Source organism: Acidobacteriota bacterium, from assembly GCA_009861545.1.
In the GTDB taxonomy this organism is placed as follows: domain Bacteria; phylum Acidobacteriota; class Vicinamibacteria; order Vicinamibacterales; family UBA8438; genus WTFV01.
In genome coordinates this window covers 1-44,004 of sequence record VXME01000026.1, presented here as the reverse complement: position 1 = coordinate 44,004, position 44,004 = coordinate 1, and the positions used below count along the sequence as shown (strand labels likewise).

At 70.3% G+C, this 44,004-nt stretch carries 38 protein-coding genes, 2 tRNA genes and 1 pseudogene; 25 read left to right on the top strand and 16 right to left on the bottom strand.

The genetic code is table 11. From position 1 onward, the window contains the following. Positions 1–101 precede the first annotated feature (101 nt). The 4 genes from F4X11_04110 to F4X11_04095 all read right to left on the bottom strand — a co-directional run bounded on the left by F4X11_04110 (position 102) and on the right by F4X11_04095 (position 3,780). Positions 102–1,223, bottom strand: coding sequence for a DUF1343 domain-containing protein (locus F4X11_04110; GenBank protein ID MYN64198.1), 1,122 nt, complete (start codon positions 1,221–1,223; stop codon positions 102–104). A gap of 68 nt (positions 1,224–1,291) precedes the next feature. Beyond that, the gene (locus tag F4X11_04105) at positions 1,292–1,690 is read right to left on the bottom strand and encodes a hypothetical protein (protein ID MYN64197.1); all 399 of its coding nucleotides are present in this window, start codon (positions 1,688–1,690) and stop codon (positions 1,292–1,294) included. Further along, on the bottom strand, positions 1,691–2,668 hold the full coding sequence (locus F4X11_04100) for a DNA adenine methylase (protein MYN64196.1): 978 nt from the start codon (positions 2,666–2,668) through the stop codon (positions 1,691–1,693). Beyond that, on the bottom strand, positions 2,656–3,780 hold the full coding sequence (locus F4X11_04095) for an AAA family ATPase (protein ID MYN64195.1): 1,125 nt from the start codon (positions 3,778–3,780) through the stop codon (positions 2,656–2,658). The genes F4X11_04100 and F4X11_04095 overlap by 13 nt, the downstream gene beginning before the upstream one ends. Before the next feature lie 144 nt (positions 3,781–3,924). Between F4X11_04095 and F4X11_04090 the strand changes: the two genes are divergently transcribed. From F4X11_04090 to F4X11_04060, 7 genes are all read left to right on the top strand, one after another. Continuing rightward, the gene (locus F4X11_04090; GenBank protein ID MYN64194.1) at positions 3,925–5,112 is read left to right on the top strand and encodes an acyl-CoA dehydrogenase; all 1,188 of its coding nucleotides are present in this window, start codon (positions 3,925–3,927) and stop codon (positions 5,110–5,112) included. Then, positions 5,112–6,326, top strand: a complete 1,215-nt coding sequence (locus tag F4X11_04085; GenBank protein MYN64193.1) for a CoA transferase — start codon at positions 5,112–5,114, stop codon at positions 6,324–6,326. The genes F4X11_04090 and F4X11_04085 overlap by 1 nt, the downstream gene beginning before the upstream one ends. A 30-nt stretch (positions 6,327–6,356) precedes the next feature. After that, positions 6,357–6,701: an addiction module toxin RelE gene (locus F4X11_04080; protein MYN64192.1), complete on the top strand. Its 345-nt coding sequence runs from the start codon at positions 6,357–6,359 to the stop codon at positions 6,699–6,701. A 6-nt stretch (positions 6,702–6,707) separates the two neighbouring features. Continuing rightward, entirely contained in the window at positions 6,708–7,010 is a 303-nt protein-coding gene (locus F4X11_04075) for a helix-turn-helix domain-containing protein (GenBank protein MYN64191.1), read from the top strand. 81 nt (positions 7,011–7,091) lie between these two features. Then, positions 7,092–7,598 (top strand): MaoC family dehydratase, encoded by a 507-nt coding sequence (locus F4X11_04070; GenBank protein ID MYN64190.1) that lies wholly within the window; start codon positions 7,092–7,094, stop codon positions 7,596–7,598. A gap of 123 nt (positions 7,599–7,721) precedes the next feature. Beyond that, the gene (locus F4X11_04065) at positions 7,722–9,095 is read left to right on the top strand and encodes an MmgE/PrpD family protein (GenBank protein ID MYN64189.1); all 1,374 of its coding nucleotides are present in this window, start codon (positions 7,722–7,724) and stop codon (positions 9,093–9,095) included. Between the two features lie 4 nt (positions 9,096–9,099). Continuing rightward, complete coding sequence (locus F4X11_04060) at positions 9,100–9,975, top strand: CoA ester lyase (protein ID MYN64188.1); 876 nt, start codon at positions 9,100–9,102, stop codon at positions 9,973–9,975. A gap of 81 nt (positions 9,976–10,056) precedes the next feature. On the opposite strand, the gene F4X11_04055 is transcribed toward F4X11_04060, so the two are convergent. Then, positions 10,057–11,487 (bottom strand): radical SAM protein, encoded by a 1,431-nt coding sequence (locus tag F4X11_04055; GenBank protein MYN64187.1) that lies wholly within the window; start codon positions 11,485–11,487, stop codon positions 10,057–10,059. 86 nt (positions 11,488–11,573) lie between these two features. After that, the gene (locus F4X11_04050; GenBank protein MYN64186.1) at positions 11,574–14,261 is read right to left on the bottom strand and encodes a M1 family metallopeptidase; all 2,688 of its coding nucleotides are present in this window, start codon (positions 14,259–14,261) and stop codon (positions 11,574–11,576) included. Between the two features lie 160 nt (positions 14,262–14,421). On the opposite strand from F4X11_04050, the gene F4X11_04045 reads away from it, so the two are divergent. From F4X11_04045 to F4X11_04035, 3 genes are all read left to right on the top strand, one after another. Continuing rightward, entirely contained in the window at positions 14,422–15,462 is a 1,041-nt protein-coding gene (locus tag F4X11_04045; GenBank protein ID MYN64185.1) for a glycosyltransferase family 4 protein, read from the top strand. A 61-nt stretch (positions 15,463–15,523) separates the two neighbouring features. Further along, positions 15,524–16,891, top strand: a complete 1,368-nt coding sequence (locus F4X11_04040; GenBank protein ID MYN64184.1) for a glycosyltransferase family 4 protein — start codon at positions 15,524–15,526, stop codon at positions 16,889–16,891. Between the two features lie 5 nt (positions 16,892–16,896). Then, on the top strand, positions 16,897–18,465 hold the full coding sequence (locus tag F4X11_04035) for a class I SAM-dependent methyltransferase (protein MYN64183.1): 1,569 nt from the start codon (positions 16,897–16,899) through the stop codon (positions 18,463–18,465). Positions 18,466–18,590: 125 nt separating this feature from the next. Here F4X11_04035 and F4X11_04030 read toward each other — a convergent pair whose 3' ends face one another. Next, positions 18,591–21,464, bottom strand: coding sequence for a sulfatase-like hydrolase/transferase (locus tag F4X11_04030; protein MYN64182.1), 2,874 nt, complete (start codon positions 21,462–21,464; stop codon positions 18,591–18,593). A 129-nt stretch (positions 21,465–21,593) separates the two neighbouring features. Then, positions 21,594–24,422, bottom strand: coding sequence for a sulfatase-like hydrolase/transferase (locus F4X11_04025; GenBank protein ID MYN64181.1), 2,829 nt, complete (start codon positions 24,420–24,422; stop codon positions 21,594–21,596). Between the two features lie 151 nt (positions 24,423–24,573). On the opposite strand from F4X11_04025, the gene F4X11_04020 reads away from it, so the two are divergent. Beyond that, positions 24,574–25,713: a PQQ-binding-like beta-propeller repeat protein gene (locus F4X11_04020; protein ID MYN64180.1), complete on the top strand. Its 1,140-nt coding sequence runs from the start codon at positions 24,574–24,576 to the stop codon at positions 25,711–25,713. After that, positions 25,635–26,120, top strand: coding sequence for a hypothetical protein (locus F4X11_04015; protein MYN64179.1), 486 nt, complete (start codon positions 25,635–25,637; stop codon positions 26,118–26,120). The genes F4X11_04020 and F4X11_04015 overlap by 79 nt, the downstream gene beginning before the upstream one ends. Positions 26,121–26,146: 26 nt before the next feature. On the opposite strand, the gene F4X11_04010 is transcribed toward F4X11_04015, so the two are convergent. The 3 genes from F4X11_04010 to F4X11_04000 all read right to left on the bottom strand — a co-directional run bounded on the left by F4X11_04010 (position 26,147) and on the right by F4X11_04000 (position 27,611). Further along, positions 26,147–26,233, bottom strand: a tRNA-Leu gene (locus F4X11_04010). Between the two features lie 39 nt (positions 26,234–26,272). Next, complete coding sequence (gene secG / locus F4X11_04005; GenBank protein ID MYN64178.1) at positions 26,273–26,812, bottom strand: preprotein translocase subunit SecG; 540 nt, start codon at positions 26,810–26,812, stop codon at positions 26,273–26,275. A 34-nt stretch (positions 26,813–26,846) separates the two neighbouring features. Further along, positions 26,847–27,611, bottom strand: a complete 765-nt coding sequence (locus F4X11_04000) for a triose-phosphate isomerase (GenBank protein MYN64177.1) — start codon at positions 27,609–27,611, stop codon at positions 26,847–26,849. 380 nt (positions 27,612–27,991) lie between these two features. Here F4X11_04000 and F4X11_03995 point away from each other — a divergent pair, with 380 nt between their 5' ends. Continuing rightward, the gene (locus tag F4X11_03995; protein MYN64176.1) at positions 27,992–28,690 is read left to right on the top strand and encodes a hypothetical protein; all 699 of its coding nucleotides are present in this window, start codon (positions 27,992–27,994) and stop codon (positions 28,688–28,690) included. Beyond that, complete coding sequence (locus F4X11_03990) at positions 28,687–29,340, top strand: RES domain-containing protein (protein ID MYN64175.1); 654 nt, start codon at positions 28,687–28,689, stop codon at positions 29,338–29,340. The genes F4X11_03995 and F4X11_03990 overlap by 4 nt, the downstream gene beginning before the upstream one ends. A gap of 14 nt (positions 29,341–29,354) precedes the next feature. On the opposite strand, the gene F4X11_03985 is transcribed toward F4X11_03990, so the two are convergent. Both F4X11_03985 and gap read right to left on the bottom strand, forming a co-directional pair. Next, positions 29,355–30,545 carry a phosphoglycerate kinase gene (locus tag F4X11_03985; GenBank protein ID MYN64174.1) on the bottom strand — a complete coding sequence of 397 codons (1,191 nt, stop codon included), beginning with the start codon at positions 30,543–30,545 and terminating at the stop codon, positions 29,355–29,357. A gap of 6 nt (positions 30,546–30,551) precedes the next feature. Next, the gene (gene gap / locus F4X11_03980; GenBank protein ID MYN64173.1) at positions 30,552–31,565 is read right to left on the bottom strand and encodes a type I glyceraldehyde-3-phosphate dehydrogenase; all 1,014 of its coding nucleotides are present in this window, start codon (positions 31,563–31,565) and stop codon (positions 30,552–30,554) included. A gap of 327 nt (positions 31,566–31,892) precedes the next feature. Between gap and F4X11_03975 the strand changes: the two genes are divergently transcribed. After that, positions 31,893–33,641, top strand: coding sequence for a PQQ-dependent dehydrogenase, methanol/ethanol family (locus tag F4X11_03975; protein ID MYN64172.1), 1,749 nt, complete (start codon positions 31,893–31,895; stop codon positions 33,639–33,641). A 76-nt stretch (positions 33,642–33,717) separates the two neighbouring features. On the opposite strand, the gene F4X11_03970 is transcribed toward F4X11_03975, so the two are convergent. Further along, positions 33,718–34,452 (bottom strand): hypothetical protein, encoded by a 735-nt coding sequence (locus F4X11_03970; protein ID MYN64171.1) that lies wholly within the window; start codon positions 34,450–34,452, stop codon positions 33,718–33,720. Between the two features lie 117 nt (positions 34,453–34,569). Between F4X11_03970 and F4X11_03965 the strand changes: the two genes are divergently transcribed. From F4X11_03965 to F4X11_03955, 3 genes are read left to right on the top strand one after another with little or no spacing between them, the layout of a single operon-like run. After that, positions 34,570–35,907: a 3-deoxy-D-manno-octulosonic acid transferase gene (locus F4X11_03965; protein ID MYN64170.1), complete on the top strand. Its 1,338-nt coding sequence runs from the start codon at positions 34,570–34,572 to the stop codon at positions 35,905–35,907. Further along, positions 35,904–37,013, top strand: coding sequence for a tetraacyldisaccharide 4'-kinase (lpxK, locus tag F4X11_03960; GenBank protein MYN64169.1), 1,110 nt, complete (start codon positions 35,904–35,906; stop codon positions 37,011–37,013). The genes F4X11_03965 and lpxK overlap by 4 nt, the downstream gene beginning before the upstream one ends. Then, positions 36,968–37,930, top strand: coding sequence for a lysophospholipid acyltransferase family protein (locus tag F4X11_03955; GenBank protein ID MYN64168.1), 963 nt, complete (start codon positions 36,968–36,970; stop codon positions 37,928–37,930). The genes lpxK and F4X11_03955 overlap by 46 nt, the downstream gene beginning before the upstream one ends. 29 nt (positions 37,931–37,959) lie before the next feature. Here F4X11_03955 and F4X11_03950 read toward each other — a convergent pair whose 3' ends face one another. Next, the gene (locus tag F4X11_03950; protein ID MYN64167.1) at positions 37,960–38,574 is read right to left on the bottom strand and encodes a hypothetical protein; all 615 of its coding nucleotides are present in this window, start codon (positions 38,572–38,574) and stop codon (positions 37,960–37,962) included. A 392-nt stretch (positions 38,575–38,966) separates the two neighbouring features. After that, positions 38,967–39,110: pseudogene (locus tag F4X11_03945) on the bottom strand (D-alanyl-D-alanine carboxypeptidase). Between F4X11_03945 and F4X11_03940 the strand changes: the two are divergent. The 7 genes from F4X11_03940 (at position 39,078) to F4X11_03910 (ending at position 43,805) form a co-directional block, all read left to right on the top strand. Continuing rightward, positions 39,078–39,566 carry an adenylyltransferase/cytidyltransferase family protein gene (locus F4X11_03940; protein ID MYN64166.1) on the top strand — a complete coding sequence of 163 codons (489 nt, stop codon included), beginning with the start codon at positions 39,078–39,080 and terminating at the stop codon, positions 39,564–39,566. The pseudogene F4X11_03945 and the gene F4X11_03940 overlap by 33 nt on opposite strands. A gap of 13 nt (positions 39,567–39,579) precedes the next feature. Continuing rightward, positions 39,580–40,647, top strand: coding sequence for a glycosyltransferase family 9 protein (locus F4X11_03935; GenBank protein MYN64165.1), 1,068 nt, complete (start codon positions 39,580–39,582; stop codon positions 40,645–40,647). Further along, a complete protein-coding gene (locus tag F4X11_03930; protein MYN64164.1) occupies positions 40,640–41,182 on the top strand; it encodes a hypothetical protein in 543 nt (180 codons plus the stop codon). Before F4X11_03935 ends, F4X11_03930 begins: the two co-directional genes overlap by 8 nt. A gap of 80 nt (positions 41,183–41,262) precedes the next feature. Continuing rightward, positions 41,263–41,337 (top strand) — tRNA-Val (locus F4X11_03925). Between the two features lie 691 nt (positions 41,338–42,028). Beyond that, positions 42,029–42,727, top strand: a complete 699-nt coding sequence (locus F4X11_03920) for a hypothetical protein (GenBank protein ID MYN64163.1) — start codon at positions 42,029–42,031, stop codon at positions 42,725–42,727. Continuing rightward, positions 42,727–43,374: a hypothetical protein gene (locus F4X11_03915; GenBank protein ID MYN64162.1), complete on the top strand. Its 648-nt coding sequence runs from the start codon at positions 42,727–42,729 to the stop codon at positions 43,372–43,374. Before F4X11_03920 ends, F4X11_03915 begins: the two co-directional genes overlap by 1 nt. A 104-nt stretch (positions 43,375–43,478) precedes the next feature. After that, the gene (locus F4X11_03910; GenBank protein MYN64161.1) at positions 43,479–43,805 is read left to right on the top strand and encodes a hypothetical protein; all 327 of its coding nucleotides are present in this window, start codon (positions 43,479–43,481) and stop codon (positions 43,803–43,805) included. The last annotated feature ends 199 nt before the right edge of the window (positions 43,806–44,004 follow it).

Genomic DNA, 44,004 nt, shown 5'->3' with positions numbered 1-44,004 from the left:
AAAGCCTTTAGAATCTATGGGTTCCGGGAAAACGACCGCTGAAACTTCCGCCTAGATTTCAAACTAGGACACTGCCCCGCGGAGCCGGACGGACGGCCGGCTCAGTACAGGAGGAAGTCCCGCCGGATCGCCTCGAACGCCTCGACGGCGCCTTCCCAGCCCGAGGCGATTTCGGCGGCGGCGCGGCCGGCGTCGACCTCGCGCCGCAGCGCGGCCGAGCCGGCCAGGATGTCGATCGGCATTCGGTCGTGCTCGTACTCGTACGGCGGCTCGCGCCAGCCGAAACCGTCTCCGAGCGCTTCCCGGCCCGCCGCGATCACCGCGACCGCGGCCAGCACGGGGCGGAACGTGCGCCGGTCGGTCACGTGGATCTGGCAGCCGCCGCAGGGCCGTCCGGCGTGCTTCTGAAAGGTCGGTTCGAAGGTCGCCGGCCGGAAGTGTACGCCGGGCAGGCCGAGCCCGTTCAGGGATCCGGCCAGTCCCTCCGGATCGATCCCCGGCGCGCCCACCAGCTCGAACGGCCGCGTGGTGCCGCGGCCCTCCGACAGGAGCGTCCCTTCCAGCAGCACCATCCCCGGGTACACCAGCGCGCTGTCGAGGGTCGGCAGGTTCGGTGACGGGATGACCCAGGGGGCGCCGGCCTCGTCGTGGTGCATCGCGCGCGACCAGCCGTCGAGCGGCATGATCCGCAGGTCGGCCCCGATGCCGAACCGGTCGTTGAACAGCCTCGCCAGCTCGCCGATCGTCATGCCGTGGCGCAGGGGGATCGGGAACTGCCCGACGAAGGAGGCGAACGCGGGGTCGAGGACCGGTCCCTCCACCGCCTCGCCGCCGATCGGGTTGGGCCGGTCGCACACCACTACCGGCAACCCGCACCGCTGCGCCGCCCGCAGGCAGTTGGCCAGCGTGTAGATGTACGTGTAGACGCGCGTCCCGACGTCCTGCAGGTCGATGACCAGCAGGTCGAGCCCGTCGAGCATCTCCGCCGTCGGCTCCCGCGTGTCGCTGTAGAGCGAGTGGATCGGCACGCCCAGTCGCGGGTGTCGCGCGTGGGCGGTCTCCACCATGTTGTCCTGCACGTCGGCATGAAAGCCGTGCTGCGGGCCGAACAGCGCGGCCAGCGTCACGCCCGGCTCCGCGGCGATGCGGTCCACGATGTGGCGAAACGCACCGTCGACCGACGCGGGGTTCGAGACGACGCCGACGCGCCAGCCGGTCAGCATGCCGGAGGCGAGGAGCCGTTCGGAGCCGAGGGTCACCCCCGCCGCCGCGTCGCCCTCGCCCGGTCGGATCAGTCGTCCGGCAGACCGAAGAAGAGTGTCAGCCATCCTCGCAGGTCCTCATGGGCCACGGCCTTGCCCGTGGAATGCAGATAGGCGCGCATGTTGTCGGAGAATCCGTGTCCGGCGAAAACGACGATGCCCGGAATGGGCCACGCCGCGATGTCCTGGATCGTCGCCGGGATCTTCTCCTCCGCGGAGCCGCCGACCCCCTGGTACTTGCATTCGATGCCGAGGCTCCGACCGGAGTCCCCGTAGCGCAGGACCAGGTCGATACGGCGTTCAGCTCCCCATAGTCTCCGGCCGACCCTGATCTGGCTGCCGACGCGAAGTCCGAGCCGTTCGGCGAGGCTCGCCACCTCTCGTTCGAGATCCGTGCCGCTCGCTATGGCCGTGCGCCCGCCGGCCATCTATACCGCCCGTCTCGGCACATTCGTGATGATGTACTCGTCGACGTGCCCTCGGCGAGACGCGTTGGAGTTGATGGCGCGGCGCGCCGGCACGGTGTGCGCCTTGATGTGGAGCCTCTCTGCTACCGCGTTGTCCGTGTACAGCTCCTTGATCTCCGGCGCCGTCGAGTTGCTGAGCACCACATGGCATCCCTTGCGCACCAGCTCGAACACTACCCGCTGAAGCTCGCGCTGATCCTCGGTGTCGAATCCATCCGACGTGTAGGACGTAAAGTGCGCGGTTGCACTCAGGGGAGCGTACGGCGGATCGAAATAGACGAAGTCGCCTTTCCGCGCCGATTTCACGACGGTCTCGAACCGGAGGAGTTCTATCTTCACGGAGAGTTCCGACAGTGTGGAGGATACCCGCCGGAGGTTCTCCTCGTCGCAGATCCTGGGGTTCTTGTACCTACCGCGGGGGACGTTGAAAAGCCCACTCGAGTTCAGACGGAAAAGACCGTTGTAGCCGGTGCGGTTGAGGTAGATGAGCATCCCGGCGAGCTCGGGCGAGTACGCCTCCGGCCGCGGGTGACGACCGTTCGTAATGGCTGCGCGCGCCGGGTTGAAGACCTCGTCCCGGATGCGATAGTAGTGTTCCTCCGGCGCCGCGGCATAGCCCGCCTCGAGTTGCCGGAGATGTCGGATCACCGCGTGCGGCTCGTCGCGCAGGCGGAGGCAGCAGCCGATCAGGTCGGCGTTGACGTCGGTGAGCCTGACCCTGCCGCGCTGCAGCGCGCCGCTCTCGGCGAGGTCGAAGAAGACGGCGCCGCTCCCGAGAAACGGCTCGTGGTACGTCTTGAACTTGCCGGGGTAGAACTCGCGAAGTGCGGGAAGGAGCTGCCGCTTGCCGCCGGCCCACTTCAGGAACGGACGCAAAGCCCGATTGCCGGCTCTGTGGTCCGCGTCGTGCGTGACCTGCGCGCGTTTCATGGAGCCCATCCTCGCGCGTACACTTCGGACATTTGCAGGCTGGTGTCGTTCTTGGGCTTTACAACGCGCGTGTGGCTCTCGGGCTCACGGGCGAGCCAAACTGTGTTGCGGGCCAGGAAGTCTATAGCCTCGGGGTGATGCGAGATCAGTACCACTTGGGGCAGTGTATCCCCAGCGCCGTCTTCGAGCTCGGCAAGCCATGGTTGCAGCTCGGGCAGCGTCACGTAGTTGTCCGGCTCGTCGAGAAACAGGGTGCGTGAGATGTCGGTGGAACCACCCGGGGACCCCGTATCGGGTATCGTCTCGAAAACGAGCGAATACAGTACGAGTAGAGCCCGCTGTCCGTCTGAAAGCTGATCGAAACGATACGCGCGGGAGGTGCCGTCACCTTCCGACGAGAACGTGGCCAGAAGCTCGCGATAGTCACCGGTTCTTGCCGACAGCTTCAGGCCGGCGAACCCGGGAAGGACTTCCGAAAGGCGTTCTGTCACGGTCTGAAGCTGTTGCGGATCGTTCAGCATCTGGCCGCGGTACCAGGCGGCGAAGTTCGCGCCGTCGCGAGCAAGCACGTCGGATTCGACCTTGGATCCACTGTCAATCAGGCTTGGCGCCAGCGAGAGCGTTTGAAACCGACACAAATGGTCACGGAATCGACGCAGACGCGAGTGAAGGCGTTCATCGACCTCCGTCGCCAGTGCGGAACGGAACCGGCCAAAGGGATAGGTAGACTCCTTGCCGTCGTCGCGGTAGAGCTTCAACTCCCGATCGGAATGCGACAATACCGGCTTGCCACCGTACAAAAGGTGTTCGCTCTTGATTTCGGCGTCCCTTTTCCTGTCCGTCTTGTGCTCGATACTCAGCTTGTATATGAATACTCCGCCGTCCGTCGAGAACTCCAGCTCGAAGCGTTGCTCTCTCTTCGTCGTCCATCTGGTGAGGTCGTCCGCGAGAAACAGCTTATCGACCTGCGTGTCGCGCGCGAATTCGCGCAGCTTGTCCATCACCTCGAATATGGCCGACTTGCCGCAGCCATTCGCTCCGGCGAGCAGCGTGAGGTTATCGAGGCGCAGGTCGAAGTTGGTCAGGCACTTGTAATTGTCGATGTGGATGCGTGTCAGCATGCCGCCCCGATTGTAGCAGAGGCCCGGAGCGTCTCCGCGGGTGCGTCCGGGACTGTCGGGGTGAGGAATCCACTACGGGCGGGGGGGCGTCCATCGTCGAGCGTGCCGCCGGCCGTTTGCCTTCGGCGCGGCCGGGGCGCGAGAATGTGCCCAGCACGAAGGAGGACCGTGACCGTACCCGACGTCGAGCTGCACCAGGACCTGCGAAGCGCCGTCGGCGAGCTGTGCCGGCGGTTTCCGGATACCTACTGGCGGGACCTCGATCGCGAGGAAGCCTATCCGGCGGAGTTCGTCCAGACGCTCACCGAGGCCGGCTATCTGGCGGCGCTGATACCCGAGCAGTACGGCGGCTCGGGGCTGGGGATCACCGAGGCGGCGATCATCCTGGAAGAGGTCAACCGATCGGGCGGCAACTCCGCGGCGTGCCACGCCCAGATGTACATCATGGGCACGCTGCTGCGGCACGGATCCGAGGAGCAGAAGCGCGAGTACCTGCCGAAGATCGCGAGCGGCGAGCTGCGGCTGCAGGCGTTCGGGGTGACCGAGCCGACCACCGGCACCGACACCACGCAGCTCCAGACCATGGCGGTGCGCGCCGGCGACCGCTACGTCGTCAACGGCCAGAAGGTGTGGATCTCCCGCACGGAGTACTCCGACCTGATGCTGCTGATCGCACGCACGACGCCGCGCGAGGAGGTCGCGAAGAAGACGGACGGGCTGTCCGTGTTCCTCGTCGATCTGCGCAGTGCCGTCGGCAACGGCGTCACCATCCGGCCGCTTCGCGCGATGATGAACCACGCCACCACCGAGGTGTTCTTCGACAACCTCGAGGTGCCGGCCGAGAACCGCATCGGCGAGGAGGGGCGCGGCTTCCGCTACCTGCTCGACGGGTTGAATGCCGAGCGCATCCTGATTGCCGCCGAGTGCGTCGGCGACGGCCGCTGGTTCATCGAGCGGGCCGTGAAATACGCCAACGAGCGGGTCGTCTTCAACCGCCCGATCGGCAAGAACCAGGGCGTGCAGTTCCCGATCGCCCGCGCCCACGTCAACGTGGAGGCGGCGGACCTGATGCGGGTGCGCGCGGCCGAGCTGTTCGACGCCGGGAAGCCGTGCGGGGCCGAGGCCAACATGGCCAAGCTGCTCGCGGCCGACGCCTCGTGGGAGGCGGCCAACGTGGCGCTGCAGACGTTCGGCGGCTTCGGCTTCGCCGAGGACTACGACATCGAGCGGAAGTTCCGCGAGACCCGGCTCTACCAGGTGGCGCCGATCTCGACGAACCTCATCCTCTCCTACATCGCCGAGCACGTGCTCGGCCTGCCGCGCTCCTTCTGATGACGCCGCCGGGCGCGCCGGATCCCGCTGGGTCGCGCCGGCCCCTCGACGGGGTGACGGTGGTCACCCTGGAGCAGGCCGTCGCGGCGCCGTTCGCCACCCGGCAGCTCGCCGACCTCGGTGCGCGGGTGATCAAGGTGGAGCGTCCGGTGGTGGGCGACTTCGCCCGCGGTTACGACGCGACGGTCAAGGGGCTGTCGAGCCACTTCGTCTGGCTCAACCGGTCGAAGGAGTCGCTGACCCTCGACCTGAAGCGGCCCGAGGCGCGCGAGGTGGTGGCGCGGCTGATCGACGGGGCCGACGTCTTCGTGCAGAACCTCGCGCCGGGCGCGGCGGACCGTCTCGGGCTCGACGCCGGCACCCTGCGTGCCCGCCGCCCCCGGCTCATCGTCTGCAACGTCTCCGGCTACGGAGCCAGCGGGCCCTACCGCGACAAGAAGGCCTACGACCTGCTGGTGCAGGCCGAGGCGGGACTGGTGTCGATCACCGGCACCGCGGACGAGGTGGTGAAGTCGTCCATCTCGGTGGCCGACATCGCGGCCGGCATGTACGCCTACTCCGGCGTGCTGACCGCGCTGTTCCGCCGCGAGCGGAGCGGGGAAGGGGCCGCCATCGAGGTCTCGATGCTGGAGGCGCTCGGCGAGTGGATGGGCTTTCCCCTCTACTACACGCTGTACGGCGGCACGCCGCCGCCCCGCAGCGGCGCCCGGCACGCCGCCATCGCACCCTACGGCCCGTTCGAGGGGGCCGACGGGGAGACGGTGTTCCTCGGGCTGCAGAACGAGCGGGAGTGGGTGCGCTTCTGCGCCGAGGTGCTGGAGCGGCCGGAGCTGGCCACCGATTCGCGCTTCGACGCCAACGCGAAGCGGGTGGCGAACCGCGAGGCCCTCGAGACCGCCATCCACGAGGTCTTCGCTGCACTCACCGCCGAGGCAATCGTGGCCCGCCTCGACGCGGCGCAGATCGCCAACGGCCGGATGAACTCCGTCGCGCAGCTCGCCGGGCATCCGCAGCTCCGCGCCCGCGATCGCTGGCGCGAGGTGCCGTCCAGCGCCGGCCCGCTCCGGATGACCCTGCCGCCGGCCACGCTCGACGGCGCGGCGTCCCGCATGGACGCCATCCCCGAGGTCGGCGAGCATACGGCGGCGATTCTGACCGAGCTCGGCTACGCCCCGGACACGGTCGCCGCCTGGCGGGCCGCCGGCATCGTCTGACGTGGCGTCGGCCTTGCTCTTGGTGCGGCAATGCCGCATACTTGGCAGTCCGTGAGGGTGTTCGCCACCAGGACGTACGAGCGTGCCATCCGCAAGCTGATCCCGGCTTCGGTGCGTGAGGCGATGGAAGCCACAATCGTCGCGGATCCTGCCGGAGCGCCGCTCATCCGAGGCACAGGAGGGGTGCGCAAGTTGCGTTGGGCGGGGTCCGGTCGCGGCAAGCGGGGCGGCATCCGAACCATCTATTTCTACCACGCTGACCCGGAGGCCCTGTACATGTTGACAGCCTACGCCAAAGCGGATCGGGAAGACCTGAGTCCGTCAGACAGGAAGGCCCTGACCCGGCTGGTTGCCGCGATCAAGAGGGAAGGGTGATGAGGGATGACGGATCGAACTGCCAGGGGGCGAGAGATCGAGGACGCGCTGGGTGAGGTTCTGGCCCATGTTCGCGGCGAGGTCGAGTTGCCGTGTCGTATCGTCGACGATCCGACCGCCGAGCGGATCATCGCGCTTCGCCGTCGAATGAAGCTGAGCCGCCGGCAGTTCGCTGACCGCTTCGGACTCGACGCGCGGGCGGTTCAGGATTGGGAACAAGGTCGTCGCGTGCCGGATCGCGCCGCCCGCGTTCTGTTGACCGTCATCGACCGGAATCCGGAAGCGGTAGTCAGTGCTCTCGGCGGCTGATGCAGGCTGCTGATTTACAATCTCTCGTTCGGGCGCCCGCGGATCCGTCGCGGGAGCGCCGCTGTTCAGGAGAGATCGCAAATGCCCGTCAAGGAAGGTTGGACCGGCCGGGTCTACGAGGACTTCGAGGTCGGCGACGTCTACAAGCACCCCCTCGGCCGGACCGTGCTCGCGGCCGACAACGTCTGGTTCACGCTGCTGTCGCAGAACGTCAACAAGATCCACTTCGACTCGGCCTACGCCGAGAAGACGGAGTTCGGCCAGCGGCTCGTCGACTCCACGTTCACCCTGGCCCTGGTCACCGGCCAGTCGACGATGGACCTGTCCGTCAACGTGATGGCCAACCTCGGGTGGGACGAGGTGCGGCTGCCCGCCCCGGTCTTCGAGGGCGACACGATCTACTCGGAGAGCGAGGTGCTGGACAAGCGCGAGTCGAAGTCGCGGCCCAACGTCGGCATCGTGACCGTGAGGACGCGCGGCTTCAAGCAGGACGGCACCGTCGTCATCACCTACAAGCGGACCTTCATGGTCTACCGGCGCGGCCACGTGCCGGAATACGCCGGCGCGCGTCCGGAGGTGAAGGCATGACCTTCAGTGGGTGCTCGCGCTGACCGCAATCACCGCGGCGGCCGCCTGCGGCGGCGAGCCGCGCAAGCCGGCAGGCCAGGACCCGCGGCCGGCCGGGTCCGCATCCCGTTGGAGACCGCAGCGATGACCGCCATCTCCCGATTCGCCGAGTTCGTCTCGTCGGCCGACGTTCCCGCCGCCGCCCGCGCCGCGGCGCGGGACGCCGTGCAGGACACCGTCGGCGTCGCCCTGGCGGGCGCCGGCGAGCCGGCCGCCCGCATCGTGCAGCGGGTGGCGCGGGCGGACGCCGGCCCCGGCGCGTGCAGCGTCCTCGGGACGGACCTGACCGCCGGCCCGACCTGGGCCGCGCTGGCCAACGGCACGGCCGCCCACGCGCTCGACTTCGACGACATGTGCTGGGTGTCGCTGGCGCATCCGAGCGCGCCGCTCGTCGCCGCCGGCCTGGCCGCGGGCGAGGCGGCCGGCGCTTCCGGCCGGGAGCTGCTGGACGCCTACGTCGTCGGCTTCGAGGTGGAATGCGCCCTCGGCGTCGTGATGAACCCCGCCCACTACGAGCAGGGCTGGCACTGCACCTCGACCATCGGCGCCATCGGGGCCGCCGCCGCCGCCGCCCGCGTCCTGGGGCTGGACGCGGAGACGACGGGGCGGGCGCTGTCCATCGCGGCGTCCGAGGCGTGCGGCCTGAAGGAGAACTTCGGGACGATGGTCAAGCCGCTGCAGGGCGGGCTGGCGGCCCGCAACGGCGTGCTGGCCGCGCTCCTCGCGCGCGAGGCGTTCACCGCGTCGGCGCACGCCATCGACGGCCCGCAGGGGTTCCTGGTCGCCATGGGGAGCGCCGGCCGGGACGCCCAGAAGGCCATCGATCCGCTCGGCCGCCGCTGGGAGATCGTCGAGGGCGGCATCACCGTCAAGCTCTACCCGTCGTGCGCGGCGACCCACCCGACCATCGATACGCTGATCGACCTGCGGCGGGAGCACGGCATCGACCCGGCCGCGGTCGAAGCCGTGGAGATCGACGTCGATCCGGTGACCCCGACGGTGCTGATCCACGACCGGCCGGCGACCGGACTCGAGGGCAAGTTCAGCCTGCATTACTGCGCCGCCGCCGCGCTGGCGGCGGGTCGGGTCGGCATCGACACCTTCGAGCGAGACGCCATGCGGGCGCCGGCGGTGGCGCGGCTCGTCCCGCTCGTCACCATGCGGGCCGACGATCGCCTCGGCCGCGAGTCGCCGCCGCTCACCGAGGCGCGCGTGACGGTGCGTCTGGCCGGCGGGCGCACGCTGGAGCGTTTCGTCCGCGGGGCGCGCGGCTATCCCGCCCGGCCGGCGTCGCGGGACGAGCTGGACGGCAAGTTCGCCACCTGCGCCCGGCGCGCGGCGCCCGCGGAAGCGGCGGCCGCGGCGCTCGACTTCCTGCGGACGCTCGACACGGCGGCGTCGGTGCGCGATCTCGCCGCCCGGCTCGCCGTCGGGTCCGCGGAACCGCAGCCGGCCTGACGCGATGCCCGAGAAGCCGGCATTCCGCGTGCGGCGCAGCCTGCTGTTCGTTCCGGCGGTCCGCCCCGACCGTTATCCCAAGGCGTTGGCGACCGGGGCCGACGCGGTCTGCATCGACCTGGAGGACGGCGTCTCGTTCGACGCCAAGGACGAGGCGCGGGACCGGGCGCTGGCCCTGTTCGCAGGCCGCGAGCCGGTGCGCGCCGAGGTCAGCCTGCGCATCAACGACCCGAAGACCGACCTCGGACAGCGCGACCTGGAGGCGGTGCGGCAATCCGGCATCCGCCCCGACGCGCTGATGCTGCCGAAGTGCGAGGGTCCGGAGGAGATCCGCGGCGTGGCGCGGGCGCTCGGCGACGCCCTGCCCGACCTGCCCCTCATCGTGATGGTGGAGACGGCGCGCGGCGTGGCCGCCGCCGCGGCGATCGCCGCCGCGGCGCCCACCGTGTCCGCGGTCTTCTTCGGCGCCATCGACTTCGCGGCCGACGTCGGGTGCGAGGTGAGCTGGGACGCCGCCCTCTACGCGCGCTCGCGCGTGGTGGTCGCCGCCGCCCTCGTCGGCGCCAGCGCGCTCGACTCGCCGTTCATGGACGTCCCCGCCCTCGACGGGCTGGCCGCCGAGAGCCGCCGCACCCGCGGGCTCGGCTTCGACGGCAAGGCCGCCATCCACCCGACGCAGGTCGCGGTGATCCAGGCGGCGTTCTCGCCGGCGGCGGCGGAGGTGGCCTGGGCGCGGCGCATCGTCGAGGCCTACGACCGCAACCGGGGCGGGGTGCTGCTGGTCGACGGCAAGCTGATCGAGCGGCCCGTCATCGCGTCGGCGCGGCGGACGCTGGCGGTAGCGGCGGCGGTGGAGTCGGGCGGCGCACCGGCCGGTTGACGACGGCGTGCGCGCGGCGGTCGCTGGCGCCGCGGGCCTCTCGCGGGGCGCCGCGCGTCCCCTGCCCGCCGAGGCCGGGCGTCAACTGGCGCGGGCCGCCGGCATGACGGCGACGTCCGCGGTGGTCCGCCGTTCCCTGCGCATCGCGTCCAGCCGGTCGTGGGCCAGCGCGTTCTGGATCAGCGGCAGGTAGAAGGCGCCGTCTCCCTCGATGGCGATCAGGTCCTCGTCGACCGTCGCCCACCCCAGGTCGGCCAGCGCGTCCCACACCGGACGGTGCTCCGCCACCGCGTCCCTGCCGACCAGCGTCAGGTAGCGCCGGCGATCGACCTCCAGGCTCTGGAGCTCCTGGAACAGGAGGTGGAGCCGGAGGTCGGACTCCGAGTAGTGGAAGCCCCGCATCACGGGGAACCGGCCGGCGTCCAGGTCCCGGAAGTAGTCGTCCACGCGGGTCTGGTTGATGTAGGCCCAGCCCGGATTCCGGGGCGTGCCGAAGAAGAACGAAATGCCGGCGAATCCCCAGCCCCAGGCGTCGTAGCCCACGAGCTGTCCGTCGTCTTCGCGGAACGGCTTGCGGAACAGCTCCTCGTAGAGATAGCTGCTCTGCAGCGGGCCGTTGCGCTGGAAGTCGTAGGGGGTCACCTGCGTGAACCCCTCGGACACCAGGTAGTCGCGGCCGATGCGGTACATCTCCAGGTTGCGCTCGGTCGAAGGCAGCTCGTCGCGGCGGTTGCGTGCGAAGTCGGTGCGCCCCGCCACGTTCAGCTCGTAGTGCGTAATGTGCGTGAGACCGGCCTCGACCAGCGCCTGCAGGTCGCGCAGCATGTGGTCGGTCGTCTGGTTCGGCCAGCCGAAGATCAGGTCGACGCTCACCGGCAGGCCGAGCGCCCGGCAGGAATCGAGCGTCCGGAACACCTGGGCGGCGGTCTGCTTGCGCCCGCTCGCCTTGATCAGCTCGTCGTCGAGCTGCTGCGCGCCCATGCTGATGCGGTTGATCCCGCAGGCCTGCATGGCGGCCAGCTTTTCGTGGCTGAACGTCTGCGGAATGCCCTCCAGCGTCACCTCGATATCGGGCGGCACGTCGAAGACGCCGCGGACGATGTTCATGAGCGCCGCGTACTGGTCGGCCTTGTAGAGATTCGACGTACCGCCGCCGAAGTAGATGCTCGCCAGCTCGGCGCCCTCGAGGTGCGGGCGGAACATCTCCCCTTCGCGCGCCAGGTAGTCGAGGTAGGTGTCGAGCTGCTGCCGGTCGCGGTAGACCTCGGTGGGGAACAGGCAGAAACCGCAGCGTCCCGGGTCCGTCGGCAGGCAGTAGGGGGTGCCGACGTAGAGGTTTATCCGCTTGCGGACCTCGCGCGCCGCGCGCCGCCGGTCATGCATGACGGCCGGCACGGAGACGTCCCGATCCAGCCAGAAGACGGGGGACGGATGCCCGTGCAGCACCTTGTTGCTCTGCCGGCGATGCCGGTGCGCGTCGATGTAGGTGCGTATCTCTCGTTTGTCACGCATCGCGGATGCCCGTCGCAGGATCCGTATGCCGGCGGCGCGGGAAATTCATTGTACCCCACCGCTCTCGGCGCCACGCAGGGTGGGCGCTAGCGGACGCGGGCGAGGACTCCGTGCAGGTAGTTGAACTCGATGCGGGTCGGCTCGGCGGGGATCGGGATCTCCACGTCGACCTCCGGCCGGTCGATCAGGATCCGCCGGACTATCGGGTCGCGGTCGCGGAACTCCAGTCGGATGGGGACCGAGCTCCGGAAGCCGGGCGGCACGTCCTCCTGCCGCACGCGGCCGTGCAGCACGAACGGCTCCCGCGCGTCGCGCAACGGCGAGACCTCCAGGTCGGGGCGGTAGGTGGGCACGTCGACGCCGTAGACCCACTGGTCGAAGAACCAGTCCATCGGCTCGCCGAAGGCCTCGGTGACCGCCGCCTCGAACGCGCGGGTGTTCGTGACGCCGCCGACGTAAGCGTCCATGAACCCGCGCATCAGGTCGCGGAAGCGCCCGTCGTCGCCGGTCTCGAGGTCCATCAGGAGCATGCGGAGCATGTGCAGGACGAACGCGCCCTTCTCGTAGACGATCAGGCGGTAGTCGAACGGCGTGTCGGTGGTGCGCAGCCGGAAGCCGACCACCAGCGCTCCCGACTCGTTGCCGTCGCTCTCGCGGACCACCGCCGGCACGAAGCCGTAGCGCTTGCCGAAGCCCTGGCCGACGTTGACCTCGCCGAGGGCGTCCAGCCGCCACGCGTCGAGCATGTCCCGGAACTGGTCCTCCTCGCCGAGTCCCGACAGCACGTAGAGCGCGGCCGAGTAGTTGGCGAAGCCCTCCGTGATCCACTGGTCGCGGTACGACTCCCAGTCGGCGCCGGCGCCCCACCACTGGTGGGCGACCTCGTGGGCGCGGAACAGCTCGGACTCTCCCGTGTGCAGCGCGCCGAACACGTGGAAGGTCAGCAGAACCAGTCCGGGAAACGCCTGCCCGCCGCTGCTCCGCGTCTCGGTGACGGCCAGCGAATCGAACGGATAGGGTCCGAAGTAGTCGATGTAGGTCCGCAGCGACCCGATCAGGTCGTCGAGCGTCTTCTCGCGGTTGCCGGGCGCGAAGCCGACGTGGTTGCGGTCGGCGTACACGGCGATGGGAGGCAGGCCCTCGCGCGTCACCTCGTCCACCTCGAACCGCCCCATGTGGAACGACATCGTGCCGCGGACCGGCCGGTTCGTCACCCAGCGCATGATGCGGGTGTCGTCCTCGACGCGTTCGTCCAGCAACGCGCCGCCGCTCGCGATCCGGAAGCGCTCGGGCACCCGGAACGTCAGGTCGAAGCGCCGCCGCCGGTTGTCCGGATGGCGCGGGACCCACAGGCCGGTGTCCTTCAGCAGGTACCCGGAGGCGTCGCGCAGCCGCTCGATCAGCTCCGCCTCGTAGGCGATCTCCAGCACGAAGCGCTCGCCGGCGGCCACCGGGCGCGGCAGCAGCACGGTAAGCCACGGGTCGTGCAGGTCCTCGGAGAAGCGCCGGTCGTGGGTCGCCTGCACGTAGTGGAGCTGCTCGCCGGCGATGGGGGCCGGTTCGTCCGGGCCGGGCGGCCCGTCGTCCGCGTCGTCCGGGTCGCGTTCCGCCACCTGCTCCGGCGGCGCACGGTCCGGGGCGAGCAGCGCCACGCGCGTCGCGTCGTCGACGTCCGGCGGCAGGTCCATCCGCCAGCGCACGTCGGTGACGTCGGCGAACGGCGAGATGGTCAGGCGGAACGCGGCCAGCGGCACCCGCGGCTCCATCACCAGCGCCACGCTCGCGCGGACGTCGCCGTTGCTCTCGATGGCCATGTCGACGTCGGTGCGGGAGACCCCCATCCGCGGGTACCAGCGCTCTTCGTCGGGGACGAGATAGCGGGGCGACAGGCCGTAATCGCGGAAGCTCCACTCGTCGTCGTCCCGCTCGGCGTCGGGATGGACGGGCCCGGCGGTCTCCGGATCGCGGGGGAAACGACCGAGCGTCGGCTCGACCAACGCCGGCGCGAACTCGTCGAGGGCGTGGAAGCCCATCCAGACGTCGAGCAGCTTGCGGCGCCGATCGAACTTGCCGATCGTGACCTCCTCCAGGTCGCGCGGCTCGATCTCGATGGAGAACCAGTCGTGCTCGCGGCCGTCCAGCTCGGCGAAGAAGTAGGGGCGGTCGGCGGGCGCGGCCAGCCCCGCCGCCGCGCGCCAGCGGTCGAGCGCAACGCGGGCGTCCGGATTGCGGAGGCGGTCTTCCAGCAGCGACTCCCGGCGGTCCTCGAGCAGGTCCACCGCCCGGTCGCGCTGCCGCCGCGCCGCGCGCCCGCCCCGCCCGCCGCGCGCCGGCGGATCGGTCACCAGCGCCCGCAGCCGTTCGTCGAGGTCGCCGGTGAACCAGAAGACGAACCGCTCGAACTCTTCCTCGAGGCGGTCCTCGTCGATCAGCTTCCGGAGTTGCTGGTGCTCCACGCCGTCCGGCGGCCACGCGCGCACGGTGCCGCGGCCGAGAAACACCGCGGCGTGCGCGTGATCGCCGACCGGCGGCGTCAGAAAGAGATCGCCGCGCTCCAGCTCGAACTCGAAGCGGTCGATCCACAGCCGCCCGCCGCGGACGTGTCCGGCCGGCTCGGGCACCGCCTCGCGCAACTCGTCGTACAGCGGCGGCGGGCCGAGGCCGGGCTCGTCGTCGTCCGCGGACGCGACGCCGGTCGGCAGAAAGAGCGCGGCGGCGAGAAGGGTGACGATGCGCCGCGCGATTCGCGGGGCGTCGGGAGGGAAGCTGCGCACGCCCGCATCATGCCGGTTTTCCTGGTCGGCGTAAAGGCGGGAACCCGTCACGGTTCAAGGCCGGCCGCGACCGGCGGCCGGCGCCGAATCGTGTATCATCACCGCGGCCACGGGCCTCCCGCCGATTGAGAGGGCAGCGTGGGCGTTCGGTGTACAGCAGATGGCCGTGCGAACCGTTCTCGTGTGCGAGACTCAGGTGCCCTTCGTGACCGGTGGCGCGGAGTCTCTGGTGCGGGAGCTGGTCGACCGTCTGCGCGCCGGGGGATACGAGACCGATCTGGTTTCCGTTCCGTTCAAATGGTATCCGAAGGAAGAGATCCTGGCGCACGCCGCGGCATGGCGGCTCCTGGATCTGACCGAGAGCGCCGAAAAGCCCGTCGACGTCGTCATCTGCACCAAGTTTCCGACGTACTTCGTGCGCCATCCGAACAAGGTCGCTTGGCTCATGCACCAGCACCGGGCCGCGTACGATCTGTGCGGCACCGAGTACAGTAATTTCACGCACGTCGATCTGGACGTAGGGCTCCGGCAGCGTCTCCACGCGCTCGACCGCGAGATGCTCGGCGAATGCCGGCGCCGCTACTCGATTTCGGCGAAGACGGCCACGCGGCTGCAGCGGTTCAATGGGTTGCAGGCCCAGGCGTTGTACCATCCGCCGAGTTTGACGGGCCGCCTCCGCAACGATTCGTACGGGTCCTACGTGCTTTCCGTCGGACGCCTCAATCTCATGAAACGAGTCGATCTGGCCATCGAGGCGATGCCGCACGTCCACGAGTCGCTTCGTCTCGTAGTCGCCGGCGAGGGTCCGGACGAGGACAGGCTGCGCCAAAAAGCCGCCGCCGCCGGCGTTTCGCACCGGGTCGAGTTCCGCGGGAGGGTGGGTGACGACGAGCTCGTCGATCTGTACGCCAATGCGCGGGCCGTCGTCTTTCCTCCCTACGACGAGGACTACGGGTACGTCACGCTCGAAGCTTTCCTGGCCTCCAAGCCGGTGGTCACGACGACCGATTCGGGAGGGCCGCTGGAGTTCGTCGAACACGACGTCTCCGGGGTCGTCTGCGAGCCCGAGGCAGAAGCACTTGCAGCCGCCTTGAATACGTTCGTCGACGAGGCGCGTGCGCAGGCGCTGGGAGAAGCCGGCCGCGAGCGGGCGTCCGGCGTCACCTGGGACGGCGTGATCGAGGCGCTCGTCTCCGGATGACGCGTCCGAGTCAGGGCCCGGCGGCGGCGCCGGTGCACGGCACGAGAACATAACAGGCGCCATGCGGATCGCTCTGTTCGCACCGGTCGAGCCGAGAAAGTCGGGCATCGCCTCGTACACCGCCGCGTTGCTGCCGTGGATGGCGCGGCGGCACCGGATCGACCTGTTCACGGACGAAACACCCGAGCGCAGTCACGTTCCGCGCGGTTCCGCGCGTGTTGTCAGCGCCCATGACATCGTCTGGAGGCATGCGCGGGACCCCTACGATCTCATCGTCTACCAGCTCGGCAATTCCCCCGCCCACAATTACATGTGGCCGTACCTGGTCCGCTACGCGGGACTCGTCGTCATCCACGACGGCAACCTGCAGGCGGCGCGCGGTGACTACTTCCTGTTGCGCGGCGACGTCGAAGGATACCGGGCCGAGTTCGCCTATGAGGATCCACGGCACGCCGCCGCGGCCGAGCTCGTCATCGCCGGCGTGTCGCGCACGCTCCGGTTGCAATGGCCGATGCTACGGGCGGCGGTCTCGACGGCCCGAACCGCCGCGGTCCACAATCCGTGGCTCGCCGCACGGCTTCGCGGTCGCTATCCCGACGCGCACATCGAGGTGATCCGCCCGGGCATCGACGATCCGGTATCCGAGGACGCCGGGACGGCGCGGGCGATGGTGCGCGCCAGACACGGGCTCCCGCCCGAGGCGGTCGTGTTCGGCGCGTTCGGCTGGGTCACACGCGAGAAACGCGTGCCGCAGATTCTGCGTGCGATGGCCGGTCTGGCGGACAAGGAGCAGAGCGCCCATCTGCTGCTGGTCGGAAGCGCGGTGGACCACTACGACGTGCGCGCCGATCTGCGGGCGGTCGGTCTGGAAGACCGGGTGACTGTCGCCGGCTACGTCGACGACGCCGACGTGGCGCGATACCTGTCCGCCACCGATGTCTGTCTCTGTCTGCGGTGGCCGACGATGCGCGAGACCTCCGCCACGTGGCTCCGCGCGCTCGCGGCCGGAAAGGCCACGATCATCACCGATCTCGCACACACTCAGGATGTTCCCGTGCTCTCCGCCACCGCCGCCTGGACACGATCGGCGCCGGAGGCGCACGGTGGAGCGTCTCCCGCTCCGGTCGCGGTCGCCGTCGACATCTGCGATGAGGGGCACGTGCTTCCGGCAGCCATGTCGGTTCTGGCGCGCGACCCCGATCTCCGGCAGCGGCTCGGTGCGGCCGCCCGCGCGTACTGGGCGGCCAACTTCCGGATGGAACACTTGGCGGAGGACTACGAACGGGTCATGTCCGCCGCGGCCGCCCGTCCGACCGGCAGTTCCGCGGCACCCCCGCATCTCGATGAGGACGGCGGCCAGCGGGCGCGGGACATCCTGAAACCCTTCGACGTACTGCCGAACTTTCTCCGCCGCGACGGGAGCGACTAGGATCCATGGCGTCGATGCATGAACCCGAAGACGCACTCGCGCGTCTCGAGCGGTTGCGCAAGGAGTCCGACCGCCTCTACAACGAAGCGCTCACCGCGCTCGACGGCGCCCTGCCGGAGCGGCCCGTACTACCTGAGCCGCCGGCGGGCTTCGACGACTTTCAGATTCATCCGCTCAACACGAGCTGGCGCATCGTGTCCGAAGCAGACATCGATTGGGGTACCGGGTGGCGGGGCCGCCTGCGCCGGTTCGTGTGGAACCTGATCGGGCCGTTCCTGGAGCGGCAGGAGCGATTCAACGCGGCGCTCGTCGAGCACGTCAACCGGAATCACCAGGGTGAAACCTCCGGTCGGACGTCCGTATCCGGCGTCATCACGGCCCTCGACACCCATCTGCAGGCGCTGGCCGCCTTTCACAGTCGGCTCATCCAGTACCTGCAGCAGATCACGCTGTACGTGGATACGAAGGACCGCCGCGAGATCGGTCGACTGGAACAGAGCCTGACCGCCGGGCTCGACAGCGTGACAGACGAGTTCCGGATGCGTCTGGAGTCCGCGGCCGTGCATGGCCATCGCATCGCTGCGGGCATGGAGTCGACCCGCCAGAGGCTGGATCATTTGGGCCATATGGCCGCGGACATGGAGAGCCTTGCAGAGTCGACTCGCCAGACTCGGAACGAGATCGAGGCTCTTCAGAGCGAAGTCGAGAAACGCTCGGCGGAGCAGCAGGGCCTGCGCCAGTCGGTCGATCTCGTCACCGCCGGCACGCACTCGATGAAGCGCGAGCTCGAACGGCTCTGCCGCGCGCCCTCGCCCGCGGCAGAGCCCGCCATCTCCGGGCCGCCCCGGCCGGTCGAGCCCGATCTCGACGCGTACAAGTACGTCTGCTTCGAGGACTCCTTCCGCGGGTCGCGCGAGGAGATCATGGCGCACCAGCGCGCCTACCTGTCGTATTTCGAAGGCGCGTCGGACGTGGTGGACCTCGGGTGCGGCCGCGGCGAGTTCCTGTCCGTGCTGCGCGAGGGCGGGATCACCGCCCGCGGCGTCGACGGCAATGCCGAGGCGGTCGAGCGGTGCCGGGAACAGGGACTCGACGCGACCCGCGCCGACGCGCTCGGGCACCTGCGGACGCTGGCCGACGAGTCGATCGGCGGGCTGTTCTCGAGTCAGGTCGTCGAGCACCTCGAGGCCACGTATCTCCAGCGGTTGCTGGCCGAGGCGCACCGCAGCCTCCGTCCGGATTCCCGTATCGTGGTGGAAACGCTCAACCCCGCGTGCTGGATGGCGTTCTTCAGCGCCTACGTGCGGGATATCACGCACAGGCACCCGGTGCACCCGGAGACCTTGAAGTACCTGCTGCGCGCCGGCGGCTTCGTAGACATCGAGATCGTTTACCGATCGCCGTTGCCCGAGGTGGCGAAGCTGCAGCAGGTCGCGGTCGACCCGACGATAGGGGATACCCCAGCGGGGGCGACGGTCCTGGAGCTGGCGACGGCCTTCAATCAACATGCCGAGCGATTGAACGGCCTGCTCTTCGCCGAGCAGGACTATGCGGCGATCGGCAGGCGTCCGTGACGGCCGACGGGATCAGTCATCTTCGACCCGCCGCCACCGGCGAAATCCTTCGGCCCGCACGGCGCTGCGCTCCGGCTCGCGCGACCTACCCGTCACACCGGGCCGGCGGGCCGACCCGCGCCGCGTCAGAAGTCGCCCCGGAGCAACATCCCGCCGTCGGCGCCCTCGCCGGCGCGTCCGACCGGGCTGAGCAGCAACTCTACGCAGAAAGGGCTGTCGTCCCCGCCGCGCGCCGCAACGGGATAGGCGAGCGGGCGCCAGGCCTCGTCCGCAAGGCGGTGTTCCCCGACGACCTCGCCGTCGATGCGTACGGTTACCGTCCGTGGCGGCCGGGCCGCCGATTCCTTGCGCACGTCGAACGTGATGCGCCGGGTGTCGGGCGCTGCGTAGAAGACCGCGTAGTCGCCGGTCCGGTAGACCCGACGGCCGGTCCGGTCCGCCGGTCCGTCCTCGACCGCATGCAGGCCGACGCGATGCGCCCGGCGTTGTGCGTCGCGATCGTCGGTCGGCTGGAAGAGCGCCTCTCGATAGCGCCAGGCTTCGGGATTGGTCACCCGTCCGTTGACCGAGAACACGTGGAGCACGTCGAAGTACGGACTCGCCCAGTCGTTTCGTCTGCCCCACTCGTAATGGGCGTAGGTACGCTCGCGGGGCGCTGCCGGATCGAGGGCGAACACCGAAGTGCCCCGGCGCAGCGTATTCGGCAGCTCCGCGAGGTCGAGCAGGGTGGCCGGCAGGTCGGTGATCGCGGTCGGCGCGTCGGATGTGTGAAGCGGTCCCCGCGCGCCGAACGGCTTGACTGCGAGCAGCGGCGTGGCATCGGTCGCGATCCGGTCGAGCGGCCCGGCCGGTGAGCGTACCCCGTGCAGCGGGTGGTCGTCGGAAGCCAATGCGGCCAATCCGTGATCGGACGTGACGACGACGGCGGTGCGGTCGTACAGATCGAGATCCCGGAGTCTGTCGAGCAGCGCCTGCACACCGCTCAACGCGCACCGCGCCTGCGCGTCGAAGCTGGCCGCGGTGACCGGCAGGTGCTCCCCGAGGTACCGGCAGTCGGCATCGACGACGATCGGCGGGTGCGGCGCGATCACGTGCAGCAGGGCGTACACCGGGGCATCGCCCGTCGGGGTGACCCGGCCCGCGAGCTCGCGCAGGAATCGGATGTCCCCGGCGGCTCGTTCCGTAGCCGCCTCTACCTCCAGCCGCGCTGCAACGCGCGGCTGGAGCAGCCACCGCCCGTCGTTGTAGACGCCGGCCTTCAGGTCGTGCGGCGCATGCCGGAACAGCGACAGGTCGAGCAACTGGGCCGCCGAGACGGAAAGGTAGTCTCGCCGGCTCCCGTACGGCGACGGGATGCGGTACCAGGCCGACGCATCGAGCCCTGGCAGCGACGGGGCCGGACGGTCGCCGCCCAGGGGGGTCACCCAGCGGAGCTGATAGCCCTGCTCCCCGAGCGCGTGCAGGACGGAGTCGTTCGCACGGCGCGCCCTGAACTCGTAGAACGGCGACTCGTTGCGATAGGCCGCTCCGGTGAGCATCGCCGGCATGCTGGCCTTCGTGGTCGGGAAGGCGCCGAGGTGATTCGTGAAGAAGGTGAACCCGGACCAGTCGTCGTCGAAGGCGGGCCGGTCTGCGGCGGCGATCCCCGCGAACGCGTGCGCCGGGAACATGTCGAGCACGATGTGGATGATGTTGCGGGTACGCGACAGCTCGTAAATTCCCTCCGGCGGCAACTGCCAGTCGGTGTCCCCTTCCCAGGTGGTAGGCAGGGTGGATGCCCGGTCCACCGCCGGTGCGACCGCCGCCGGCAGCAGCAGGACGGCCGCCTGAAGCGCCATCAGGAGCGCGCTCGCCAGAGGGGCGGCCCGCATGACCGCCCCGGCAAGCAACGTCGCCAAGCCGATTCCACCGATCCAGAGCCCCGCCTCGGCCGGGGCCCGCCAGGCGTGCGACGCCAGGTCGAGTCCGGCACCGTCCAGCAAGCCGTAGTTGCCGACCAGCAGGTTGCCCTGTACCCAGAGCAGCACGCCGACAGCCCAGAGCGCGGCGACGTAGCGCGTAAACCATCGCTCCGGCAGGACGATCCCGAGCGCCGCCAGTCCACCCGCGATGGGGCCCAGCAGCCAGAGCCAGCGTGGAGCCAGGCTCCAGAACGACACCAGGAACTCGGTCCGATTGGTGGCATGCACCGTCCAGGGGCCGAACATCAAGAGCTGACTTGGACCGAGGAGCGCGGGGAACAGCACGACCCGCAGGCGGGTCGCCAGCACCTGTCTGGTCAAGGCGGAGACTTCTCGATGGACCATCCGGCCGAGCATCAATGCGGGAAGCGCCCCCCAGCCCAGCAGAACGAGCATGCCCAGCGCCGGCAACGCCGCCAGCATCCGGTAGGCGAGGGCGCCCGGATCCGCCGCGAACAGCCGATCCGGGCCGAGAGGGACCGGAGAATCGCCGCCCGCGGGAGCCCATGCCAGGTACAGCCCGGATGGGCCGCCGTGCTGCCAGTGGTCGATCTCCAGTCGGTGGGCGCCCGCGTCGAGCTCCACCGTCCGCACCGCGGTTGCCATGCCGGTGTCGGGGTTCCGTTCGATCACGATCTCGCCGTCCAGCCGCACGACCACGCCATCGTCGGCGGCGGCGTAGAAGTCGATCCGTTCCGGGCGGGGGGAAAACCAGACTCCGTTCCAGCGCACCAGGTAGTCTCTTGCGGGGTGACCTCGCTCGTCGATAAACGCAAGGTCGACCGTGGAGATGTGTTCTTCGACGACCGGGGCAGCCAATTCTTCGAAGGCCGGTTCGGTCGAGCGATCGAACGGGGCGTACGGGTAGTGGTAGCTGCGCATGAGCCCGGTGGTCGGTGCGAAGCCGCGCGCGACCAGCCAGAGGACGGTGAGCGCGATCGCTCCCGCCAGGTACCAGCGACCAGCGCGCGAGAGGGATGGCGCCAAGCCGCCGCGCCATGCCGGCAGGCGAGCGGTGCTGCGTGGGTGTTCCGACATTCCGTCCCCTCTTCGCCGTTGCGCCGCTAACCCGATCGCTTCCTGGCAGGCGGATCCACCCAGCGGATCGCTTCCATGACGCGGGCGACGCCCGCCGGATTATCGGCCGGCAACCCGACCCGTGCCGCGTCAGAACTCGCCCCGGAGCAACATCGCGCCGTCGGGGTCCTCGCCGGCGCGCCGGACCGGGCTGACCAGCAACTCTACACAGAAAGGGCTGTCGTCCGCGTCGCGCGCCGCGACGGGATAGGCGAGCGTGCGCCACGTCTCGTCTACAAGGTGCTCGCCGACGACATCGCCGTCGATGCGCACGGTCACCGTCCGCGGCGACCGGGCGGTCGACGCGTTGCGCACGTCGAACGTGATGCGCGGGTTGTCGGGCGCCGCGTAGAAGACCGCGTAGCCGTCGGTCCGGTAGACCGGTCGGCCGGTCTGGCCCGTCGTTCGGTCCTCGAGCGCATGCAGGCCGACGCGATGTGTCCTGCGTTGCCCCTCGCGATCGAAATATGGCTGGAAGAGCGCCTCTCGATAGCGCCAGGATTCGGCATCGGTCACGCGTCCGTTGACGGAGAACACGTGGAGCACGTCGAAGTACGGACTCGCCCAGCCGTTTCGCCTCCCCCACTCGTAATGGGCGTACGTGCGCTCGCGAGGCGTCGCCGGATCGAGCGCAAGCACCGACGTGCCCCGACGCAGGGTATTCGGCAGCTCCGCGAGGTCGAGCAGCGTGGCCGGCAGGTCGGTGATCGCGGTCGGGGCGTCGGACGTGCGAAGCGGCCCGCGCGCGCCGAAGGGCTTGATCGCGAGTAGCGGCGTGGCATCGGTCGCGATCCCGTCGAGCACCCCGGCCGGTGAGCGTATCCCGCGCAGCGGATGGTCGCCGGGAGCCAGCGCGGCCAATCCGTGATCGGATGTCAAGACGATGGCGGTGCGGTCGTAGAGATCGAGAGAGCGGAGCCTGTCGAGCAGTGCCTGGACACTGCTCAACGCGCATCGCGCCTGTGCGTCGTAGCTGTCTTTGGAGACCGGCAGTCGTTTCCCGAAGTACCGGCAGTCCGCGTCCACGACGATCGGGTAGTGCGGTGCGATCGCGTGCAGCAGGGCGTACACCGGGGCATCCTCCCCCGGGTTGATCCGGTCGGCGAACTCCCGCAGAAACCGGAGGTCCCCGACGGCTCGTTCCGTAGCCGCCTCCACCTCCATCCGCGCTGCAACCCGCGGCTGGAGAAGCCATTGCCCATCGTTGTAGACGCCGGCCTTCAGGTCGTGGGGTGCGTGCCGGAACAGGGACAGGTCGAGCAACTGGGCTGCCGAGACGGCAAGGTAGTCCCGCCGACTCCCGTACGGCGACGGGATGCGGTACGATGTCGACGCATCGAGACCGGCGGGCAGGGACGGGGCCGGGCGGTCGCCGCGCGGCGGCGCCCAGGGCGCTGCCCACCGGAGCCGATAGCCCTGCTCCCCGAGCGCATGCAGTACGGTGACGTTCGCCCGGTGCGCTCTGAACTCGTTGAACGGCAACTCGTTGCGATAGGCCACTCCGGTGAGCATCGCGGGCATGCTGGCCTTCGTGGTGCGGAAAGCGCCCAGGTGATCCCGGAAGAAGGTGAACCCGGACCAGCGGTCGTCGAAGGCAGGCCGATCGGCGGCGGCAATTTCGGCGAACACGTGCGTCGGGAACATGTCGAGCACGATGTGGATGATGTTGCGGGTACGCGACAGCTCGTAAATTCCCTCCGGCGGCAACTGCCAGTCGGTGTCCCCTTCCCAGGTGGTAGGCAGGGTGGATGCCCGGTCCACCGCCGGTGCGACCGCCGCCGGCAGCAGCAGGACGGCCGCCTGAAGCGCCATCAGGAGCGCGCTCGCCAGAGGGGCGGCCCGCATGACCGCCCCGGCAAGCAACGTCGCCAAGCCGATTCCACCGATCCAGAGCCCCGCCTCGGCCGGGGCCCGCCAGGCGTGCGACGCCAGGTCGAGTCCGGCACCGTCCAGCAAGCCGTAGTTGCCGACCAGCAGGTTGCCCTGTACCCAGAGCAGCACGCCGACAGCCCAGAGCGCGGCGACGTAGCGCGTAAACCATCGCTCCGGCAGGACGATCCCGAGCGCCGCCAGTCCACCCGCGATGGGGCCCAGCAGCCAGAGCCAGCGTGGAGCCAGGCTCCAGAACGACACCAGGAACTCGGTCCGATTGGTGGCATGCACCGTCCAGGGGCCGAACATCAAGAGCTGACTTGGACCGAGGAGCGCGGGGAACAGCACGACCCGCAGGCGGGTCGCCAGCACCTGTCTGGTCAAGGCGGAGACTTCTCGATGGACCATCCGGCCGAGCATCAATGCGGGAAGCGCCCCCCAGCCCAGCAGAACGAGCATGCCCAGCGCCGGCAACGCCGCCAGCATCCGGTAGGCGAGGGCGCCCGGATCCGCCGCGAACAGCCGATCCGGGCCGAGAGGGACCGGAGAATCGCCGCCCGCGGGAGCCCATGCCAGGTACAGCCCGGATGGGCCGCCGTGCTGCCAGTGGTCGATCTCCAGTCGGTGGGCGCCCGCGTCGAGCTCCACCGTCCGCACCGCGGTTGCCATGCCGGTGTCGGGGTTCCGTTCGATCACGATCTCGCCGTCCAGCCGCACGACCACGCCATCGTCGGCGGCGGCGTAGAAGTCGATCCGTTCCGGGCGGGGGGAAAACCAGACTCCGTTCCAGCGCACCAGGTAGTCTCTTGCGGGGTGACCTCGCTCGTCGATAAACGCAAGGTCGACCGTGGAGATGTGTTCTTCGACGACCGGGGCGGCCAGTTCTTCGAGGGCTGGCTCGGTCGAGCGGTTGAGCGGGGCGTACGGGTAGTGGTAGCTGCGCGTGAGCCCGGGGGCCGGCGCGAAGCCGCGCAGGGCCAGCCAGAAGACGGTGAGCGAAACCGCTCCCGCCAGGTACCAGCGGCCGGCTCGCGAGAGGGATGGCATCAGATCGCCGCGCCACGCCGCCAAGCGCGTGGGTGTCCGGACATAACGTTGACTGCGCCATGATTATAAGGTCGAGACGGCCCGCCTCGGCGGCCACCCCGGCGAGAAGCCGTAGTGTCGCTCATCGTTTCGCCCGGCGGCCCATGCCGCTATGATCCCCTTGCCGGGCGTTCCCATGGTGATTCCGGTGACCGACGAGCGCCTGCTGGATCCGGAACCCGAGAGCTGGCTCATGTACCGGCGGACCTACGACGGATGGGGATTCAGTCCGCTGAGCCAGATCGACAACTCCAACGTCGCGGATCTGGCGCCGGCCTGGACGTTCACGACCGGCGCGAACGACGGGGTCCCGCAGTCGCCGCCGATCGTCAACGGCCGGATGATGTTCGTCACGACGGCCGAGCAGGTGATCGCACTCGATGCGCAGACGGGGAACCTGGTGTGGCGCTACCGGCATCCGCTGCCCGCCGACGTGCGGCGCCCCCATGCCACCAATCGCGGCGTGGCGCTGTACGGCGACAGGGTCTACGTGGGCACGCTCGACGCGCGCGTCGTGGCGCTCGAGGCGGCGACCGGCCGGGTCGTCTGGAAGCGGGTGATCGCCAACTACCGCCGCACCTACTACATCACCATGGCGCCGCTGGCGGTGAACGGCATGGTCATGGTCGGCACCTCCGGCGGCGAGCACGGCGTCCGCGGGTTCGTCGTCGCGCTCGATGCGGGCAGCGGCGACGAGGTCTGGAGGCGGTACACGGTCCCGGCGCCGGGCGAGCCGGGCGCCGAGACCTGGTCGGGCGATTCGTGGCAGACCGGCGGGGCCCGATCACTGGAACGGGTCCTGGGACTGGGACGAAGCCAACGCGCCCCTGCTCGTGGACATCGAACGCGGCGGGCGGACGATTCCCGCCCTCGCGCACCCCGGACGAAACGGCTACCTGTGGCTGCTGGATCGGAGCGATGGCGGCATGCGGTTCCTGGAAGCGCAGCCGTTCGTGCATCAGAACGTGTTCACGAGCGTGGATCTCGATACGGGAGAGCGGGTGTGGACCTACGAGATGCAGACCCGCGCCGGTTCCGTGCTGGCGACCGCCGGCGACCTGGTTTTTCTTGCCGACAGCGGCGGGGTCCTGCGCGCCTTCGACGCCCTGGGGGGCGAGCCGCTGTGGCGCTACGCCGTGCAGGGGTACCGGGTGCGGTCGGTGGTGTCGTCGTATGCGGTCGGCCCCGGATCCAGACCGCGCCGAGCAGTTCCAGCTCGCGTGGCTCGACGCTGAGACGGAGCTCTTCCTGAAGCTCGCGGACCGCGCCCCGTCCGATGGATGGCCCGTTGGCGCCATCCTCTCGTCTGACGTGACCGCCGGCCCAGATCACTATCTTTCCGTGGAGCGGGTTGTCCTCGCGCCGCTCTCGGCGCTTCAGTCGCAAGAGGTCGCCGCTTCGGTTGCGCACGACCACGACCGGCAGCGCCTGAACCAGCGTGAGGTCGGACTCCATGGCCTCTCGGCTTCTGAAAGTGCCCCTCGTGGTGAACAACTCGACAAGCTGCTGCGCCGCCGACCTGCCGATCCATGTGTCCGTCTCAAAGAGCGGCGCCACGGCGTCGGCGGGAAGAAACAGGATCTCCTCCTCGATCACCACCGGCTTTCTGGCCGTACTGAACCGCTCGGCGGCGGCTTCGGCGCGTTGCTGCAGTGTTGACTTCATTCCGCTGTCAGGTGGGATGTTGGTGCGGAAGGGGGGATTTGAACCCCCACGGGCCATTGGCCCACCAGCCCCTCAAGCTGGCGCGTCTGCCGTTCCGCCACTTCCGCGTTCGTGGGCGGGCGTCCGAGCCGGGCGTCCCGGCGCGGCTACTGCGGGTCCTCGGTCGTCGCCGAATCCCCGCTCTCGGACTCGTCGTCCGTCGCGGCCGGCTCGGGCAACGTCGCCGGCTCCTCGACCTCGACCGGGGCCGCTTCCGGCGCGTCGAGGCCGCCGAGCACCGAGCTCGGTCCTCGCTGGCCGATGATCGCCAGGAGCAGCGAGCCGGCCATGAACAGCGTGCCGAGCACCGTCGTCACGCGGGTCAGCAGCGAGGCCCCGGCGCGCGCGCCGAAGGCGGCCTGGGTGCCCCCGCCGCCGAATGCGGCGGCGATGTCGCCTCCCTTGCCCTGCTGAAGCAGCACGACGAGAATCAGCAGCAGGCACGCGAGCACGTAGACGCCGGATGCGATCATGGTCAGCACAGCCACCAATGATACTCCAAGCGGCGTCGTGCTGCCTGCGGATTTCTGGGACCTGTGGCGACCCGGCGGATCCGCAAGAGGCCGTGCGTGAGGCGGTCGTGCGCGAACGGGAAGTAGAGTCGGTGAGATTCCGGGATGCGTGGGCCGTGGTGCCAGTGTGCGCATCAACGTCCGCGGGACGCGAGCTGTCCGGAGGGGTTCACGGTGCTTCCCGACACGTGTCGACGATCGCGGCGAAGCTGTGCGGGTCGAGGCTGGCGCCGCCGACGAGCGCCCCGTCGACGTCCGGCTGCGCGGACAGGTCGGCGGCGTTGGCGGGCTTGACGCTGCCGCCGTACAGCAGGCGGCAGCGGTCGGCGGCCCCCCGGCCGGCCAGCGCGGCGAGGCGCCGGCGGACGTGCGCGTGGGCCTCCTGCGCCTGGTCGGGCGTGGCCGTGCGTCCGGTGCCGATGGCCCAGACCGGCTCGTAGGCGATCACCAGGGAGGCGATCCGCTCGGCCGTCACATTGGCCAGCCCGCCGTCGATCTGCCGGTCGAGCACCGCCGCGGTCTCGTCGGCCTCGCGCTCGGCGAGCGTCTCGCCGATGCAGACGATGGGCGTCAGGCCGGCCGCGAGGACCGCCCGCGTCTTGCGGTTGACCGCAGCGTCGTCCTCGCCGAACAGGTGGCGCCGCTCCGAGTGGCCGACGATGACGTGGCCCGCTCCCGTGTCCTGCACCATGGCCAGGCTGATCTCGCCGGTGAACGCGCCCCCCGGCTCCCAGTGGACGTTCTGGGCGGCGGCGGCGACGTTGCTGCCGCGGCACGCGGCGGCCACCGCCGCGAGCGCCGTGAACGGGGGCGCGAGCACGATCTCGGCGTCGTCGACGCCGGCCACCAGAGGCAGGAACGCCGTCGTGAACGCGGTCGCCTCGGCGATCGTCTTGTGCATCTTCCAGTTGGCGGCCAGGACGGGCGTACGCATCATGATCCCTTCGGTTACGGACCTTGCTGGCGACGCCTATCGCCTCCAGAGTTCGATTTCTTGTGGAGGCGGTGGGGAATCATCCTCATCCCACGGCGTCAACTCGATGATGTGTGTCGCTTCGACACGACGACCAGGCCTTCACGGGCCCCCGACGCCCAGTCGAGCGCCGGCAACCGGGCCCCCACGCTTCCGAGCTGCCATCGGGCGTCGATTCTACTCTGGTGGTGCGGAAGGGGCGGAAGGGGGGATTCGAACCGCCACGAGCCTATGACTCACGAGCCGCTCAAGCTGGAGCGTCTGCCGTTCCGTCACTGTCGCGGACTCGTGCCACGGCACGTGCCTTGACCTGATTTTCACTAGTATCCATACTAGCGAGGATGTCACGCGACAAGGCGCAGCCGGAGGCCTGTCAGACGAACCTGCTGGTCAGTTTCTTCCTGGCTGCCGACGACATCAGCGCGCTTCCCGAGCGGCTTCGCGAGCGGATCGCCAATACCGATGCCGGAATGCCGGGCGATTGGGCCCTCGTGGGGACCGCGGATTGGGAACTCGCCGAGCTCTTTCGGCGCGTGCTCGCGCGTCTGCCGTCGATGGCTGCGATACACCGGCAGGAACTCACCGAGCGCAACATCGAGTTGATGATCCGGAGCATCCTTCCGGACGCGCCGCGCGCCGAGGTTCGCGCCGAACTGGAAACGGACAATGCCCGGCTGCGGGCCGACTACCTGCAGGAAACGCGGGTGCTTACCGGACCCGAGATCCGCGCCGCCTCGGGGCTCAGCCCGAAGAACGCGAGCGAACCGGCATCGCGCTGGAAGCGGGAACGAAGAGTGTTTGCCGTTCGCCACGGGGGCCGGGATCTGTACCCGGCGTTTCAATTCGAGGACGGACAGCCCCGACCCATCGTCAAGCGGATTCTCCGTGAGGTTCCTGCAACGGCGACCGGGTGGCAGATCGCCCTGTGGTTCGCGTCCGGAAACGGCTGGCTCGACGGGGCGGAGCCACAGGACCGGCTCGATGCGCCCGGCGAGGTCGTCGAAGCGGCGCGACGGCTCGCTGAGCGGGCCGAGGGCTGACGGGCGTTCGTAGTGTGACGATTCTCGGGCCCTCACCCGCGCTCGCGCCTCCAAATATCGTGGTGCGCCAGGCGGGAACCCGTTTGCATCGCGTGCACGCCTGGAACCGGCTCTCCAACGAATTCAACCCGTGCCGGGGCAATCCGACGCGGTTTGCGCCGATCCTGGATGCCCGCGGACGATGCGTTCCGTCGCTGTATGCGGGGAGCACCTTCATTGCGGCTGCGTACGAAACCATCTTCCATGACGTGCCCGCGAAGGCAAAGAGGAAGTCCGTGTTGTCGAGCCGCGTCATGGACTGCGTCCACGGAACGCTCGAGCTTCGGTGCGACATCCGGCTTGCCAGCCTCCGCGAGCCCGATCTGTCGAAATGGCACATTTCCCGTAACTCGCTGATTGGGAGCTCGCCGAAGCTCTACCCACGAACGGCCGCTTGGGCCAAGGCGGTTCATGACCAGTTTCCGGAGGTGCAGGGGCTGGTGTGGACCTCGAATCAGTGCGACCCTGACGATGCTTGCCTCTTCTTCGGGGACCGCGTGCGCACCCTCGACTTCCGAGTCGTCGCCCGCCGGGACGGGCGGCGTGAGCCTTTGTTCCTCGCTGACGTCAGGCGGGCCGGGCGGCGCGCCGGCATCACGATCGTGATCTGAGCGAAGCCGGCGGCTCAGCCGCTGTCCGGCAGCGCCGCCACGCCCGGCAGCGTGCGGCCCCCCAGAAACTCCAGCGACGCCCCGCCGCCGGTCGAGATGTGCGTGACCTGCGCGCCGACGCCCGCCTTGGCGATCGCGGCGACCGAATCGCCCCCGCCGACGACGGTGGCGCCCGCGGTGTCGGCGACCGCGCGCGCGACGGCCAGCGTCCCCTGGCTGAACGCATCCACCTCGAACACGCCCAGCGGTCCGTTCCAGACCACGGTCCGGGCCGCGCCGATGATGTCGGCGTAGGTCTTCCGCGTCCGGGGGCCGATGTCCACGCCCAGCCGCTCGCCGATGGCCGGGTCGTCCACCGCGAGGCACTCGCAGGCGGCGCCGGCCTCGAGTCCGGTGGCGACCACGTGGTCGGCCGGCAGCTCCAGCCGGACGTTGCGCTCGGCCGCGTCGCGCTCGACGCGCCGCGTGGTCTCGACCAGGTCCGGCTCGACCAGCGAGCGGCCCACCGGCAGCCCGCGCGCCCGGAAGAAGGTGTAGGCCATGGCCCCGCCGATCAACAGCGCGTCGACCCGCGGCAGCAGGTTCTCGATGACCTCCAACTTGCCCGACACCTTCGCGCCGCCGAGCACCGCCACGAACGGCCGCGCGGGGGAGGCGAGCAGGGCCCCGAGGTGTTCCAGCTCGCGTTCCAGCAGCAGTCCCGCCGCCGCGTCGGCGACGTGGGCGACGATGCCGGCGGTCGAGGCGTGGGCGCGGTGCGCCGAGCCGAACGCGTCGTCGACGTAGACGTCGGCCAGCGCCGCCAGCGCCGCCGCGAAGTCCGGGTCGTTCGCTTCTTCTTCAGCGTGGAAGCGGAGGTTCTCCAGCAGGGTCACGCCGCCGGCGCCGGCGTCCGCCATCGCCGCCCGCGCCGGCTCGCTGATGCAGTCGGCGGCGAAGCGCACCGGGCGGCCGAGCAGATCCGCCAGCCGCGCCCCCACCGGCCGCAGGCTGAGCTCTGGCTTCGGCCTGCCCTTCGGGCGGCCGAGATGCGACGCGAGAACGAGCGAGGCGCCCCGTTCCAGGGCGTGCCGCAGCGTCGGCAGCGCCGCCCGGATGCGGGTGTCGTCGGTCACCGCGCCGCCGGCCAGCGGCACGTTGAAATCGACGCGCACGAACGCGCGCCGACCGGCGAGATCGAGGTCGCGGATGGAGCGCTTGGCCACGCCGCCCTATGCCGACTTCGCCGCGATCAGCTTCACCAGGTCGACGCAGCGGGACGAGTAGCCCCACTCGTTGTCGTACCACGACAGCACCTTGACGAAGTCGCCTTCCATCACCTTCGTGTACGACGCGTCGACGATCGACGAGTGGGGGTTGCCCTTGAAATCGACCGAGACCAGCGGCTCCTGCGACAACTGGAGAATGCCGGCGAGCGGGCCGCCGGCCGCGGCGCCGAACGCGGCGTTGATCTCCTCCGCGCCGGCCTTCCGTTCCACCTCGGCCACCAGGTCGACCACCGACACGTTGGGCGTCGGCACCCGCATCGCGATGCCGTCCAGCCGGCCCTGCAGCTCCGGCAGCACCTGCCCGACCGCCGACGCCGCCCCGGTCGTGGTCGGGATCATCGAGACGCCGGCGGCCCGCGCGCGCCGCAGGTCCTGGTGCGGCAGGTCGAGCAGCTTCTGGTCGTTCGTGTACGAGTGGATCGTCGTCATCCAGCCGCGGCGCAGGCCGAAGCTCTCGTGCAGCACCTTGGCCACCGGGGCCAGGCAGTTGGTGGTGCAAGAGGCGTTGGAGATGATCCGGTGCCGCGCCGGGTCGTACTGGTCGTCGTTGACGCCGAGCACCAGGGTCAGGTCGGGAGCCTTGCCCGGGGCGCTGATGATCACGGTCTTCGCTCCGGCGGCGAGGTGCTTCGCGGCGTCGTCCCGCTTCGTGAACAGGCCGGTCGACTCCACCACGATGTCGACGCCGAGGTCGCTCCAGGGAAGGGCCGCCGGGTCGCGCTCGGACAGCACCTGGAAGTGGCGCGCGCCTACCCGCAGCCCGCCGCCTTCGACCGCCACCTCGTCGGACAGGTTGCCGAGCACCGAGTCGTACTTGAACAGGTGGGCCAGCGTCTCCGGATTCGTGATGTCGTTGACGGCGACGAACTCGATACCCTGCTCGCCGCTCCGCAGGGCGGCCCGCATGATGTTGCGGCCGATCCGCCCGAACCCGTTGATCCCCACCTTGATGGCCATTTCCCCTGTCCTCCGCGAGGCGCTCGCTCTCGATGTTTCTGTTGTTTCGATAGATGTGACGGCCGACAAGCGCGTCGTTCCACCCCCGGCGCGGTCTCCCGCACGGAAGCAAAACGAACAATTGTACCGACGCGCGCGGAAGCCGGTCAAACCCGCTTGCAGACCGTTTCTCCCCGGCGCACGGGTCCTCCCGCGTCCTGCCGCGTCCACCGCTCGGGATGGGGCCACGAGCCGGCCGATCGCGTCCCTGGCAACCGGAAAAAAGGCGAGTTGTCGTCGATCTCCATCCGGCGGGCGCCCCCGACCGGGCTGCTATGATCCCGCTGCATGTTCCTGTCGATGCGCACGCGGATCGCCGCCCGCCGGGCCACGGACCGCGCCCGCCGGGCAGCGCGTCTGGCGGTCATCGGCTGTCTCGCGAGCGGCCTGACCGCAACGGCCGCGCAGGTGGCGTCCGCGCAGGACCTGCCGCGCGCCGTGCCGGGCGTTCCCATGGTCATTCCGGTGACCGACGAGCGCCTGCTGGATCCGGAACCCGAGAGCTGGCTCATGTACCGGCGGACCTACGACGGATGGGGATTCAGTCCGCTGAGCCAGATCGACAACTCCAACGTCGCGGATCTGGCGCCGGCCTGGACGTTCACGACCGGCGCGAACGACGGGGTCCCGCAGTCGCCGCCGATCGTCAACGGCCGGATGATGTTCGTCACGACGGCCGAGCAGGTGATCGCACTCGATGCGCAGACGGGGAACCTGGTGTGGCGCTACCGGCATCCGCTGCCCGCCGACGTGCGGCGCCCCCATGCCACCAATCGCGGCGTGGCGCTGTACGGCGACAGGGTCTACGTGGGCACGCTCGACGCGCGCGTCGTGGCGCTCGAGGCGGCGACCGGCCGGGTCGTCTGGAAGCGGGTGATCGCCAACTACCGCCGCACCTACTACATCACCATGGCGCCGCTGGCGGTGAACGGCATGGTCATGGTCGGCACCTCCGGCGGCGAGCACGGCGTCCGCGGGTTCGTCGTCGCGCTCGATGCGGGCAGCGGCGACGAGGTCTGGAGGCGGTACACGGTCCCGGCGCCGGGCGAGCCGGGCGCCGAGACCTGGTCGGGCGATTCGTGGCAGACCGGCGGGGGCCCGGTGTGGATAACCGGCAACTACGATCCGGCGCTCGGCATCACCTACTGGGGAGTCGGCAACGGCGGCCCCTGGATGGGCGACGCGCGCCCCGGCGACAACCTCTACACGAACTCGACCATCGCGCTCGACGCCGCCACCGGCGCGCTGCTGAACCACCACCAGTATCACTGGAACGGGTCCTGGGACTGGGACGAAGCCAACGCGCCCCTGCTCGTGGACATCGAACGCGGCGGGCGGACGATTCCCGCCCTCGCGCACCCCGGACGAAACGGCTACCTGTGGCTGCTGGATCGGAGCGATGGCGGCATGCGGTTCCTGGAAGCGCAGCCGTTCGTGCATCAGAACGTGTTCACGAGCGTGGATCCGTTCACCGGCCGTCCGGAGTACGACAGCGCGCGCAAGCCCGGCATCGGAAAGCGCGTCGAGTTCTGCCCCTCGTTCGCGGGAGGCCGGGACTGGCGGCCCGACGCGTTCAATCCGCGGACCGGCCTGCTCTACGTTCCCGCCGTCGACAATCTCTGCTCGTCCATGGAAGGTCGAGCCGTCGAATACCGTCCGGGCCTGCCCTACACAGGTGCGAGCGTCAACGTATACAGGCGGGACGGGACCGACCACGTGGGCGAGCTGCAGGCGTGGGATCTCGATACGGGAGAGCGGGTGTGGACCTACGAGCTGCAGGCCCGCGCCGGTTCCGTGCTGGCGACCGCCGGCGACCTGGTTTTTCTTGCCGACAGCGGCGGGGTCTTGCGTGCCTTCGACGCCCTGACGGGCGAGCCGCTGTGGCGCTATGCCGTGCAGGGGTACCTGGTGCGGTCGGTGGTGACGTCGTACGCGGTTGGCGGCACGCAGTACGTCGCTCTGCAGCTCTCGCCGCACGGCGGCGCTTCGGACGCCGGCAGCATGGTCGCGGCGTTCGCAATCGATTGCCAGTGCTGACGCGCCGACCGCCGACCGCCGACCGCCGCGGCCGCGGCGGCGTGGTCGCGGTCGCGATGGGAACGCGGGGACCGGATCAGAAGCCGACCGCGGCGCCGATCCGGCCGCCGCCCGGAAGCGGCTGCAGATCCAGGTTCCGCGCCGGGGAGTCCGGCCAGAACAGGCTGATCAGCGCGCCGGCGGCGAGCAGGCCGACCCCGCCGTAGCGGAGGTTCTTGCGGTCGCTGAACCGTTCTTCGACGTACGAGGCCGGCGTGAAGCCACCGTCGTACACCACGAACCCGTTGGCGTCGAGGATCCGGATCGTGGCCGCCTGACCGGCGTCGAAGCCCTCCCGGTGGCCGGCCACCAGCCCCTCGAAGCGGCCGAGATCGTAACCGTCGGTGAGGCCGAAGCCGTATTGGTCCGCCAGCTCCTGCGCGTCGACGACGCAACGGGCGGCGCCGGCCGGACATCCGTAGCCCGTCCCGAACGCGTCGCCGCGCCGGCGGGTGAGGCGGTAGCTGTGGCCGGGGTAGCTGCCTGCGCCCAGGTAGACGCTCAGGTCGACCCGCCGCGGCGTGTTCCCCGGCGCGAACCGGGACGGCACGTACGCGGGACTGCCCGCGAGCACCATGCCGACGCCGGCGCCGACGAGCGCCAGCGTGGTGGCGATCTTCGCCGTCGGACGGCCGCGCCCGCCCGCGGCCGGCGTCGGCTCCACCGCGGCCGCGCGCTGCTCCGCGGACGCGAGGACATCGCGATCCTCACCGCTCGCCGGCAGTGGCGTCACGGCGAGCAACAGCAGCCCCACGGCGACGTTTCTCTGCATCGACGGATTCTACCGCCAGGCCGTACGGCGGTCTGCCGGCGCCCTGGCGAGCGACGGCCGTGCTAAGGTCCGATTCCGTGCACTTCGAACGCGAGTGACCCGGTTCCGCCGACCTCGATGCATCTGCTCTACACGGTCCTGCTGTTCGTCTACTTCCTGGCGCTTCTGCCGGCGACGGCGTACGGGATATGGCGCCGGGGCAAGGAGCCCGGCAGTCTGCGCGAGCGGTTCGGCCGCCTGCCGGCCGCGGTCAATCCCGACCGCCGGCCGTCGGTGTGGGTGCACGCCGTCTCCGTCGGCGAGGCGCTCGCGGCGCGGCCGCTGCTGCGGGCGCTGCGGGCCGTGTACCCGGCGCACCGGCTGGTCCTGTCCACGACCACCGCGACCGGACAGCGGGTGGCCCGCGGCTTCGGGCGGGACGCCGACGCCGTGTGCTACGCGCCGTTCGATTTCCCGTGGTTCGTGAATCGCGCCCTCGACCGCATCGCGCCGGCGCTGTTCCTGGTCGTCGACACCGAGATCTGGCCCAATCTGCTCCGGGCCTGCCGGCGGCGCGGGGTGGGCGCGCTGATCGTCAACGGCCGGCTGTCCGAACGTTCGTTCCGGCGCTATCGTCTCGTCCGCGGCGGGATGCGGCGGGTGCTGGCCGACGTGGGGCGCGTCTGCGCGCAGACGGAGGAATGGGCGCGCATGTTCGTGGCCATCGGGGCGGATCCGGACCGCGTCACGGTCACCGGCAGCCTGAAGTTCGACGCGGTCGGCGGTCCCGCCGGATCCTCGCCCGACCCCGGCGCGGACCCCGACCCCGACGCCGGCGACGGTAACGGCCTGCGGGCCGCGTTCGCCTTCGCGCACTCGCGGCCGGTGCTCATCGCCGCGAGCACGTTGCGGGGGGAGGAGGAGCCGGTCCTGCGGGCGTTCGCGCGCATCCGGCGGGCGGCGCCGGACGCGCTGCTGGTGATCGCCCCGCGCCATCCCGAACGGTTCGACGAGGCGCGGGAGACCGCCCGGCGCGCAGGGTATCGCGTGCGGATGCGGAGTGCGCTGGCGCCCGGCAGCGAACCCGGCGCCGAGGTGGTCATCCTGAACACGCTGGGCGAGCTGGCGAGCCTGTTCGAGATCGCGTCGGCGGTCGTCGTGGGCGGCAGCCTCGTCCCCGCCGGCGGTCACAACCCGATCGAGCCGGCCGCCGCCGGCCGGGCGATCGTCTTCGGCCCCCACATGGAGAACTTCGCCGACGTGGCGCGCGAGCTCGTGGCGCGCGGCGCGGCGATCCAGGTGCGGGACGCGGATGCGCTGGCGGAGACGCTGGGGGACCTGATGCGGGACGGCGCGCGGCGGTCACGGCTCGGCGCCGCCGCGCGGGCCGTCGTCCACCGGAACCTGGGGGCGACGCGGCGCACGATCGCGGCGGCGGCGGAGCTGCTGCCGCCGGAGGACCGCGAATCGACGTGACGAGCATGCTGAGTGCTCTCTACGCGCGCGGGGCGGCGTGGCGCCGGCAGTGGTACGCGCGGCCGGGCGCGCGGCGCCGGCTGTCGCGGCCCGTCGTCAGCGTCGGTGCGCTGGCCGCCGGCGGCAGCGGCAAGACGCCGGTGGCCGCCCTGGTCGCCGAGCTGCTGCGCGACGCCGGCGAGCATCCGGCGGTTCTGAGCCGGGGCTACGGGCGGCGGCTTCCCACCCGCGGGGTCGTCGTGGTGCGCGATCCGGACCGACTGCGCGCCGGCATCGACACGGCCGGCGACGAGCCGCGCATGCTCGCCGAGCGTCTCGACGGCGTGTCCGTGCTGGTGAGCCGCGACCGCTACCGGGCGGGGCGCGTGGCCGAGACGCGGCTGGGCGCGACCGTGCACGTGCTGGACGACGGATTTCAGCACCTGCCGCTCGCCCGCGACGTGGATCTGGTGCTCGTGCGCGCGGAGGATCTCGATCAGCCGACGTTTCCCGCCGGACGCCTGCGCGAGCGCCCGGCGGCGGCGGGCCTGGCCGATGCCCTCGTCGTCGACGCGGCGGACGTGGACGCGGCCGGCGCGGTGGCGGACCGGCTCGGCGCGCGCATCTGGTTCCTGCTGCGCCGCTCGCTCGGGGCTCCCCGGCCTGTCGTGCGCCGGGCGGCGGACGGGACCGCGGCCGCCGCGAGTGCGGGCGGCGGCGAGTCGCGCGGCCCCGCGGTGGGCGGCGGCGAGTCGCGCGGCCCCGCGGTGGGCGGCGGCGGCATCGGCCAGGCAGCGGGGCCGGTGCTCGCGGTGGCGGGCATCGCCGCGCCGGAACGCTTCCGGGACGCGTTGGCCGCCGCCGGCTTCGACGTTGCCGGCCTGCTCGCGTTCGCGGATCACCATCCGTTCACCCCGGCCGACGTGCGCCGGATCGCGGCGCAGGCCGCCGCGCACGGCGCGGGCCTGGTGCTGACCACCGAGAAGGACGCCGTGCGGCTTGCACCGTTCGCCCCGTTCGACTTTGCCGCCGCCGCGGCGCCGTTGCGCGTCGCGGTGGAGCCGGCCGACCGTTTCCGCACGTGGCTGCTCGAGCGCGTCGCCGCGGCGGCGGGAGACGGCAGGTGAGCGCCTCGATCCGCCACCGCCTGGAGTACGCCGCGGTCCTGGGGATCCGGGCCCTGGCGAGGACGCTCCCGCGGCGGGTCAGCCTGGCCGCGGGCGGGGCGCTCGGGGCCCTCTTTCACCGTCTCCACGGCGCCCGCCGGGAGCTGGCGGTGGCGAACCTGCGCGCGGCGTTTCCGGCACGGACGGAGGCGGACTGCCGCGACGTGCTGCGCGCGACCTTCGCGCAGCTCGGCCGCCACGTCGTCGACTTTCTCTGCTTCGACGCGATGCGCCTGGAGCAGATGCTGCCGCTGGTCGAGATCGAGGGGGCCGAGCACGTCCGGCGCGCGACCGCCCGCGGACGCGGCGTGATGTACTTCGCCGGCCACTTCGGAAGCTGGGAATTGCAGATCATGGTGCACGCGCTGCGCTTCCAGCCCATCGTGATGGTCGCGCGGACCCTGGACAACCCGCTGCTCGAGGGGCTGATAGAGCGGATTCGCACCCGCGTGGGCACGCGCGTGCTGCCGCGGCAGGGCGCGCTGCGCGAGCTGCTGCGCGAGCTGCGCCGCGGCGGCTCGGTCGGCATGATGATCGACCAGCACATCCAGGACCGCAGCGCCGTCGACGTCGATTTCTTCGGGCGCCCGGCCTCGACGACGTCCGCCATCGCATCGCTCGCGCTGCACACCGGCGCGGCCATCGTGCCGGTCTTCGCGCTGCCGCTGCCGGGCAACCGCTACCGGCTGATCTACGAGGCGCCGATCGTCCCGCCGGACGCCGACGACCCGGACGCGGTCCGCACCTGCACGCAGCGCTGCACCGACCTGCTGGAGCGGTACGTGCGGCGCGACCCGCACCTGTGGCTGTGGATGCACCGCCGCTGGCGCGCCCCGGCGCCGGCTCCCTCCCGGGGCGCCGCGGCGCCGATACGCTAGAATCCGGACGTCCTACCGTGAGTCCATCGTCAGGAGCGTTCCCGCCGCGGCGCGAAGCCGATCCATCGCCCCGGCTCGTCGGTCTGGCCGAGCGGTTCGCCGGCCTGCGGATCGCGGTGATCGGCGACGTCATCGCCGACGAGTTCCTCTACGGGCGGCCCGCCCGCGTCTCGCGCGAGGCCCCGGTTCTGATCCTCGAGCACGACCGCACCGCCGTCGTGCCCGGCGGCGCCGGCAACGCGGCGGCCAACGCCGGCGCGCTCGGAGGCGAGGTCAGGCTCGTGGGCCTCGTCGGTCCCGGCGAGCAGGAGCTGCTGGACGGGTTGCGGGCGTCGGTCGACGTCTCGCGCGTGCTGCGGCCGGCGGGTTATCGGGCGCCGGTCAAGACCCGTATTCTCGCCGGCGGACGGCACACGGCCCGCCAGCAGATCGTGCGGGTCGATCGCCGGTCGGTCGGCGATGCGGAAGCCGCCGCCGCCGACTTCGGACAGGCGGCGCTCGACGCGCTCGACGGCTGCGACGCGGTGCTCTGCTCCGACTACGGGTCCGGGCTCGTGACGCCGGCGCTGTTCGCTCGACTTCGGGAACGTCTCGCGGGGGGCGGCGGCAGACCGCCGATTCCGATGCTCGTCGACTCGCGCCACAACCTGGCCGCCTTTCGCGGCTGCACGGCGTGCACGCCGAACGAGGCGGAGGCGGAGCAGGCGCTCGGCGGGCCGATAGGCGACGATCCGGCGCGCCTCGAGCGGGCCGGCAGGGAGCTGCTGGCGCGGACGGGGGCGGGGGGCGTGGTCCTGACCCGCGGCAGCCGGGGTATGGCGGTGTTCGTTCCCGGGCGGGAGACCGACCACATCGGCATCTTCGGATCCGACGAAGTGGCCGACGTGACCGGGGCGGGCGACACCGTCATCGCGACGCTCTCGCTCGCCCTCGCGGCCGGCGCGTCCCTGTACGAAGCGGCGCGCCTCGCCAACTACGCGGGGGGCCTGGTGGTGATGAAGCGCGGCACGGCGACCGTCACCGGCGCCGAGCTGATCCGGGCGATCCGGGCTGATCGCGCCGATCTCGCCGATCTCGAAGGCGATCGCGCCGATCTCGCTGATCGCGCCGATCGCGAAGGCGATCGAGCCGATCGGGGAGAGGAGCGCTGAGCCCGGTGGGACTGGTCGTCTCGCCCGATCGCGCGGCGGCGCTCGTCCGGGCGGACCGCGCCGCCGGGCGCACCGTGGCGCTCGCCAACGGGTGCTTCGATCTCCTGCACGTCGGGCACGTCCGCTACCTGCGGGGGGCCGCCGCGGAAGCCGACCGCCTGCTCGTCGCCGTCAACGCCGACCGCTCGGTGGCGGCCCTGAAGGGGCGCGGCCGGCCGGTGCAGGCCGCCGCGGAGCGGGCCGAGATTCTGGCCGCGCTCGGGATGGTCGACTACGTCGTGATCTTCGAGGAGGCGACGGTCGCCGGTCTGCTGGAGCGGCTGCGGCCCGACGTCCACTGCAAGGGGACCGACTATACCGCCGAGACGGTGCCGGAGCGCGAGGTGGTGCGCGCCTACGGCGGGCGGACCGCCATCGTCGGCGATCCGAAGGACCACTCGACGCGCGACCTGCTGAGCCGGATCGCCGGCGCGCGCCCGGAATAGGCCGGTCGAGCCGATGCGCATCCTGATCGTCCGTCTCGGGGCGCTCGGCGACGTCGTCCACGCGATTCCGGTCGCCGCCGCCCTCGGGCGCGGGTTTCCGGACGCCTTCGTCGACTGGGCGATCGACGAACGCTACGCCCCCCTGCTGGACCTGGTGCCGGGCCTCGACCGCCGCGTCGTGCTGCGCACCCGCGGCCGGACGGCGGCGGGCTGGGCGGCGCTGCGCCGCGAGCTCGGGGAAGTGCCGTACGACGTCGCCCTCGACGTGCAGGGACTGGGCAAGTCGGCGCTGGTGGCGCGGCTCAGCGGCGCGCGCCGGGTGGTCGGCTTCAGCACGCCCTTCCTGCGCGAGCCCTGGGCGCGCTGGCTCCACACGGAGAGCGCCGACCCGGGCCGCCCGCGTCACGTCGTCGACCGCAACCTGGGGATCCTGAGCGCGCTGGGGTTGGCCGACCGCGACTGGCGCTTCCCGATCCGGGCGGACGCGCCGCCCGCCGTGGACGCACCGCGGCGAAGTCTCGATCCGCCCCGCGGCTCCGTCCTGATCAACCCCAACGCCGCCTGGTCGACCAAGCGCTGGCCGCCCGCGCGCTACGGCGCGGTCGCGGCGCACGTCGCCCGCGCGCACGGCAGGCCGTGCGTGGTGATCTGGGGACCGGGGGACGAGGCCCGCGCCGCCGCGGTGGTGGCGGCGTCGGCCGGCGCGGCGAGGCTGGCACCTCCGACCGACCTCGTCGAGCTGGCCGCGCTGCTGCGGGCCGGCGCCCTGCTGGTGTCGGGCGACACGGGACCGCTGCACCTCGCCGCCGCGCTCGGGACCCCGGTGGTGGGCCTGTACGGCCCGAGCGATCCGGCCCGCAACGGGCCGTGGTCGCCCCACGACGAGGTCGTCTCGGCCTTTCCCGACTGCGCCTGCGCCGCGCGGCGGGCCGGGACCGGACGCGAGGTCCACATGGTGCGCCGCTGCCGGGAGCGGACCGGCTGCCTCGACGGCGTCTCCGTGGGGCAGGTCTGCGCCGCCGTCGACCGGCGCCTGCGGCGCCTCGAACGCAGCCGGGAGGCTGCCTCCCGACATGCTTGATCTCGACGCCGACCCGTTCCTCCGCTTCCTGTTCCGCGTCGCACGCCGCCGCGTGATCGCCGGCTTCGTCGTCGCGGCGGTGGCGTTCGCCGGCGCGCGGCCCTCGTGGTCGTCTCTCGCGGCCGGCGTCCCGATCGCGCTGCTGGGGGAGGGTCTGCGGCTCTGGGCGGCGGGCCATCTCGTCAAGAGCCGCGAGGTGACGATGTCGGGGCCGTACCGGCTGATGCGCCATCCGTTGTACGTCGGCTCGGCCGTCATCGGCGTCGGCTTCGTCGTGGCGGCCGCGTCGGCGCTCGTCGCCGGCGTCGTGCTCGCGTACCTCGCCGTCATGCTGGCGGCGGCGATCCGACTCGAGGAGGCGACCCTGCGGGCGGACTTCGGCGACATCTACGCGCGCTACGCGGCGGGTGAAGCGACGGCCTCGCTCCGCCGGTTCAGCCTGCGCCGCGCCACCGGCAACGGCGAGCACCTGGCCCTGCTCGGACTCGCCGCCGCGGTGCTGCTGCTGTGCGCCAGGGCCTGGCAGGCCGCATAGCGAGTCGAGGTCGTGTTTAATGGAACGGTTGCATCCGCCCGCCATGGCGCCGGTGCTGTTTCCGGTGGCCGCGGGCGCCGGGGCGGTTAGCTCAGGGGTAGAGCGCCGGTTTTACACACCGGTTGTCACAGGTTCGAATCCTGTACCGCCCACCAACCGATAGAAGTCGCACCTGGATCCGCACCCCCGTCGGGATCCTCGAGGAGCTTGAGCGTGTTGACCGTGGTCCGGGCGCGCATCGACACCCGGTCGCCGGTCCTGGGGTTGCGGCCCGATCGTCAGGGCCTTCGTCCATGTCCGGTAATCGACGCGGCACGCCTACACGCTGCCGCAGGGCGCGGCCGCGCAGCGCCCCGGCACGGTGTTGCCACCGGTCTTCACCATGCCCGACGTCGGTCAGGAGTCGAGCCTGCCGACCAGTTCGCTCCTGATTCTTCGCCGGAGCCGCGGTTCGTCTCGCGCGCCGACCTGGCTCAGCTCGAGCTCGAGGAGGAGCTCGGCGCGGCCACACGCGCGCTCGGTGCTACGATGAAGCAGAGAGGCCGCAACGACGGAGGCCTGAGCGGCCCCGCGACGACGCGCCGAGCGCGGGCGCCCCGTTGACAGATCGGGCGTCGCAAACGAGAATGCCCGCAAATCGGGCAGGAACGAACCTGCCCGGCCGGATCAATCGGGGGGGCGAGGATCAGTCTGCTGGACTGGTCATGATGCAGACCGGTCGTCGGCGCAATGAGGAAACATGGGATCGCATCCCCAGCGTTGTCCGGAATCTCGCCGCAACCAGGGCTGGGCCGTGTCAGCGCCGGGAAGGGCCTACGCAGGTTGGACCCGGAGGACGCGACTCCCATGAAGACCCTGCGGGTCGCGCCGGAGCCTGAACAGATCGAGCTCAGCATCAAGCTGCGACACTTCATCACGGACTGGCTGTCTGCTCAGCGCAAATTCGTCGCCGGGGTCCCGTACCGGCTCCACGAGTTGACGGCGATCCAGCCGCAGGATATCAGCATGAGCTACGCGAACTCGCTGGGCGACGCGTCATGTACCTGTCGACTGTTTGGGGGCGCAGGGAGCATCGTCCTCAACGCGGACACGCTCAACCTGAGTTTCGCAAACGTGACGCGACCTGCGTACGAGGTCGTATTCGAGGCCATTCGACGAGGCTGGGAGTTTCTGGCATCGGAGTTCCCCGACAACGGAGTTGCTTGGTTCTCGCTGCACTCGAGTCAGGATGTTGCGACTTCAGATGACGCCGCGGTCGACACGTACCTTGGGCAATTTGCACACGAAGGTGCAGTTGCAGTCACGGAACAGGAGCCAGGAATCAGGTACCGGCCCTCGATACGGGTGACGTTTAAGGAACACGACCGGCGTTGGCAACTGCACCGCTCAGTGGAAGAGTCGACGTCGCTTGCCAAGGGGCTGTTCGTAACAACGAGCATTTACATGCCCGAGTCGGAACTCGAAGCGTTCGGCGGTCTCGAGCAGGCTGTCGCCCGGTTGCACGCGATGGCGGATCGGGCGGTAGGATTGCACAGGGGAGACTGATGATGGGTGTTTCGTCAATGCTTGGGAACATGGCGGAAAACCCGTACGCGCCGCCGCCGGCACGCGAGCATGCGTGGCCCGATCCTTTTTCGGTCGGCAGGAGCCTGCGAAGGACGATGCGGCCGACGGCAGCGTCAGCGTTCGGACCGAAAGAGGAGAATCCTTTCCGCACTGGCGTAGATCCCGCCGCCGCGGAATCAGCAGCTTCCGTTTTCCGCGCCATTTGGATCCGGCATTTGGAGAACAGCATGCTGCTAATCTGGGATACGCCCACACAGCCTGCTACGACCTGGATCGAGAGCGCCCTGGAGGACCTGGAAGAGATCGACCGGGAAGTCATCGAGGACGGCCTGCCCGCGATCAGCACGAGAACGAAGGGCGAAGCGGCGAGGATCCTGCGGGAACTGGCCGGACGAACGATTCAGCCGACGATTTACCCTACGGACGACGGAGAAATCGTCATTCACTTCCAGTCGCCGGGCGTGCCGGCGGCCGTCTTGATTGAGCTGAGCAATGACGGACAGGGGGCGTGGTTTTCGAGCATCGGCGGAAGGAACCGGCGGCTCCGCTCAGATGACTCATCAGATCTGCCGGACGCGTTCGTGATGGCGCAGCTGGAGGCATTGGCGGCAGAGGCCGGGGCATAATGCCGCTCCCACGACGGGAAGCTCTGCCCGAGCTCGAACAGGACGAGCGGCTGGGCAGAAGCATTGTGGCAAGCCGAGCCGCAAAGACATGGCGGACGAGCGGCGTGATCATCCGGGACGTTTTTCTGGAGGCGGTGGAAGCTCCGTCCCTGTCTGTCGACCGCATGGATCACGCAACGCTCGACGAGATGGCCGTTCTGGGCCGCAAGCGGGCGAAGAACAGGAAACCGCCACGGCAGCTTCACGGCTGGGCAGTGATAACCGTACGAAAAGCAGCGTCCAACAGGAGGACGGTCGAGGCCACGCCGCAGCCGGACAACATCTATCACGCTGACATCTTCTTGAACATCGTCGGAGATGAGGCGCGGGATCAGCAGAAGGGGCATGCGACCGAGCTGGCAGCACGGTCACGATGGCTCGACCTGCCGTGACCTCACAACGACCAGAGATCAGAGATCATCGACCCCACGGAAAGGGGCGATTACAGATGGCGATTTAGCCGAGGAACGCCGGAAAAAAACGATGGCAGCGGCAACGGCGGCCTCTTCCGGCGCCTCGGGATCGGGTGCACGACACACTAGTGTCCCAAGAAACTCGAGGCGGCTACCCGTAAGTTACAGAATGCAAAAG

Bases quoted from the DNA above. Each gene is read 5' to 3' on its own strand.
- F4X11_04110 (MYN64198.1), bottom strand. From the start codon at position 1,223: ATGCTGACCGGCTGGCGCGTCGGCGTCGTCTCGAACCCCGCGTCGGTC.
- F4X11_04105 (MYN64197.1), bottom strand. From the start codon at position 1,690: ATGGCCGGCGGGCGCACGGCCATAGCGAGCGGCACGGATCTCGAACGA.
- F4X11_04100 (MYN64196.1), bottom strand. From the start codon at position 2,668: ATGGGCTCCATGAAACGCGCGCAGGTCACGCACGACGCGGACCACAGA.
- F4X11_04095 (MYN64195.1), bottom strand. From the start codon at position 3,780: ATGCTGACACGCATCCACATCGACAATTACAAGTGCCTGACCAACTTC.
- F4X11_04090 (MYN64194.1), top strand. From the start codon at position 3,925: ATGTGCCCAGCACGAAGGAGGACCGTGACCGTACCCGACGTCGAGCTG.
- F4X11_04085 (MYN64193.1), top strand. From the start codon at position 5,112: ATGACGCCGCCGGGCGCGCCGGATCCCGCTGGGTCGCGCCGGCCCCTC.
- F4X11_04080 (MYN64192.1), top strand. From the start codon at position 6,357: ATGCCGCATACTTGGCAGTCCGTGAGGGTGTTCGCCACCAGGACGTAC.
- F4X11_04075 (MYN64191.1), top strand. From the start codon at position 6,708: ATGACGGATCGAACTGCCAGGGGGCGAGAGATCGAGGACGCGCTGGGT.
- F4X11_04070 (MYN64190.1), top strand. From the start codon at position 7,092: ATGCCCGTCAAGGAAGGTTGGACCGGCCGGGTCTACGAGGACTTCGAG.
- F4X11_04065 (MYN64189.1), top strand. From the start codon at position 7,722: ATGACCGCCATCTCCCGATTCGCCGAGTTCGTCTCGTCGGCCGACGTT.
- F4X11_04060 (MYN64188.1), top strand. From the start codon at position 9,100: ATGCCCGAGAAGCCGGCATTCCGCGTGCGGCGCAGCCTGCTGTTCGTT.
- F4X11_04055 (MYN64187.1), bottom strand. From the start codon at position 11,487: ATGCGTGACAAACGAGAGATACGCACCTACATCGACGCGCACCGGCAT.
- F4X11_04045 (MYN64185.1), top strand. From the start codon at position 14,422: ATGGCCGTGCGAACCGTTCTCGTGTGCGAGACTCAGGTGCCCTTCGTG.
- F4X11_04040 (MYN64184.1), top strand. From the start codon at position 15,524: ATGCGGATCGCTCTGTTCGCACCGGTCGAGCCGAGAAAGTCGGGCATC.
- F4X11_04035 (MYN64183.1), top strand. From the start codon at position 16,897: ATGGCGTCGATGCATGAACCCGAAGACGCACTCGCGCGTCTCGAGCGG.
- F4X11_04030 (MYN64182.1), bottom strand. From the start codon at position 21,464: ATGTCGGAACACCCACGCAGCACCGCTCGCCTGCCGGCATGGCGCGGC.
- F4X11_04025 (MYN64181.1), bottom strand. From the start codon at position 24,422: ATGCCATCCCTCTCGCGAGCCGGCCGCTGGTACCTGGCGGGAGCGGTT.
- F4X11_04020 (MYN64180.1), top strand. From the start codon at position 24,574: ATGATCCCCTTGCCGGGCGTTCCCATGGTGATTCCGGTGACCGACGAG.
- F4X11_04015 (MYN64179.1), top strand. From the start codon at position 25,635: ATGCGGTCGGCCCCGGATCCAGACCGCGCCGAGCAGTTCCAGCTCGCG.
- secG (MYN64178.1), bottom strand. From the start codon at position 26,812: ATGCGCACACTGGCACCACGGCCCACGCATCCCGGAATCTCACCGACT.
- F4X11_04000 (MYN64177.1), bottom strand. From the start codon at position 27,611: ATGCGTACGCCCGTCCTGGCCGCCAACTGGAAGATGCACAAGACGATC.
- F4X11_03995 (MYN64176.1), top strand. From the start codon at position 27,992: ATGTCACGCGACAAGGCGCAGCCGGAGGCCTGTCAGACGAACCTGCTG.
- gap (MYN64173.1), bottom strand. From the start codon at position 31,565: ATGGCCATCAAGGTGGGGATCAACGGGTTCGGGCGGATCGGCCGCAAC.
- F4X11_03975 (MYN64172.1), top strand. From the start codon at position 31,893: ATGTTCCTGTCGATGCGCACGCGGATCGCCGCCCGCCGGGCCACGGAC.
- F4X11_03970 (MYN64171.1), bottom strand. From the start codon at position 34,452: ATGCAGAGAAACGTCGCCGTGGGGCTGCTGTTGCTCGCCGTGACGCCA.
- F4X11_03965 (MYN64170.1), top strand. From the start codon at position 34,570: ATGCATCTGCTCTACACGGTCCTGCTGTTCGTCTACTTCCTGGCGCTT.
- F4X11_03935 (MYN64165.1), top strand. From the start codon at position 39,580: ATGCGCATCCTGATCGTCCGTCTCGGGGCGCTCGGCGACGTCGTCCAC.
- F4X11_03930 (MYN64164.1), top strand. From the start codon at position 40,640: ATGCTTGATCTCGACGCCGACCCGTTCCTCCGCTTCCTGTTCCGCGTC.
- F4X11_03920 (MYN64163.1), top strand. From the start codon at position 42,029: ATGAAGACCCTGCGGGTCGCGCCGGAGCCTGAACAGATCGAGCTCAGC.
- F4X11_03915 (MYN64162.1), top strand. From the start codon at position 42,727: ATGATGGGTGTTTCGTCAATGCTTGGGAACATGGCGGAAAACCCGTAC.